The following is a 54,723-nucleotide window of genomic DNA, read 5'->3' on the forward strand; positions in this document are numbered from 1 at the left end:
CCGTGCTCGCGGGCGTACGACCAGAGGGTCGGGCCGACCACGTAGCCGATGGCGTAGCCGCAGGACATGTACGCGATGACGTAGAGCACCGGGGCGCCGTAGTTGTAGCCCCAGCCCGCCGCGCCGAGGTAACTGAAGCTCGTATAGCCCTCACCGGCCATCAGCACCCAGATGAAGACCGTGCCGAGGCTGCGGCCGCCCACCGACCACTCGGCGAGCCCCCCGCCCGCTCCCCTGCCGCGCACGGCCAGCAGGCCGAGGGCGACGGTGAGCACCATGAAGCCGGCGAATACGGAGGTGGCGACGGTGGCGTTCATACGCGGCCTCGCTTGCGGTCGCCGCGCCAGGCGAGGTAGACGGCGGCGGGGGTGAGGAGCGTTGCCAGCAGGAGCCAGGCGAAGAGGAAGGGGAGGCCGAGGATTGTCGGGTGGACCCGGTCCACGAGGGGGAGAGCCCCTAGGAAGAGGGCGTATGGGATGAGCAACCACAGCAAGGTGGGATGTTTCAGCACGGAGTTGACCCTAGCCGCGCCCGTTGTTCACGGAGGCTCCACAGGTGCGGGCCGGCGGGGGGCTGGTCACGCCCCCACCAGCCTCGATGCCGTGTAGATGCACAGGCCCGCCAGTGCCCCCACCACCGTGCCGTTGATCCTGATGAACTGGAGGTCCCGGCCGATGTGGGCCTCGATCTTGCGGGACGTGTGGTCCGCGTCCCAGCTCGCGATCGTGTCCGTGATGAGGGCGGTGATCTCGCCGCGGTAGGTGGTGACGACGTAGACCGCCGCGTCCTCCAGCCAGCCGTCGACCTTCGCGCGGAGGCGGTCGTCGGTGGACATGCGGGCGCCCAGGGAGAGGAGTCCGGCGCGGACGCGGAGGCGGAGTTCGCTGCGTTCGTCCTCGGCGGCGGCGACGATCATGGCGCGCAGGGAGCTCCAGGTGGAGGCGATCAGGTCCTGCACCTCGCCGCGCCCGAGCACCTCGGACTTCAGGCGCTCGACCCGGGCCCGGGTGTCCGTATCCGACTGGAGATCGCGCGCGAAGTCCTCCAGGAAGCGGTCGACGGCGCCGCGCGCCGGGTGCTCGGGCATGTCGCGCATCTCCGTGACGAAGCGCAGCAGCTCCTTGTAGACACGCTCGCCGACCTTGCGGTCCACGAAACGGGGCGTCCAGCCGGGCGCGCCGCCGGTGACCGCCTGCATCACCGAGTCGCCATGGGCGATCAGCCAGTCGTGGGCGCGTACGCACACCAGGTCGACGACCCTGCGGTGGCCGCCGTCGGCGACGATCTTCTCCAGCATGTTGCCGAGGCCCGGCGCGATCTCCTGGGCGTCGGCCCGGCGCGTGATGGCCTCGCCGACGACGGCCTGCACGTCGGAGTCGCGCAGGACGGTCAGGGCGCCGCGCAGCGCGGTGGCCAGTTCGGCGGTCACGCGGTCCGCGTGTTCCGGTTCGGCGAGCCAGGCGCCGAGCCGGGAAGCGATGCCGACAGTGCGCAGCCTTACGCGTACGACATCTCCGGAGAGGAAGTTCTCGCCGACGAATTCGCCGAGGCTCTGCCCCAGCTGGTCCTTCTTGGTCGGGATGATCGCCGTGTGCGGGATCGGCAGCCCCATCGGGCGCCGGAAGAGCGCGGTGACGGCGAACCAGTCGGCCAGCGCGCCCACCATGCCCGCCTCCGCGGCGGCCGCGACATAGCCGGCCCAGGGGCCCGCGCCCGAGGACTGCCCCCATTTCGCAAGGGCGTAGACGAGCGCGACCAGGAGCAGAAGCCCGGTCGCGATCCCCTTCATACGGCGCACTCCGCGGCGTTTCTCCTCATCCGCGGCGCTGTACGTGAGACCGCCCGCGCCCGCGGGCATCACTCCTTCGGCGGTACCCGAACCATCGCCAGAGGACCGTTCCATCCGCACCACCCGTTCCAGCCGTCTTCACGTGCATTGTCCCTACCCGAGGTACTCAGGGAACGGACCGGGAGTTCCCGGCGTCTGACAAGTCGCATGTGACACGTTGCGTGACCCCACCGGCCGACAGGCGCGCCCCCCGGCCCCCGTGGGATCATGGAACGGCGATCGGACCGCGAGGGCGCTGTTGCTGATCAGTCGCTGTTTCGTCCCCGGTTCCGCACCGGAGCGTCGTGCTCCGCCACTCCCAGGAGAAGCCCGCCATGAACAGGCCACCCCTGCCCCGCGGTACGGCCTATGCCGTACTCGCCGCACTGGCAGCCGTGGTGATTCTCGTCTCGACCGCGATATTCGTCGGCGTCGGCGGCCATGGCCAAAGCCCGGCGGCGAGGCCGCACGAGGCCCATGGCACGGCCGCCCCGGCCGCCTCCGGGGAGTGGGTCGGCTCCTGGTCCACCGCGCCGTCCGGCGCGGAACCGAACACCCGCCGGGGCTACCCCGGGCTGTCCATCCGCAATGTCGTGCACAACGGCGTCAGCGGCACGGCCGCCCGGATCCAGCTCTCCAACCTCTACGGCGCGCAGCCGCTGCCCGTCACCCACGCCTCCCTGGCCCTGGCCTCGGCCAACGGCTCCCCCGCCGCCGTCCCGGGCAGCATGCGCAGGCTGAGCTTCGGCGGGCAGCCGACGGCGACGATCCCGCCCGGGCAGACGCTGCTGAGCGACCCCGTGCAGCTGGCCGTGACCGCCGGGGCGGACCTGCTGGTCACCACGTACTCCCCGACGCCCTCGGGCCCGGTCACCTATCAGAACCAGTCGCGCCAGACCTCCTACGTCGCCCACGGCGACCAGGCCGAGGACACCAGAGGCGCCGGCTACACCACCAAGTTCCAGGCCTGGCGCTATCTGACCGCCGTCGACGTCTGGTCCCAGGAGGCACGCGGCGCGGTCGTCGCCTTCGGCGACTCGATCACCGTCGGCTACAACTCCACGCCCGGCGCCAACCACCGGTGGCCGGACTTCCTCGCCGCCCGGCTGCGCAGCGAGCCCGGCGCGCCCCGCTACAGCGTCCTCAACGAAGGCATCAGCGGCAACCGCGTCCTGCTGAGCAATGCGGGGCCGCCGCCCGCGAACAACGCCAGCGGGCTCGAACGCTTCGACCGCGACGTCCTCAGCCGCGCGGGCGTCCGTGTCGTGGTCATGGCGCTCGGCGTCAACGACATCCTGCGCACGCCCCAGCAGAAGGATCCGGAGCGGATCGTGGCGGGCCTGCGGAAACTGGTCGAGCGGGCCCATGCGCGGGGGCTGCGCGTCGTCGGCGCGACGCTGACGCCGTTCGGCGGGCACAAGGGGGCCGTGGACCTCCAGGAGGTCACCCGGCAGCGCGTCAACGAGACGATCCGGTCGGGGCGGGTCTTCGACGCGGTGGTGGACTTCGACCGGGCGCTACGGGATCCGGTGGATCCGGAGGCGCTTCTTCCGGCGTATGACTCGGGGGACCATCTGCATCCGAATGATGCGGGGTATCGGGTGATGGCCGATGCGATCGATATCGAGGCGCTCAGGGGTGAGGCCGTGACGGCGCTCTGAGTGTTCGGGTGCGGCCCCGCGCTGTCCTCAAGCGCCGGACGGGCTGAAATTTCCGTCACACGCCCCGCTCCGCGTACATCTTGGCGATCACGTCCTCGATGTCCGGTTCCCTGATCGAGAGGTCGACCAGCGGATAGCGCTCCGCCACCGCCGCCACGATCGGGGCCGCGCTGTGGTCCGCGGGGAAGGCCAGCCACTGGCGGGGGCCCTCGACCTTGACCGTGCGGGCGCCGGGTACGTTCTCGATCGGCGGGAGCTCGCGTTCCAGGTCGACCACGAGCGTGCGTTCGCCGCCGCCCGTCGCGTGCAGGCCGGTCAGCCCGCCGTCGTAGACGAGGCGGCCGTGGTCGATGACCATCACCCTCTTGCACAACTGCTCGATGTCGGTGAGGTCGTGCGTGGTGAGCAGCACCGTCGTGCCGCGTTCCGCGTTGATCTCGCGGAGGAACTGCCGGACCTTCGCCTTGCTGACGACGTCCAGGCCGATCGTCGGCTCGTCGAGATAGAGCACCTCGGGGTCGTGCAGCAGCGCCGCCGCGATGTCGCCGCGCATCCGCTGACCGAGGGAGAGCTGGCGTACGGGGACGTCGAGCAGCTCGCCGAGGTCGAGGAGTTCGATGCAGCGATCGAGGTTGGTGCGGTAACGGGCGTCAGGGATGCGGTACATGCGGCGCACCAGTCCGTACGAGTCCCGCAGCGGCAGGTCCCACCACAGGGTGGTGCGCTGGCCGAAGACCACACCGATGCGGTGCGCCAGCTTCGTGCGCTCGCGGGAGGGGTCGATGCCCGCGACGCGCAGCCGGCCGCCGCTGGGCGTCAGAATGCCGGTGAGCATCTTGATGGTGGTGGACTTCCCGGCGCCGTTGGGGCCGATGTAGCCGACCATCTCGCCGTGCGGGACGGAGAAGCTGATGCCGTCCACGGCCCGCACCCGGTGCCGCTCGCGGCGCAGGAAACCGGCCTTCCGGCGTACGTCGAACACCTTCTCCACACCGTCGAGTTCGATGAAACCGTCCACTGTCCACCTCTCAGCTCCCCGTGCTCCGATAGCTCCGCAGCCCCGCCCGCCACAGCAGTCCCGCGCCCGTGAGCATGAGAAGCGCGACAAAGGGCCCGCAGAAGTCGACCCAGCCCGGCAGGCCCAGGGGGTTCTCGCGGCCCAGGAGGCGCAGCGCGGGCATCCAGTTGACGAAGGCCAGGGGGACGACGAAGGTCACGCCGCGCACCAGCTCCGTCGCGAAGACGGTGGGCGGGTACTGGAGCAGGGTGGAACCGCCGTAGGTGAAGGAGTTCTGCACCTCCGCCGCCTCCGTCGCCCAGAACTGGAACGCCGCGCCCGCGATGAAGAGGGACGCGAAGATGGCCGCCCCGCTGACCACCATCACCACGGTGAACAGGGCCTTGGGCAGCGTCCACGCGACGTCGACGTGGGCCGCCCCCCAGCCCAGGACCAGCGCGCCCTGGCCGATCCGCCCCAGCCTGCGCAGCGCGAAGCGGTCGGCGGCGACCTGCGCGAGGACCGGCACCGGGCGCACCAGCAGCGTGTCGAACGTGCCGTCCCGCACCCGCTGCCCGATCCGGTCCATGCTGCCGAGCATCAGGTCGGCGAGGCCGAGGGAGCAGCTGCTCGCCCCGTACAGCAGCGCGACCTCCGCGAGGGAGAAGCCGCCGAGCGCGTCGATGTGGGAGAACATCAGCAGGATGGCGCCGAAGTCGAGGCCGCTGGCCGCGAAGTTGCCGATCGTCGTCATCACGAACGACGCGCGGTAGGCCATCGTGGAGCGCACCCACATCGCGACGACGAGCCCGTACCCCCGCAGCCCCGCCGCGACGGGGAACCGGTCAGCCACCCTGGACCACCACCTTGGTGGTGGCGAGGGACTGCACGGCGCGCCCGGCGGCCAGCAGGAGCACGGCCCAGCCCGCCTGGAAGGCGAGCGCGCGGGCCAGCCCGGCGCCCGTGTGCAGGCCGAGCAGGACGTCGGCCGGGACCTGGAGCATCGCCGCCCACGGCAGCAGCCGCACGGTCGCGCCGAAGGAGCCGGGGAAGACCGTCAGGGGCAGCAGCATCCCGGAGAAGAACATGCCCGTCAGCGCGCTGACCATGTTGAGCCCGGCCCCGTCGAGCAGCCAGAAGGCGCACAGCCCGATCAGGAAGCGCAGGCCGAAGCCGACGGCGAAGCCGAGGAGGCAGGAGAGCAGGAAGGCGAGCCAGACCAGGGGGTCGGCGGGCAGGGCCAGTTCGAAGCAGAGCGCGCCGACGGCGAGGGGCACGGCCCCGCGGCCGAGCAGCTGGAAGGCCGCCCGCCCGAGGTCGGCGGCGAACCACCACAGCTGGAGGTCGGCGGGGCGGTAGAGGTCCACGGCGATGTCGCCGGAGCGGATGCGCTCCTGGAGCTCCTCCTGGAAGCCGCCGCCGAGCAGCGCCATGGCGGCGAGCAGCCCCTGGCTGACCCAGACGAAGGTGAGGGCCTGCGCCTGCCCGTACCCGCCGAGATGGGGCCGTTCGTCCCACAGGGCGATGAACGTATAGGCGATGACGAAGCCGAAGACGGTGTTGGTGAAGACGCCGGCGGCGGTCGCGACGCGATAGGTCGCATACCGGCGGAATCCGCTCACCGCGACAGCGGCATACAGCCGCATCCCAGGACACCTCCCGTCGTTGAACCTCGATAGTCCGCTGACCTCAAAGCGCTGGAGCCTATCCGCACGGATCGGCCGCCGACCACGCATTTTTCACTCCTGGGAGTGGTCGGCCTGACCCGTTCGGCTCTTCAGTGCCGTCTCACGTGCGCTACGTCCCTCCGACTCGGAACGCATGATGCCAAAGTGTCCGACGGGGCGTACGACGCACAGCGAACCGCCCGACACAACACCGCTCACCGTGGCCGAACAACCCCGGGGGCGGCCGAGGAGTCCCTAAAGACATGAGCGACGAGCAGTCACAGCAACAGCCGGACGGCGGTGATGAGCGCTCCCGGCCGGCGGGCCGGCCCCCGAACGGCGCCACCGGTCCCGGCCGTTCCGGCAGACCCCGCCGCCCCAGGCGCACCGGCTGGCGCAGGCTCCTGCCGACCTGGCGCATGGTCCTCGGCGGCTTCCTGCTGATCGTCCTGCTCGTCGCGGGCGGTCTCGTCGCCGGTTACATGCTGGTGAACATCCCCCCGGCCAACAAGGCGGCCACCGCAGAGAGCAATGTGTATCTCTACGCCGACGGCACCCAGTTGGCGCGCGACGGCGAGGTCAACCGCGAGAGCGTCTCGCTGAGCCGGGTCCCCAAAGTCGTCCAGCACGCCGTGCTCGCCGCCGAGGACCGCGACTTCTACTCCGAGTCCGCCGTCAACCCCGAGGCCATGCTGCGCGCCGCGTGGAACACCGCGACCGGCAAGGGCAAGCAGTCCGGCTCCACCATCACCCAGCAGTACGTCAAGAACTACTACCTGGGCCAGGAGCAGACCGTCAGCCGCAAGGTGAAGGAGTTCTTCATCGCGATCAAGCTCGACCGCGAGGAGAGCAAGGACGAGATCCTCGAAGGCTATTTGAACACCAGCTACTTCGGGCGCAACGCCTACGGCATCCAGGCCGCCGCCCAGGCGTACTACGCCAAGGACTCCGACAAGCTCGACGCCGCCGAGGGCGCCTATCTGGCGACGCTCCTCAACGCCCCCAGCGCCTACGACGTCGGCGCGCACCCGGAGAACAAGCCCCGGGCCACGGCCCGCTGGAACTACGTCCTCGACGGCATGGTCAAGAAGAAGTGGCTCACCGCGTCCGAGCGGGCCGCCATGCAGTTCCCCTCCCCCGGCAAGTCCAAGCCGCGGCTGGGCATGTCCGGGCAGCGCGGCTATCTCGTCGAGGCCGTCAAGGACTACCTGACCACCGACAACAAGATCGTCGACGAACAGACGCTGGCCCGCGGCGGTTATCGCATCACCACGACGATCGACAAGAAGAAGCAGGACGCCTTCGTCAACGCCGTGCAGAAGCAGCTGATGGACGACCTCAGCGAGGACCGCCAGGTCGACCGCTATGTCCGCGCCGGCGGCGCCTCCATCGACCCCACGACCGGCCGGGTCGTCGCCCTCTACGGCGGCATCGACTACACCAAGCAGTACGTCAACAACGCCACCCGCCGCGACTACCAAGTGGGCTCCACCTTCAAGCCCTTCGTCTTCACCTCGGCCGTCGAGAACGACTCCACGACGCAGGACGGCCGCGCGATCACCCCGAACACGGTCTACGACGGCACCAACAAGCGCCCCGTGCAAGGGCGGAACGGCCCCGTCGGCTACGCGCCCGCCAACGAGGACGACAAGTCGTACGGACAGATCACCGTCACCAAGGCCACCGACCTCTCCGTCAACGCCGTCTACGCCCAGATGGCCCAGGACGTCGGCCCCGGCAAGGTCAAGGACACCGCCGTCGCCCTCGGCATCCCCGCCAAGACCCCCGACCTGACCGCCTACCCCTCCATCGCGCTGGGCGTGGCCACGGCCAGCGTCCTCGACATGACCCAGGCGTACGCGACCCTCGCCAACCACGGCCGGCACGGCCCGTACACCCTGGTCGACAAGGTCACCAAGGGCGGCGAGAACGTCGAGCTGCCCGGCAAGGAACCCAAGCGCGCCGTCACCCGCAGCGCCGCCGACACCACCACCGCCGTCCTCAAGAGCGTCGTCGACAACGGCACCGGCTCCACCGCACAGGCCGCCGGGCGGCCCGCGGCCGGCAAGACGGGCACGGCGGAGGAGGACAAGGCCGCCTGGTTCGCGGGCTACACCCCCGACCTGGCCACCGTCGTCGCGGTCATGGGCCAGGACTCCGACACCGGCACCCAGAAGTCGCTCTACGGAGCGACCGGGCTGCCCCGCATCAACGGCGGCGGCGCGCCCGCGGACATCTGGGCCGCCTACACCGAGGTCGCGCTGGAAGGCACCGCCGTCAAGGACTTCGACCTCCAGACGGCCGGCGGCGTCCCCGAACCCTCCCTGGAACCGCCCACGACCTCGGCACCGCCCGAGACCAGCGCACCGCCCTCGGCGTCCGCGCCGCCCAGCAACTTCCCGCCGCGGACCTCGGCACCGCCGCGCCCGCCGACCGGGCCGCCGACCCTGCCGGGGCCACCGACCGGGCTCCCGACCCTGCCGCCCTTCACGCTCTTCCCGAACGAGCCGAAGGACGCCGGGCGCGGCGGGCACGGGGGCGAGCGGGATTCGCTGCTGGGCGAATACTGACCCCCGGCGGCACCGGGCCCGTCAGTGGCCCGAGGTCGCCTTGAGACCCACCACCGCCACCAGCAGCAGCACGACGAAGAAGATCCGCGCGGCGGTCGCCGGTTCGCCCAGCACCGCCATACCGAACACCGCCGCACCGGCCGCGCCGATGCCGACCCACACGCCGTAGGCCGTACCGATGGGCAGCGAGCGCGCGGCCTGCGCGAGCAGCAACATGCTCGCGGCGATACCCGCGATGGTGAAGACGCTCGGCCAGAGCCTGGTGAACCCGTCGGTGTACTTCATACCGATCGACCAGGCGACCTCGAGCAGACCCGCGACAGCGAGCAGGATCCATGCCATGACGGCACCTCCGTGGAAAGTTCCTACAGGGGTGCGTCGTCTTGTCCTGACCCGGTACGGCGCGTCTCGTCGGGCTTCTTCCGACGGTATCAAAAAGTGGGGAATCCGGACGGCCGCTCTTTCGGCCGGGCCCCGTACGTCAGAGGTAGAGCCCCGTGGAGTCCTCGGAACCCTCCAGCCGCTCCGCGGCCACCGCGTGCAGATCCCGCTCGCGCATCAGCACATACGCCACGCCGCGGACCTCGACCTCGGCGCGGTCCTCCGGGTCGTAGAGCACCCGGTCGCCCGGCTCCACCGTGCGCACGCTCTGCCCGACCGCCACGACCTCCGCCCACGCCAGCCGACGGCCCACCGCCGCCGTCGCCGGGATGACGATGCCGCCGCTGGACCGGCGCTCGCCCTCCGGGATGTCGGTCCGGACCAGCACCCGGTCGTGGAGCATCCGGATGGGCAGCTTGTCGTGGGTGGTATGCGTACTCACGCCATGACCGTACCCGCCCGAGCGCGGCCCCGAGGCCGCGGGCCGCGGATCCGCCGGTGTGACCTACGCCCGGCGGCGGCGCGAGGAGACCGTCAGCAGCCCGACCACGCCCACCGCGACCATCGCCACCGGCACGATCCGCTCCAGCCGGGGCGTACCGTCCTCGGCGACGAAACGGGACCGCACGTCCAAGACCAGCCGGTTCGCCGCCACGAAGGCACGGCCCGCGGTGTGGTCCACCTTCGCGGCAACCTTGGCCTTCGCATCGCCCACGATCGTTTTCGGGTGCATGCGCACACCGATCTCGTCGAGCGTCACGGCGAGCTCGTTCCGCCTGCGGGCGATGTCCGCCTCGATCTGCGCAGGGGTCCTGGCATCCGACACCGCGCTGCCTCCGTCGTCTCGAAAAGAGTGATGATGAGTGATGACGACAGTCTGTCAGCTCACCGGACCCCGTGCCCCACGGCACCCCCGATCGGGGAGCTGACTAGTCTCGGGGACCGGACAGCCCACGCGGGGCACCCCGCGCGAACCCCGACGAGGAGACCCTCATGAGCGAGCGACTTCAGCCCGGCGACACCGCCCCCGCCTTCACCCTGCCCGACGCGGACGGCAAACAGGTCTCCCTCGCCGACCACAAGGGGCGCAAGGTCATCGTCTACTTCTACCCCGCCGCCCTCACGCCCGGCTGCACCAAGCAGGCCTGCGACTTCACCGACAACCTCGACTTCCTCGCCGGGCACGGCTACGACGTCATCGGCGTCTCCCCCGACAAGCCGGAGAAGCTCGCGAAGTTCCGCGAGAAGGAGGAGCTCAAGGTGACGCTGGTCGGCGACCCCGAGAAGAAGGTGCTGGAGGCGTACGGCGCGTACGGCGAGAAGAAGCTGTACGGGAAGACGGTGACCGGGGTCATCCGCTCCACGGTCGTCGTGGACGAGGAGGGCAAGGTGGAGCGCGCCCTCTACAACGTCAAGGCCACCGGCCACGTCGCGAAGATCATCAAGGACCTGGGGCTGTAACCGTTCCGTGTGACGGGCCGGATCCTCCGGCCCGTCACACGTCCGCCGCGGGCGGATCCGCTTCGGGGAGGTCCAGGATCGCCTGGGCGCCGCCGCCCTCCGCCGTGCCGAACTCCAGGCTCGCCCCCAGCACCACCGCCTGGCCCACCGCGATCGTCAGACCCAGGCCGTGCCCGGTGCCGCGCTCCGGCGCCGCCGTACGGAACCGCCGCGGACCCTGGTCCACCAGCTCCGGCGGATAGCCGCCGCCGTGGTCCCGCACCACGATCCGCGTGCCCTCCACACGGATCTCGATCGGCGGCTTCCCGTGCTTGGCCGCGTTCCCCAGGATGTTCACCAGGATCCGCTCGACCCGGCGCGCGTCCGTCGCCACGATCCGGCCCTCGCCGACCACCTCGACCGACACGTCGTCGACCCCGCGCTGCCCCCGCGCCCGCTTCACGATCCCGCGCACCAGCGACGGCAGCTCCACCGGGTCCAGCTGCGCCCGCTCCACACCGGAATCCAGCCGGGAGACCTCCAGCAGGTCCTCCACCAGCGACCGCATCGTCTGCGCCCGCTCCCGCACCATCTCCACCGCCCGCGGGTGCGGCAGCAGCTCCGCCGACGCCACCAGACCGGCCACCGGCGTCCGCAGCTCGTGCGCCACGTCCGCCGTGAACTCTCGCTCCGCCTCCACCCGCGCCGCCAGCGACGCCGCCATGTGGTGCACCGAGCGGCCCAGCTCCGCGACCTCGTCCCGGCCGCCCGTCAGCAGCGCCTCCGCGTCCGGAGCGCCACCGGCCGCGATCCGCCGCGCCGCGGCCGCGCTGCGCCGCAACCGTCTCGACAGGCTCTGCGCCACGAACCACGCCACCACCGCCATCAGCGCCACCGTCGCCGCCCCGGCCACCAGCAGCGCCTTGTCCAGCGCCTTCTGCAAGGGGTCGCGGTCGGGATAGGGCGCGGACACCGACAGCACCTTGCCGTCCCCCACCGACGTCGCCGCCCACACCCGCGGGTCGGCGCCGTCGCTGATGTACGTACCGGGCCGGCCCTTCGCCACCCGCTTCGCGAGCGGGACCGGCAGCGTCGAGTCGTCCAACTGCGCGCCGAGCGCGAGCAGCCCGTCCCGCTGGTAGACCTGGAGGGCCGAGCTCAGCAGGTCGTCCTGGTACGACTGCGCCTGCCGCGCGCGCTCCACCGCCGAGATGTGGTGCACGGCGATGCCGAGCAGCACCACGGCGAGCGCGGTCACGAAGGAGAGCGCCAGAGCGATCCGGCCACGGATGCCCATCACGCGATCGAGTACGTTTCCTTCGACTCCCCCATGGGCGTGGCCCCGGTGTAGTCGACGTCGATTCCGGTGAAGGCCAGCACGCCGTCGACGTTCTTCGCGCCGTACAGCCGGAAGCGGGCCGGGTAGGTCGACGAGGCCGCGCCGTTGGCGGCGCCCGAGACCTGGACGACACCGCGGCCGTCCGCGCCGTCCGCCCCGTAGTGCGCCCACTTGATGCCGCTCGCCACCATCCCGGTGTTCGAGCAGTTCAGCGTGATGATCTCGGGCTCGACGGTCGCCGACCCCAGCCCGCACTCCCGCACGCCGGGCAGCCCCTCCGGGCTCGCCGCCTCCACCGTGTCCTGCGGCACCTCGCGGACCGGCTGCGGCGACTTCTGCGCCGCGGCCGTCTTCGGCGCGTCGGACACCGCGCTCGCCCGGTCCTGTGCCTGGCTCAGCCACACACCGCCGAGCGCCAGGACGGTCACCACCGCGAAGATCGCCAGAACAGTGCGCATGCTGGCCCGGCGGGGCTCGGCACGGTCGGCCATCGGCCTCTCTTCCTCGGTGGGGATCGCTGGGGGCGGGATGTGGGGGACCCCTGCCCTGACTGACGGGGAAATCGGGCAGCGCGTTCCCTTCATGCCTATATCAGGTTCTACGCAAAGAAGTCGCGGGCCGCGCGCCGCCGACGTGACCAATCTCCTGAACGGGCCCCGGACCGGTTTGAGTCGGCGCGCAGCGCGCAGACGCACCACGCCCGTACGAGCACTGCCGCACCCGAGCGCGGCCGAGCACGAGAGGACACCGAAGCCGTGCCCACCGGCAGCAGCACCGAGACCTCATCCGGCCACGACCCGGAGGCCGTCAAACGGCACCCGGCCCTCTTCCGAGCCGTCGTCCGCCGCCGGAATCCCCGCCTCCGTCGGACGGACATCACGGTGACCGACGAGCGGACCGTCAGACGCGCGGTCAAGGCGGCGGCGCTCGGCAACGCCATGGAGTGGTTCGACTTCGGGATCTACAGCTATCTCGCGGTCACCATCGGCGATGTCTTCTTCCCCTCCGGCAGCGACACCGTCCGCCTGCTGTCCTCCCTCGCCACCTTCGCCGTGGCCTTCCTCGTACGCCCCCTGGGCGGCCTCTTCTTCGGCCCGCTCGGCGACCGCGTCGGCCGCAAGCGCGTCCTCGCGCTGACCATGGTCCTGATGGCCGTCGGCACCTGCGCGATCGGCCTCATCCCCTCCTACGCGGCCATCGGCTTCTGGTCGCCCGTCCTGCTGATCTGCTTCCGGATGCTCCAGGGCTTCTCCACGGGCGGCGAGTACGGCGGCGCGGCCACCTTCATCGCGGAGTACGCGCCCGACAAGCGCCGCGGCTTCTTCGGCAGCTTCCTCGAACTCGGCACCCTCGCGGGCTACATCGGCGCCGCCGGGCTCGTGACCGTGATGACCTCCGTGCTCGGCTCCGGCGCGATGGACGACTGGGGGTGGCGCGTCCCCTTCCTCGTCGCCGGGCCGCTCGGCCTCGTCGGCCTCCACCTGCGGCTGAAGCTGGAGGACACCCCCGCCTTCCGGAAGCTGGAGGAGGAGAGCGCCGAGGAGCCCTCGGGCGGCGAGGGCGGCGAACTCAAACAGATCTTCACCACCCAGTGGCAGCGGCTGCTGCTGTGCGTCGTCCTGGCCGGGGCGTACGGCATCACCGACTACATGCTGCTCTCCTACATGCCGACGTATCTGACCGACCGGCTCGGCTACGACGACACCCACGGCCTCGTCGTCCTGATCGCCACGATGGCCCTGCTGATGGTGGTGATCACCTTCGTCGGGCGGCTCAGCGACCGCATCGGCCGCAAGCCGCTGCTGATGGCGGGCATGGCGGGCTTCGTACTGCTGTCGGCGCCCGCGTTCCTGCTGCTCAAACAGGGCAGCGTCGTCGCCGTCTCCGGCGGCATGCTGATGCTGGGCCTCCCCCTCGTCTGCCTGCTGGGCACCATGTCGGCGGCCCTCCCCGCGCTCTTCCCCACCGCGGTCCGCTACGGCTCCCTGTCCATCGGCTACAACCTCTCCACGTCCCTCTTCGGCGGCACGACCCCCCTGGTGATCACCGGCCTCATCGGCGCCACAGGCAGCGACATGGCTCCCGCCTTCTACACGATGGGCGCGGCGCTGGTCGGCATGGTGGCCGTGGCCTGCATGAAGGAAACGGCCCGCCAGCCGCTGGAGGGCTCGCCACCGTCGGTCTCGACGAAGGAGGAGGCGGCACAGATCGCAGCGTCGCAGTCCCCGGACCCGAAGTTCTGACGGCCGGCATCGTTTGGCGTAACCGATCAGCAGTGCGGTCGTTGATGTGTACGAGGCTGTCCTCTGATGGCCGTACCCAAAAGACGCAACTGTCGCGAACACCGGACGGGAACGGGGTACGGCCGCCGGCCGTGCCCTCGCCCCTCCGGGACGCGCGGGAGGGGGAGCACATGCCGGTCAGTCCGTACACCAGGGAGCGCCTTGCCGAGGCCGCGCGATCGTCGCGGACGCTGTCGGAGGCGCTGGAGAAGCTTGGGGTGGACCCGAAAAGTTCGAGGCGGCGCTATGTCTTTGAGCGCATGAAGAGGCTGGGGGTCGAGACGTCGCATTTCGAGCGGGAGGGGGTGCGGTGGACAAGAGAAGTCCTCGAAGCCGCCGTGGCGAAGTCGGTCAGCGTGAACGGCGTACTTCGGCACCTCGGGATCGAAGTCGTCGGCGGTCACCACGCACACATCAGCCGCCGCATCCGGAGTTTCGGGATCGATACATCCCACTTCAGGCCACCAACCCGAACCGGGGCATCGATGGGGACCCGCCGTCGATCCACCCCACAGGAGCTCTTGGTTCGACAGAACCCTGCCAATGCACGTCGCGTACCGAGCGAGAGGCTCAAGCGAGCGATGCTGGCACTCGGCACGCCCGAATGCTGTGGTCAATGCGGGATCGCCGAATGGTGCGGACAGCCCCTGCCACTCGAAGTCGATCACGTCGACGGAGACTGGCACAACAACTGCTTTGAAAACCTGCGCCTGCTCTGCCCCAACTGCCACTCGGCGACTGACACCTACCGCGGCCGGGCCAAGGGGCGACGTCGCAGGTCGACTCAGACACATGGCACAGAAGGTGCGGCGTGACGCGCAGCGGCGTCCGGTACACGCGCGAACTCCTGACCGTCGCAGCAGCCCAGTGCGCCGACATCGATGCGGTCATCGCCTTCTGCGGTGCCCACCCCTATCACCAGCTCCGCCGCCATCTGTTCAAGCGGTTCGAGCACTTCGGCATCGATGTTTCCCACTTCGTGCGACGCGGTCCGCATGGGAGTAAACCTCGACCGTCTGCCGACGAACTACGGCACACCATCTGCAGGTCGACCTCCATAGCGGAAACGCTGCGACGGCTGGGCAGGCCTGACAACACTCACACTCGTAACCTGTTCCATGAATGGGTGGCCGAGGACGGCCTCAGCACCGAACACTTCCTTGGCCAAGCCCACCAGCGGGGCAAGCCGGGCACGGGCCGTAAGGCACCGCATCAAGTGCTCGTGAAGCACAGCCGTAAGAACCGCACGAAATCGGCGCTGCTTCGCCGCGCGCTGTGCGAGATCGGCGTCTCCGAAGAGTGCGCGAACTGCGGAATCGGCCCCGTATGGCACGGTCGGCCCCTGGCACTTGAGGTCGACCACGTCAATGGCGACTGGAGTGACGACCGGGCCAAGAACCTGCGGATACTCTGCCCCAACTGCCACGCGCTCACGAGCACATGGTGCCGAGGTGGGCGTCGACGCCACCGCACCGTCCCACCAGTCTGAGTACCCGCACGCGGGCACGGCGAGGCACAGTACAGTAGGCGCCACGGGCCCGTATCCCAGCTGGTAAAGAGGATGCCGGTTTAGATCCGGTATGTCGTGGGTTCGAGTCCCACCGGGCCCACAGCGAGGGGCGCGGCACCGCATCGGTGCCGCGCTCCTCGGCGTTGTTACCCCAAAAGCTCCCGCACCACCGGCACCAGCCCCCGGAACGCCTTGCCGCGGTGGCTGATCGCGTTCTTCTCCTCCGCCGTCATCTCGGCGCACGTCCGTGTCTCGCCCAATGGCTGGAGGATCGGGTCGTAGCCGAAGCCGCCCGTGCCCGAGGGGGTGTGCCGGAGGGTGCCCTCCAGGCGGCCCTCGATGACGCGTTCCGTGCCGTCGGGGAGGGCCAGGGCGGCCGCGCAGGCGAAGTGGGCGCCGCGGTGTTCTTCCGCGATGTCGCCGAGCTGGGCCAGCAGCAGGTCCAGGTTGGCCCTGTCGTCGCCGTGGGTGCCCGCCCAGCGGGCGGAGAAGATGCCGGGGGCGCCGTTCAGGACGTCCACGCACAGGCCGGAGTCGTCGGCGACCGCCGGGATGCCCGTGGCGCGGGCGAGGGCGTGGGCCTTGAGGAGGGCGTTCTCGGCGAAGGTGACGCCGGTCTCCTTGACGTCCGGGATCCCGGGGTAGGCGTCGGCGCCGACGAGTTCGACGCCGAGGCCGGCCGCCTCCAGGATGGCGCGGAGCTCGGTGACCTTGCCCGCGTTGCGGGTGGCGAGGATCAGGCGCTTCACCCGGTCTCCTCCAGGGTCCGGGCGAGCGCCTCGCGCTGGGCGGTGTCGAGCGTGGCGCAGCCGCCGACGGCGAGGTCGAGGAGGGCGTTGAGCTCGTCGCGGGCGAAGGGCTCGGCCTCGGCGGTGCCCTGGACCTCGACGAAGCGGCCGTCGCCGGTGCAGACGACGTTCATGTCGGTCTCGGCGCGGACGTCCTCCTCGTAGCAGAGGTCGAGGAGGGGGATGCCGCCGACGATGCCGACGCTGACGGCGGAGACCGTGCCGGTGAGCGGCTGGCGGCCGTGCTTGATCAGCTTCTTGTTCTGGGCCCAGGTGATCGCGTCGGCCAGTGCCACGTACGCGCCGGTGATGGCCGCGGTGCGGGTGCCGCCGTCGGCCTGGAGGACGTCGCAGTCGAGGACGATCGTGTTCTCGCCGAGCGCCTTGAAGTCGATCACGGCGCGGAGGGAGCGGCCGATGAGGCGGGAGATCTCGTGGGTGCGGCCGCCGATCTTGCCGCGCACGGACTCGCGGTCGCCGCGGGTGTTGGTGGAGCGCGGGAGCATCGAGTATTCGGCGGTGACCCAGCCCTCGCCGGTGCCCTTGCGCCAGCGGGGCACGCCTTCGGTGACGCTGGCGGTGCAGAAGACCTTGGTGTCCCCGAAGGAGATGAGGACGGAGCCTTCGGCGTGCTTGCTCCACCCGCGCTGGATGGTCACGGGGCGGAGCTGATCAGGGGTGCGGCCGTCGATGCGAGACATGGTGATGAGCCTATAGGCAACGCGAAGGGCCCCGTTCCGGTTCACGTACGAACCGGGGAGCGGTTGGTACGGACCGGGGAACGGGGCCCTTCGGAGGAGCTCAGTGGCTCACATCATGTCTTCGATCTCACCGGCGATCGGGTCGGCGTCGGTGCCGATGACGACCTGGATGGCGGTGCCCATCTTGACGACGCCGTGGGCGCCGGCGGCCTTCAGGGCCGCCTCGTCGACGAGGGAGGGGTCGGCGACCTCGGTGCGGAGGCGGGTGATGCAGCCCTCGACCTCTTCGATGTTGTCGATCCCGCCGAGCCCGGCGACGATCTTCTCAGCCTTGGTGGCCATGTGCGCTCCTGGTTGTCTCTGGCCCTTCGGCGGTCTCGCCGACCGGCTTTCACACGGTAACCCACGTTCAGCCCAGTTACGTGGGCGTTTGTCCGCCATCTAGCGAAAGATGACGACCAACCGGCGCTGCGCTCCGGGAGGCCCGACAGGCACCGCAAGTGGTCTACACCAGTATGCGGCAAAGCACCGAGTGGACTGCCGCCGGGGCGGCAGGCGGAGGGACGCAGATGAGTTCGGACGCCGCGGCGGCCCCACGGAAGAAGACATGGACGCAGGGCCTCTTCCAGAACTTGCAGAAGATGGGCCGCAGCCTCCAGCTGCCCATCGCGGTGCTGCCGGCGGCGGGCATCCTCAACCGGCTCGGGCAGCCGGACGTCTTCGGCAAGGACGGGCTGGGCTGGACGGACGTCGCGAAGGTCTTCGCGGGCGCGGGCGGCGCGCTGCTGGACTCGGGGCTCGGGCTGCCGCTGCTGTTCTGCGTGGGTGTGGCCATCGGCATGGCCAAGAAGTCGGACGGCTCGACGGCGCTGGCCGCGGTGGTGGCGTTCCTCGTCTACTTCTCGGTGCTGCACCAGTTCCCCGAGGACTGTCCGCACGAGACGAAGTTCGGCGGCGCGGGGCTGTGGAGCGGGGTCTGTGTGACGGGCGCGGGGGCGGCGTCCCCGGCCACGTTCCAGAACCCGGGGGTGTTCGGCGGCATCGTCATCGGGCTGCTCAGCGCCTGGTTCTGGATGCGTTTCCACCGGGTGCGGCTGGTGGACTGGCTGGGCTTCTTCAACGGCCGGCGGCTGGTGCCGATCCTGATGTCGTTCGTGGCGCTGGCCTTCGCGGTGATCTGCCTGTGGGTCTGGCCGCCGGTCGGTGACGCGCTGACGAGCTTCAGCAAGTGGCTGTCGGATCTGGGGTCGGCGGGCTCGGGCGTCTTCGGTGTGGCCAACCGCGCGCTGCTGGTGGTCGGGCTCCACCAGTTCCTCAACACCTTCATGTGGTTCCAGTTCGGCGACTACACCAAGCCGGACGGCACGGTGGTGCACGGTGACATCAACCGCTTCCTGGCGGGCGACCCGCACGCGGGGCAGTTCACCACGGGCTTCTTCCCGGTCATGATGTTCGCGCTGCCCGCCGCGGCGCTGGCGATCGCGCACTGCGCCAAGCCGCACCGCCGCAAGGCGGTGAGCGGGATGATGCTGTCGGTCGGCCTGACGTCGTTCGTCACGGGCATCACGGAGCCGGTGGAGTATTCGTTCCTCTTCATCGCCCCGGCGCTCTATGTCGTCCACGCGCTGCTGACGGGTGTGTCGATGGCGGTGACGTGGGGGTTCGGGGTGCACGACGGCTTCAGCTTCTCGGCGGGGCTGATCGACTACGTCATCAACTGGGGGCTGGCGACGAAGCCGTGGCTGATCATTCCGATCGGGCTGTGCTTCGCGGTGGTCTACTACGCGCTTTTCCGGTTCGCGATTACGAAGTTCGATCTGCCGACCCCGGGGCGTGAGCCGGAAGAGCTGGCGGAGGAGATCGAGCAGGAGAACGTGAAGTAAAGAGGAACGTGAAGTGAGGAGCCAGTGACACTGCGCTGGGTTTAGCGGCGCTGTTGCAGGAAAAACGCCGTCCCCGGGCCTTGGGCCCGGGGACGGTTTGCCGTGCGGGCCGGCGGGGGTTCCGCGCTGTGTCCGAGACCACCGGGAACGATGGATTCCTTTATCCCTGACTCACGTGCTACAACAGGTCTAAACCACTGAGTGGTGTAGACCAGATTGCGGGCCGTCCCCCCTTCCCCCCGAGCGCCCGCCTCACCTGGAGGAATCCGATGAGTAAGAGCGCCAAGGCGGCGAAGACGGCGCCTGATGACGCCGCGCCGGAGAAGAAGAAGTTCGGCTCCGGTGCCATGGCAGTCGCGCAGCGCATCGGCCGCAGCCTGATGCTGCCGGTCGCGGTGCTGCCCGCGGCCGCGCTGATGGTCCGCCTGGGCCAGGACGACATGCTGGGCCGGAAGTCCTTCCCGGAGTTCCTGAACAAGATCGCCGAGTTCATGTCCGCCGGTGGCGGCGCCATCCTCGACAACATGGCGCTGCTGTTCGCCGTCGGTGTCGCGATCGGCTACGCCAAGAAGTCGGACGGCTCCACCGCGCTGGCCGCCGTGGCCGGTTACCTGGTCTTCCAGAAGGTGCTCGGCACCTTCACCGACGGCAGCCTGCCGAAGAAGGAGGCCGTGGTCGACCACAAGGTCGCCATGGTGGAACAGGCGGTCGACGCCAAGGTCCTCGGCGGCATCGTGATGGGCCTCGTGGTCGCGCTGCTCTACCAGCGCTTCTACCGCACCAAGCTGCCGGACTGGGCGGGCTTCTTCGGCGGCCGCCGCCTCGTGCCGATCCTGTCGTCCTTCGCGGGCCTCCTCATAGGCGTGGCCTTCGGCTACATCTGGCCGGTGCTCGGCACGGGTCTGCACAACTTCGGTGAGTGGCTGGTCGGCTCCGGCGCGGTCGGCGCGGGCATCTTCGGTGTCGCCAACCGCGCGCTGATCCCGATCGGCATGCACCACCTGCTGAACTCCTTCCCGTGGTTCCAGGCCGGTTCCTACGACGGCCCCAAGGGCCCCGTCAACGGCGACATCGCTCGCTTCCTCGCGGGCGACCCGAACGCCGGCCAGTTCATGACCGGCTTCTTCCCGATCATGATGTTCGCGCTGCCGGCCGCCTGCCTGGCGATCGTGCACTGCGCCCGCCCCGAGAACCGCAAGGTCGTCGGCGGCATGATGTTCTCGCTCGCGCTCACCGCCTTCGTCACCGGCGTGACCGAGCCGATCGAGTTCACCTTCATGTTCATCGCCCCGGTGCTGTACGCGATCCACGCGGTGCTGACCGGTGTCTCGATGGCGCTGACCTGGGCGCTCGGCATGAAGGACGGCTTCGGCTTCTCGGCCGGTGCGATCGACTTCCTGCTCAACCTCGGCATCGCGTCCAAGCCGTGGCTGCTGGCGCTGGTGGGTCTGTGCTTCGCGGCGGTCTACTACGTGGTCTTCCGCTTCGCCATCATCAAGTTCGATCTGAAGACGCCGGGCCGCGAATCCGAGGAAGAAGCGGCCGAGCTCAAGGCCTGACACTCCCCCGGGAAATCCCGGAATCGATAACAGCGAGAAGGGCCCCTGGAATCCCATGGATTCCAGGGGCCCTTCTCGCTATCGCCTTTTAAATGCCATTACCTCGGCTAAATCTCGTAGACGGCGCCCGACTGTGCCAGCTCAACCGGTCCGGCATAGACGGACCGCGCGTCGCGGAGGTTCGTCAGCGGGTCCGTCCACGGCGGGATATGGGTGAGCACCAGCCGTCCGACACCGGCGCGGGCGGCGTGTTCCCCGGCCTCGCGGCCGTTGAGGTGGAGGTCCGGGATGTCCTCCTTGCCGTGGGTGAACGACGCCTCGCACAGCAGCAGGTCGGCGCCCACGGAGAGCTCGTGGAGGGCCTGGCAGGGGCCGGTGTCGCCGGAGTAGACGAGCGCGCTGCCGTTGTGCTCGACCCGGAACGCGAACGCCTCGACGGGGTGGCGGACCCGGTCCGTGCGGACGGTGAGCGGGCCGAGGGTGAAGCTGCCCGGCTTCAGGGTGCGGAAGTCGAAGACCTCCGCCATGCAGCTCTCGTCGGGCACGTCGCCGTAGGCGGTGGTGAGCCGCCGCTCGGTGCCCTCCGGGCCGTGGACGGGGATGGCCTCCGCCCGGCCGCCCTCGTGCCGGTAGTAGCGGGCGACGAAATAGCCGCACATGTCGATGCAGTGGTCGGGGTGCAGATGCGACAGCAGGATGGCGTCGAGGTCGTAGAGACCGACGTGGCGCTGCAATTCGCCGAGGGCGCCGTTGCCCATGTCGAGGAGCAGCCGGAAGCCGTCGGCCTCTACGAGGTAGCTCGAACAGGGTGATTCCGTGGACGGGAACGACCCCGAGCATCCGACGACGGTGAGCTTCATGCGGGCCTGAACCTCCGTGGGCTGGTTACGGGGGGCCATGCGGTCCGTCGAGCGTAAGGCGCGAAGTCGGCGGTCGCTCCTCCGCGAGGTTCGGTTGTGGTTGAAGTCACCGGTACGGACGCGTATGCCGCGGGGCGGCGGTGTCGAGACTACTCCCGGCCAGGCTGGTCCCGCCCCTGCCCCGCGGGCGGCGGCGCACCCGCGGGGCAGACGGTGTCGGGCGGTGTCAGGCCCAGAGTTCGCCCTGCAGGGCGGCGACGGCCTCTTCGTCGGTGGCCGCGGTGTAGACGCCGGTGGAGAGGTATTTCCAGCCGCCGTCGGCGACGATGAAGACGATGTCGGCGCGCTCACCGGCCCGTTCGGCCTTGCGGGCCACCCCGAGCGCCGCGTGCAGGGCGGCGCCGGTGGAGACCCCGGCGAAGATGCCCTCCTCGGCGAGGAGTTGCCGGGTGCGGCGGACGGCGTCCTCGGAGCCGACGGAGAAGCGCGTGGTGAGCACGGACTCGTCGTAGAGCTCGGGCACGAAGCCCTCGTCGAGGTTGCGCAGCCCGTAGACGAGGTCGTCGTAGCGGGGCTCGGCGGCCACGATCCGTACGCCGGGGACGTGCTCGCGCAGGTAGCGGCCGGCGCCCATGAGGGTGCCGGTGGTGCCGAGACCGGCGACGAAGTGGGTGATCTCGGGGAGGTCCGCGAGGATCTCGGGGCCGGTGGTCGCGTAGTGCGCGCCCGCGTTGTCGGGGTTGCCGTACTGGTAGAGCATCACCCAGTCGGGGTGCTCGGCGGCCAGCTCCTTGGCCATCCGTACGGCGGTGTTGGAGCCGCCCGCGGCGGGCGAGGGGATGATCTCGGCGCCCCACATGGCGAGCAGCTGGCGGCGCTCCTCGCTGGTGTTCTCCGGCATGACGCAGACGATGCGGTAGCCCTTGAGGCGGGCCGCCATGGCCAGCGAGATGCCGGTGTTGCCGGAGGTGGGCTCCAGGATGGTGCAGCCGGGTGTGAGCCGGCCCGCCCGCTCGGCCTGCTCGATCATGTGCAGGGCGGGCCGGTCCTTGACCGAGCCGGTGGGGTTGCGGTCCTCCAGCTTGGCCCAGATCCGGACGGTGCCGGACGGGGAGAGCCGCGGCAGGCGGACGAGCGGGGTGTTGCCGACCGCTGCCAGCGGGCTGTCGTAGCGCACGGGGCTCCCGCCGCTCAGACCATGCCGCCGGCGACCGCCGGGAGGATGGTGACGCTGTCGCCGTCACCGAGCTCGGTGGTGATGCCGCCGAGGAAGCGGACGTCCTCGTCGTTGAGGTAGACGTTGACGAAGCGGCGCAGTTCGCCCGACTCGTCGACGAGGCGCTCGCGGATGCCGGGGTGGCGGGCGTCGAGGCCCTTGAAGAGCTCGTCGATCGTGGCTCCTTCGCCCTCGACGGCCTTCTTGCCGTCGGTGTAGGTGCGGAGGATGGTCGGGATGCGGACCTCGATGGCCATGGGTGTGCTCCTGTCGGAGTGCGGGGAGGGGCGGCGACGGGAAGGCGTGCGCGCCGCGGGGGTCACGCGGCGGCGCCGCGCGGACACAGCGCACCGGCGAGCCGGCACAGGTCGACGTGGAGCCGCGCCGTGAGCAGCGTGCTGCCCGGCGTCCTGTCGCTCACGTTGTCGGCAACCATGGGCGCATCGTATCGATTCCCTGTGCGCGCCCCGGAAGTTCGTCCCGGCATGCGGACCTCGTGGTCTCAGTAGGCAGTCACGACGCGGACCTCTTCCTCGGTCACCTCGCCGTCGACGATGCGGAAGGACCGGAACTGGAAGGGTCCGGCGCCGTCGGTGTCGGCGGTGGAGACGAGGACGTAGTGGGCGCCGGGCTCGCCGGCGTAGCTGATGTCCGTGCGGGAGGGGCGGGCCTCGGTGGCGGTGTGCGAGTGGTAGATGACGACGGGTTCCTCGTCGCGGTCGTCCATCTCGCGGTAGAGCTTGAACAGGTCGGCCGAGTCGAACTCGTAGAAGGTGGGCGAGCGGGCCGCGTTGAGCATGGGGACGAACCGCTCGGGCCGGTCGCCGCCTGCGGGACCCGCGACCACGCCGCACGCCTCGTCGGGGTGGTCGGCGCGGGCGTGGGCGACGATCCGGTCGTGGAGGTCCTGGGTGATGGTCAGCATGGGGGCAAGGATAAGCACCGGGGCCCGCCCGTACCTGGGGAGGTACGGGCGGGCCCCGGTGCTTGCGAGCGCCTGTGTCAGGCCGCGTGCTCCGCCTCGGCGCGGGTGGCCGCGGCGAGCTGCGCGTAGTGCTCGGAGGACTTGCGGACGAACGCCTCCGGGTTGCGGCGCTTGAGGCCGTAGTAGGAGACGACCATGAGGGCGGCCCAGATCGGGGCGCAGTAGAGCGAGACCCGGGAGTCCTTGTCGATGCCCATCAGCACGATCACCATGAAGATGAAGGCGAGTGCGAAGAGGCTGGTCCAGGGTGCGCCGGGCGCCTTGAACTCGGACTGCGGCAGGACGCCCGCGTTCGCCAGGCGGCGGTAGCGGAGCTGGGCGACGAGGATCATGATCCAGGCCCACATGCCGGAGATGGTGGCGAAGGAGACGACGTAGGTGAACGCCTGGCCGGGCCACTGGTAGTTGATCCAGACGCCGACGAGCATCAGCGCGGCGGAGGCGGTGGTGCCGCGCAGCGGCAGGCCGTTCTTCGTGAGCTGGGCGAAGAACTTCGGGCCCTGGCCGTTGAGCGCGAGGTCGCGCAGCATGCGGCCGGTGGAGTACATCCCGGAGTTGCAGGAGGACAGCGCCGCGGTGAGGACGACGAAGTTGACGATGCCGGCGCCCGCGGGGAGGCCGATCTTCTCGAAGGCGGCCACGAAGGGGCTGACGCCGGGCATGAACTCGGTCCACGGGACGACGGCGAGGATGATGATGAGCGCGCCGATGTAGAAGACCGCGATCCGCCACGGGACGGTGTTGATCGCCTTGGGGAGCGTCTTCTTGGGGTCCTTGGCCTCGCCCGCGGTGACGCCGACGAGCTCGACGGCGAGGAAGGCGAACATCACGATCTGCAACGTCATCAGGGTGCTCTTGATGCCGTTGGGGAAGAAGCCGTGGTGCGACCAGAGGTTGGTGAAGGTGGCGGTGTCACCGGCGTCGGAGAAGCCGAGGGTGATGACGCCGATGCCGATCAGGATCATGCCGATGATGGCGGTGACCTTGACCATGGAGAACCAGAACTCCAGCTCGCCGAAGAGCTTCACGGAGATCAGGTTGGCGAAGTAGAGGACGACCGTGAAGCCGAGGGCGGAGGCCCACTGGGGGATGCTGCCCTTGGACCAGAAGTTCACGTAGGTCGCGGCCGCGGTGACCTCGGTGATGCCGGTGACGACCCAGAAGAGCCAGTACGTCCAGCCGGTCACATAGCCCCAGAAGGGGCCGAGGAATTCGCGGGCGTAGTCGGAGAAGGAGCCCGAGACCGGGCGGTACATGAGCAGCTCGCCGAGCGCGCGCATGATGAAGAAGATGACGAGGCCGGCTATCGCGTAGGCCAGGATCAGGCTGGGTCCGGCCTTGTGGATGGCCGTGCCCGCGCCGAGAAAGAGGCCGGTGCCGATGGCTCCGCCGATGGCGATCATTTGAATCTGGCGGTTGCCCAGTCCCCGCTGGTAACCCTCGGAAGCGTCCTGTCCGCTTCCGTCCTGCCGTGCGGCCTCCGCGTTGGCGGTGCGGTCCGCGACCTGCTCAGAGGTCATGGTGGTGCGCCTTTCTCCATACCGGTCCGAGCAATTCGGACCGGGTCCAGATCCCCCCGGATGGAGTCCTGCATGCCGACGGTCGGCCGGCGAAGCGCTCCCGCCGCGACATGGGTGGCGTCGCGGAGGCAGGTCGTGAAGATTTATCACGTGGCGCAATGAGATCGTCTACCCGCGTGTGGCCGAGGCCACATTTAAAGTAGGACAAAAGTAAAAAGGCCGCCCATTGGCGGCCACTACGGTAACTCGATCGTTATCCGGAATTGAGCGTTCGCTGAGCGAACACCCCTCGAGGAGTGTTCGCATTCCGGACGGAATCGCGGGGTCCGCAGGAGGGCCCCGCGGGCGCCCCCGTCAGGGCATCAGCGCCTCGACGAGGGTCTCCTGCAGGCCCCCCAGCCAGAGGTACGCCATGACCATCGGCTTGCGCGGGTCCTCGTCCGGCAGCCGGAAGAGGGTGTCGCTGTCGTCCTCGTCGGCGATTTCCAGCCGGGTGCCGATGGCGAGCCGCAGGTCGTTGAGCGCGCCCAGCCACTGGCGGCAGTCCTCCGGCGAGAGCCGCAGCACCGCGCCCCGGTCGCCGCCGACGGTCAGCGAGTCCAGCGAGCGGACGACGCCGAGGGCGTCCTCACGCTTGCGGGCCCGCAGGTCGTTCTCCGTGTAGCGACGGAATTCGGCCGCGTGCGCGCGCTCCTGCGGATCCTGCCGGGCACCCGGCTCACCGTACGCATCGGGAAAGAGCCGGGCGAGGGCGGGGTCGGTGGGCGGCTCGCTGGGGCCCTCCGCGAAGAGGCGGGCGAGCGGGTCGGCGTCGTCCGGGCCGTGCCCGTCCCCCGGCCCGACGAGCTCCAGCAGCTGCACGGCGAGGCTGCGCAGGATGGAGATCTCGACCTCGTCCAGGGCGACGGCGGCCCCGCCGCCCGCGAGCGGCTCGAAGTGCCCGGCCATCAGCGGTCCTGCGACAGCGTCGCCCACAGGCCGTATCCGTGCATCGCCTGCACGTCACGCTCCATTTCCTCGCGGCTGCCGCTGGAAACGGTGGCGCGGCCCTTCTCGTGGACGTCGAGCATCAGCTTGTGTGCCTTGTCCTTGGGGTATCCGAAGTAGGCCTGGAAGACATACGTCACATAACTCATAAGGTTGACGGGGTCGTTGTGAACCAACGTGACCCAGGGAACGTCGGGCTCGGCCACCGCGTAGGGCGCCTCGCTCGACTCGGGACGTTCGATCTCAACAGGGGCAACGCTCACGCCTCCCATGCTGCCACTCACGCCCGGCCGCCGCACAAACGGGGTCCCGGCAAACGGCCCTCCTAGAAATCGTCAGAGTGACGAGTATTCGCGGTAGCATCGTCGCGAAGGAGCAGGACGGGAAATGCGAGGTAGGGCGAAGTGAACGCTGCGGACCTGGGACTGCCGGTGGCTGTGCCGTCGACATCCCTCTTCACCGACCGTTACGAACTCACGATGCTGCAGGCCGCGCTGCGGGCCGGGACCGCGGAGCGCCGCTCGGTGTTCGAGGTCTTCACCCGCCGGCTGCCCGAGGGCCGCCGCTACGGCGTCGTGGCGGGCACCGGCCGGGTCCTGGACGCCGTGGAGAACTTCCGCTTCGACGCGGACGTCCTGGCGTTCCTGGCCGACAGGGGCATCGTCGACGAGCCCACGCTCGCATGGCTGGCCGACTTCCGCTTCCGCGGCGACATCTGGGGCTACCCCGAGGGCGAGGTCTACTTCCCCGGCTCGCCGGTCATGCGGGTCGAGGGCAGCTTCGCCGAGGCGGTGCTGCTGGAGACGGTGATCCTGTCGATCCTCAACCACGACTCGGCGGTCGCCGCCGCGGCCTCCCGGATGTCGGCCGCCGCGGGCGGCCGGCCGCTGATCGAGATGGGCGCGCGGCGCACCCACGAGCTGGCGGCCGTCGCCGCCGCCCGCGCCGCCTACGTGGGCGGCTTCGCCAGCACCTCCGACCTGGCGGCAGGCTTCCGATACAACATTCCGACGGTGGGCACCAGTGCGCATGCCTTCACGCTGCTGCACGACAGCGAGCGGGACGCCTTCACCGCACAGGTCGACTCGCTCGGCGGGGGCACCACCCTTCTGGTGGACACCTTCGACGTGACCGAGGCGGTCGACACGGCCGTGGAGATCGCGGGCCCGGAGCTGGGCGCGGTGCGGATCGACTCCGGTGACCTGCTGCTGCTCGCCTACCGCGTGCGGCAGCAGCTCGACGCCCTGGGCGCCTTCAAGACGAAGATCGTCGTGACCAGCGACCTCGACGAGTACGCCATCGCCTCGCTGGCCGCGGCCCCCGTGGACGCCTACGGCGTGGGCACCCAGCTGGTGACCGGCAGCGGGCACCCCACCTGCTCGATGGTCTACAAGCTGGTGGCCCGCGCGGACTCCGGCGAGCCGGACGCCGAGCTGCGGCCGGTGGCGAAGAAGTCGATGGGCGGCAAGACTTCCATCGGCGGCCGCAAGTGGGCGGCCCGCCGGCTCGACGCGGACGGCGTGGCCGAGGCCGAGGTCGTGGGCACCGGCCCGGTGCCGGCGGAGCTCGCGGACCGGCAGCTGCTCGTGGAGCTCGTACGGGACGGCAAGGCCGTCGCCCGGGAGCCCCTGGACGCGGCCCGCGACCGGCACACGGCGGCGCGGGCGGGGCTGCCGATGTCGGCCACCCAGCTCTCCCGCGGCGAGCCCGTGCTGCCCACGGAGTACGTCTGACGGGCGGGTCCGGCGGGCTGACCTGGGCGCGCGGGTCCGGGTGCGCGGCCCGGGTGCGCCGAGACCCCCTCCCAATACGCCACGGGAGTCACTACCCTCGGTCACAGCGACTTGATCCGCACTGTCGGCCGAGGGCCCTTCACAAAGGATCCGCACTATGCAGCGTGCACTGATCATCGTCGACGTGCAGAACGACTTCTGCGAGGGCGGCAGCCTCGCGGTGGCCGGCGGGGCCGACGTGGCCGCCGCCATCACCGATCTCGTCGGTGAGGCCGCCCCGGGCTATCGGCACATCGTCGCGACGCGCGACCACCACATAGATCCCGGCGATCACTTCTCCGACCATCCGGACTTCGAGCACACCTGGCCGGTGCACTGCGTGGCCGGCACGGAGGGCAGCGGCTTCCATCCGAACGTCGCGCCCGTCATCGCCTCCGGCGCCATAGAGGCCGTCTTCGACAAGGGCGCCTACGCGGCGGCGTACAGCGGCTTCGAGGGCACCGATGAGAACGGCACGACGCTCGGCGACTGGCTGCGCGAGCGCGGCGTGACCGAGGTCGACGTCGTCGGCATCGCCACGGACCACTGCGTACGGGCCACCGCGCTGGACGCGCGGGCGGAGGGCTTCGCGACGCACGTCCTGCTGGACCTGACGGCGGGGGTCGCCCCCCACACGACGGAGAAGGCCCTGGAGGAGCTGCGGTCGGCGGGCGTCGAGCTCAGCGGCAAGCCGGTCGTCTCCGGCGGGTGAGCCGCCCGCAGGGCCGCACTAGGCCGCGCCCGCGCGTCGGCGGCGGGGGAAGAGGGTCGCTATGGGATGCCAGGACTCCGTGTCGTCGCCCGGGTCCGCCCGCCACACCAGGCCGTCGGGGTGGTGCAGCACGGCGGTTATCTCGTCCGGTGTGGGCGGCTCGCTGTTGCCCCGGAGGTAGACCGCCCGCAGGCCGAGGTTGCGCAGGCGGGTGAGCGCCCGCGCGCGGTTCACCGCGTGGACCAGGACCCGCACGCGCCCGCCGGCCGGTGCGGCGCCGCCCGGAGGCGTCGGCAGCGACAGGGCGACGACCACGCTGCCGCCCGGCAGCTTCATGAACCCGCCACCCGCCATCCGCGCCACCTCTCCCCCACCTGTGTCAATAAGGGCGTCACGACAGTCATCTAAACGCGATCGGCCGCCGCCCGCTAGAGGGCGACGGCCGATACGTCTCTGACCTGCGAAAACGCGGTTTTCGAGGGGATTACTTGGTGGACGGGCCCACCTGGATCGTCATCGTGGAGCCGTTCAGCGCCTCGGTGAGGATGCGGATCCGGGTGTTGGTGTCAGTAACCCGCACCCCGCCCGTCGGGTTGCTCTCGTCGTAGTACGAGCCCTTGCGGTCGTCGAAGACCGGCGTGCCGAGCTTGCCCTTGACGCGGGTGGCGACGCCGTCGTTGTGCACGGTGTAGCCCTGCGCCGGGAACCAGCTGAACGTCGAGTCGTACGCCTGGAAGCGGTTGCGCATCAGCGAGCCGTCCGCCCACTTCTCCGCCTTCGGGTGGGCGTCGACCGGCAGGATGCGGCCGGTGCCCGGGTGCAGGCCGACGTTGTTGTCGGGCTGCGAGGTGTCCCACTTCCAGATCAACAGGCCCTTCTGGTACGGGAAGTGCTCGACCCAGCCCGGCCTGGTGCTCTTCCAGCCGAAGTTGTACGGGCCGACCTTGAGGGTCTGGTCGTACGACACGTACTGGCGGTTCTCGGCGATGTAGTACTGCGGGTACTCCTTGGTGAAGGACTCGCCGATGCGCGAGAAGCCCTTCGCGGTCCAGCCGTTGTCGTCGCCCTCGGCACCGTCCGTGAAGAGGGTCGCGCCGTCGGCGGTGAGGCTGATGGCGTCCGCGGTGAAGCCCTTGCCGGAGGTACCGCCGTCCGTCTGGTAGCGGAAGCGCAGGTCGATCTTCTTGCCCGCGTAGGTGTCCAGCGGGTACGCCAGCTTCTTGTACGCGCCGGAGGTGCCGGTCAGCGCGGGCCGGTCGCCGCCGTCGCGGGTGATGGCCTTGCCGTCGGCGGTGCCCTCCAGCGGGGTCCAGTCGGCGCCGCCGTCGGTGGAGACCTCGGCGTAGAGGTAGTCGTAGTTGGCCTCGATGTCCCACCAGCCCGAGAGGTCCAGCTGCGCCTTGGACCTGCCGGTGAGGTCGACGCTGCGGGTCAGGGTGTTCTTCAGATCGTCGCCCTGGCCGCCCCACCACTGCTTGCTGCCCTCGGCGGGCTTCACCACGTCGGTCCTGACCGCCTTGTCGGGCAGGTCGACGACGAGCGCCTGCTTGTCCTTGGTGTTGTACTCCGCCACGCCCAGCTTGTGCGTCGACTTCGTCGCCGCCTTCGCCTTGTCGTAATTGAGCCAGCCCAGCTGGAGCTTGTCCCAGGCGCTCATGTCGCCGGGCAGGTCGCCGATGGAGTCCTTGCCGGTGCCGAGCCAGGAGCCCGACGACATCAACGACCAGTAGTCGACGGACGATTCGCCCTTGCCCGTGGTGTCGTACTCGTCGGGGAGGCCCAGGTCGTGGCCGTACTCGTGGGCGAAGACGCCCAGGCCGCCGTTCTCCGGCTGCATGGTGTAGTCGCCGACCCAGACGCCGGTGTCACCGATCTGGGTGCCGCCGGCCTTGTTGTTCGCCGGACCGGTCTTGCCCGCGTCGGAGCCGTAGGCGTACCAGCGGTGGGCCCAGATGGCGTCGGTCTTCTGCGCGCCGCCGCCGGCCGACTCGTCCTCGCCGGCGTGCACGATCTGGAAGTGGTCGATGTAGCCGTCGGGCTCGTTGAAGTTGCCGTTGTGGTTGTAGTCGTTGCGGTCCCACTGGTCGTACTGCGCGAGCGTCGCCTTGATGTCGGCGTCGCTGCGGCCCGCGGCCTTCTGGTCCTCGACCCACTTGTTGACGGCGTCGCGCACCAGGTCCCAGGCGCTGGGGCAGTTGGTGGAGCCGCAGTAGTTGGACCCGTAACGGGCCTCGTTCCACGGGACCCTGACCCAGTCCGTCACCTGGCCGTCGACCGAGTAGCGGCCCGAGGACTGCTTCTCGTAGTACTTGGCGAGGGACTCCTTCTTCTTGTCGTGCGAGAAGTAGAGGTCCTGGTAGTGCTGGCGGTTGTAGTCCTTCTGCCAGGCCGTGCTGTTGTCCTTCGCACGGTCCGGCTGGGCTATCTGATTGTGCGCCGGGCCCGGGGTGCCGCCGTACTTCTTCACGGGCGGCTTGGGGCCGTCCGGCCCGTCCGGGTCGTACATCGTGGTGTCGTCGACCTTGTCGCCGAAGTCCACCAGGATCGTGAAGATCTTGTCGGTCTTCTGCCGGGCCAGCTCGACGTACTTGCCCTTGCCCAGCTGGACGACCTGCGAGCCGCCCCGCTGCTCGGTCTTCGCGTCCCCGGCCAGCACCTTGTCGAGGGCGGCCTTGCGCTGCGCCTCGTTCTTCTTGCTGAAGGGGCCCTTGAGGTCGTGCTCGACGCCCTGCGGGGCCTGCGCCGGGTCATGGCGCTCGACGGCGGCGGGCCGGTCCGCCCCTGCCGCTCCGGTCGCGCTCGCCACCTGCGCCGAAAGGGTCGCCGCGCCCAGCGCGACGACCGTGGCCACGGCGGCGGATCTGACGACCCTCCGTTGGCTGCTCTTCACTTGTCTTTGACCTCCCCTGTAACAACCGTGGAGGTATTTGACAGGAGACGCACAGGAAAAGACAGATCTTGACTGCGGACGTCAACAGCAAGTACGTTATGCGATCTTTAAGTTACGGATTTCGGACATCAACGGGCGCGGCCATCTCACCTGTTGGACAGGCGCGTGTCCGTGTGCGCCCCCCGTGCTCCAAGACCGTGGATTAGGTCACGCTTACCAGCAGTTCCGCTCGGGCAGACAGGTCCGTAGAGTCGTTTTGGTGTACGCACCAGTCGGCTCCGCACCCCACACGCTGCCCCGAGGACGGATCCCGCCATGCCGCGTCCGACCCCCGCACAGATAGCCTATGGTTCGGCCACCGTCGTCATCTCGACCCTCGCCATGCTGCTGCTGTCGCAGACGCGAACAGGGCCCGGGATCGCGGTCATTGCCCTTGTCGCCCTCACGCTCGGACTGCTGGTCGCCGTGACCGTGCCGATGCCCCGGACGTCCCTCCGTGCCAGGGTCCGCAGGACCCGCGCGGCCGGGGCGGAGCGGGTGCCGGGACAGCGCGGGCCCCTTCCGGCCGAGGCCCGGATGAGCGAGCACTCACTGCGCGGTTGAGACCACCACGGTCTTGGCCGCCTTGTCGTGAATGCATTGGTGATATGGCTTGTCCCACGTGCACCACAACACATTGACCAGCCAGAAGACGAAGCCACAGCAGGGGACGACTTCGGGCAGGGAGTAGACGGCGGCGCGCGTCCAACCCGGTGTGCCTTCGGGGACCGCGCCGTTCTCCAGCATCGCGACCCGGATGTGCATGGCCATCTTGCCGACGGTCTGACCGCGCGTGGTCAGCATCAGCCCTTCGTAGACGAAGTAGACGACGGCGATGATGATGCCGAGGCTGGTCGACTTGCCGTTGTTGTTCGCCAGGTCCCAGTCCCAGCCCCAGGTGGCCGCCGAGAAGACGGCGCTGACCGGGATGGACACGAGCAGACCGTCGATGATCCGGGCGACGAGCCGCCGCCAGCGGGCCGCGAGCGGTGGCATGCCCGCGAGCGGGTCGGTGGCGCCGAACTGGTCGCCGTAGGGATTGCCGGGCCCGCCGCCGGGAGCACCGGCACCGCCGTACGGATCACCGCCGTACGGACCGCCGGAGGGCGGCACCCCGCCTGAGGCGCTGCCGTACGGGCCACCGCCCGGGGCACCGCCCGGAGCGCCCGCACCCGGGCCGCCGTAGGGGCCGGGGCCCGGGCCGCCGGAGGGCGGCGGCTCGGACGGCTTCTTCAGGAACGGGTCGTCCTCTGGCGGCTCTCCGGTGCTCATGCCCCGAGTAGAACCCACCGCTCCGGTGGCCGCATCCGGCCGTATGCCGTTCGAGTGCAGTGGCGCGCCGGGCGCTCAGCGGCTGTTGGACGCCACGAACGTACGGGCCGCCTTGTCGTGCCAGCACTGCCGCCAGGGCCGGTCGAACAGGCACCACAGGGCATTGAGCACGCCGACGGCCAGCACGCCCAGCACGCCGTAGACCAGCCAGCGCCGCACGGCCTGGCCGAAGGAGGGGGTGTCGTGCGACTCGATGCCCAGCACCCGCACACCGCACAGCTTCTTGCCCGGCGTGCGACCCCACTTGGCGGTCGGCAGCGCCTCGTAGACCAGCCCGGCCACCAGCAGCACGGCGAGCACGATGCCGAGATACGGGCCGGTGGTGCCGTCGAGCAGCCAGACCGTCACCGTCTGCCCGGACTGCTTGGCCTGCTGCACCTTGGTGTCGATGTGGTCGGCCGCCTTGTTCCACAGCGGCACGGCCACGGCACCCACGACAGCGCCGAGCACGGCCGAGTCGACCAGGCGCGCCAGGAGGCGGCGGCCGAGCGGGGCGGGCCGGCCCTGCTCCTGCGCGGCCCGCAGGAACGGGTCGTCCTTGGGCGGCTTCCAGGGCGCGGGGGCCTCGCCGCCCCGCGGCGCGGTGCCCGTCCGGGGCCGCGCCGGAGCGGCGGGCTTCTGCTGCGCCAACTGGTGCACCTGCTGCGCCCAGCCGCCGGAGGCGGGCCGCTCGGACGCCGGGGCGGGCAGCGCCTGCCGCTCGGGGACGGGCGGCAGGACGGGCGCCTCCCGCTCGGGACGCTGCCGGTCGCGGGAGGCGTCCCGCAGGGCCTCCTGGGCGCGCGGCGGCGCCTCCTGCGGGCGGGGCGCGCCTTCGCCGCGGCGGTCGGGCCAGGGCTGCGGCGCGGGCGAGGCGACGGGCTGCGGGCTCGAGGACGCGCGCAGCTGGATCGTCCCGCCGGGCCGGGCACCGGAGCCCGCGGCGGGCGGGGCCTCGCTCCGCCCGGACGGCGGGCCGTCCGGCGTACGCGCCTCCTGGGCCGCGGGGACGCGGGGGTCGCGGGCGGCGGGGATCATCGGCCCGCTCGCGTCGTCCCAAGGGGCGCGGGCGCCGCGTCGGGCACCGCCGTCGCCGGTGCGCGGATCCACCGCTTCCGCACGGGCCTCCCGCAGGGCGGGCTCCTCGTCCAGGAACATCGGCCCGGTCTCCTCCGGCAGCGGCCCGCCCGGCGGCGTGGACTCCGAACGCCCCGGGGTGGGCGGCACCGGCGCGGCGAGCGCGGGCGCCGACGGCGCGAAGCCGGTGGGCGGCGCGGGCAGCGGCTCGCCCTCGGCGGGCGCGGGCCGGCTCGTGCCGGGCACCCAGGCGGCGCCGCTCCAGTACCGGATATAGCCAGGAATGGACGGGTCCGGGTAGAAGCCCTCCACAGGGCTGCTGTCGGCGGATCCTGAGGTAGGAGCGCTCATGGTGTCCGATGTCCCGTATCTGCTCGGCCGTGCTGGGTGTCGTGTCGTGGGCGGGCGGCTGGCGGACCCTCAGTCTGCCGCACGCGCGTCACGTCCTGCGCGCTGCTCCGGTACCTCGTGACCTCAATGCACAAAAGGCAACCCGGGGCGCTCCGGACAGGTCTACCAGACGGCTCTCTCCTCTGCGGCCGTCCCGCGGGCGGGACCACTCACACGTGCGACCGGTGGGCGTGAGAAGTTCGGGAATCGATGATGCGAAGTCGCGTAATGGTGTGGGGGTCGGCGCGCTCTATCCGGTGCGGGCCCGTTCGCGAGGGGCCACGCACCGAGGAACGCAGAGCAGAGAGGGCGCACTTCATGCACACCGTGGTGGAACGAGAGCTGGAGATCGACCTGGTGCTGTCGCCGGACCGCACCATTCCGGTGCCCTGCCGGCTGAGCTATCGCACGGCCGATCCGTACGCCGTCAACATCACCTTCCACGTCACCTCCGACTCCCCCGTGAGCTGGACCTTCGCGCGCGACCTGCTCATGGAGGGCCTCTTCCGCCCGGCGGGGCACGGGGACGTACGGGTGTGGCCGACGGTGGCGGAGGGGCGCAATGTCGTCTGCATGGCGCTGTCGTCGCCGGACGGGGACGCGCTGCTCGAAGCGTCGGCGAGAGCGGTCACGGGGTGGCTGGAGCGGACACTCCGGGCGGTGGCGCCGGGTTCCGAACACGTGCCGCTGGACGAGACGCTGCGGGAGATCCTGGGCGCGTGAGCGGGGCCCGGGGCCGCGCCCCGGGAAACGGACGTCTGACCTAGGTGTGAAAGCGCCGTGCCCGGAGGGCTAGAGCACCTTGCCCGGGTTGAGGATGCCCAGGGGGTCGAGGACGGCCTTGATGCCGCGCTGGACCTCCATCGCCACCGGGCCGAGCTCCCGCGCCAGCCACTCCCGCTTGAGGACGCCCACCCCGTGCTCCCCGGTGATCGTGCCGCCCAGCGAGAGACCCAGCGCCATGATCTCGTCGAAGGACTCCCGCGCGCGCCGCGCCTCGTCCTCGTCGGCGGGGTCGAAGCAGACGACGGGGTGGGTGTTGCCGTCGCCGACGTGGGCGCAGACGCCGATGGTGAGGCCGTACTTCTCGGCGATGGCGGCCGTGCCGTCGAGCATCGCGGCGAGCCGTGAGCGGGGGACGCACACGTCGTCGATCATCGTGGCGGCCTTGAGCGCCTCCAGGGCGGGCAGGGTGAGCCGCCGCGCCTGGAGCAGCAGTTCGGACTCGGCGGGCGAGTCGGCGGGTACGACCTCCGTCGCCCCGGCGGCGGTGCACAGCTCGGCGACGGCGGCCAGGTCGGGCGCGGGGTCGGGGGTGTCGAAGGCGGCGAGGAGCAGGGCGGCCGTGCTCTCGGGGAGGCCCATGTGGGCCATGGCGTTGACGGCCTGGAGCGAGGTGCGGTCCATCAGCTCAAGCAGCGAGGGCGCGTGCCCGCGGCCCATGATCTCGCGGACCGCTTCGCAGGCGGCCGCGGTGGAGGGGAACTCCGCGGCGAGCACGAGCTGTTGGGGCGGCGCGGGCTTCAGGGCGAGTACGGCCTTGACGACGACGCCGAGGCTGCCCTCGGAGCCGACGAAGAGGCGGGTGAGGTCGTAGCCGGCAACACCCTTGGCCGTGCGGCGGCCGGTGGTCAGCAGCCGCCCGTCGGCGAGGACGACGTCGAGGCCGAGTACGTACTCGGCGGTCACGCCGTACTTCACGCAGCACAGGCCGCCGGAGGCGGTGCCGATGTTGCCGCCGATGGTGCACTGTTCCCAACTGGACGGGTCGGGCGGGTAGTAGAGGCCCTGTTCGGCGACGGCGCGGGAGAGCACGGCGTTGACGACGCCGGGTTCGACGACGGCGATCCGCTCGACGGGGTCGATCTCCAGGATCCGGTCCATCTTCACGAGCGACAGCACGATGCAGTCGTCACTGGCGTTGGCCGCGCCGGAGAGTCCGGTGCGGGCTCCCTGCGGGACGACGGGGACTCGGTGCGCTGTTGCTGTGCGCATGATGTGTTGTACGTGCTCGACGGTGCGGGGCAGTACGACGACGGCGGGTCTTCCCGCTTCGCAGAAGCTGGCCATGTCGTGGGCGTAGGAGGCGGTGACGTCGGGGTCGGTCAGCACCGCTTCCGCGGGGAGCGCTGCGCGCAGCGCGCCGATGAGTTCGTCCATAGCGGGTTTGTTCCCCCACCCCGCCCCTTCCCGAAACCGGGGCTCCGCCCCGGACCCCGGTCCTCAAACTCCCCCAGCTACCGCTGGGAGGTGCCCCCACGGGCTGGATTTTCCAGCCCGTCCGGCGTTTGACGACACCGCGCGAAGATCAGAGATTGCCCCGCTTCTCCTGCTCCCTCTCGATCGCCTCGAAGAGTGCCTTGAAGTTGCCCTTGCCGAAGCCCATCGAGCCGTGGCGTTCGATCATTTCGAAGAAGACGGTCGGGCGGTCCTGCACCGGCTTGGTGAAGATCTGGAGCAGGTAGCCGTCCTCGTCGCGGTCGACGAGGATCTTCAGTTCGCGCAGGGTGTCGACGGGGACGCGGGTCTCGCCCGCCCAGTCGCCGAGCGTGTCGTAGTAGGAGTCGGGCGTGTCCAGGAACTGGACTCCGGCCGCCCGCATGGCCCGTACGGTCGCGACGATGTCGTTCGTGGCGAGCGCGATGTGCTGCACGCCGGGGCCGCCGTAGAACTCGAGGTACTCGTCGATCTGCGACTTCTTCTTGGCGATCGCGGGCTCGTTCAGCGGGAACTTCACCTTGCGGGTGCCGTCCGCGACGACCTTCGACATGAGCGCGGAGTACTCGGTGGCGATGTCGTCGCCCACGAACTCCTTCATGTTGGTGAAGCCCATGACGTTGTTGTAGAAGGAGACCCACTCGTCCATCTTGCCGAGTTCGACGTTGCCCACGCAGTGGTCGATGGCCTGGAAGCGGCGCGGGCCGGGCTCGACGATCGGCTCCACGGTCTCGAAGCCGGGGAGGTAGAGGCCGGTGTAGCGGGAGCGGTCGACCAGGGTGTGGACGGTCTGGCCGTAGGTGGCGATGGTGGCGAGGACGACCGTGCCGTTCTCGTCCGTCAGCTCGTACGGCTCCTTGACGCCGGTGGCGCCGTGCTCGACGGCGTAGGCGTACGCGGCGCGCGCGTCCGGCACCTCGATGGACAGGTCCACGACGCCGTCGCCGTGCTCGGCGACGTGCGCGGCGAGGAAGCGGCCGTGGTCGGTGGCCGCCTTGATGACGGAGGTGAAGACGAAGCGGGCGCTGCCGGACTCCAGGACGTAACTCGCGGTCTCGCGGCTGCCGTTCTCCGGTCCGGAGTAGGCGACGCGCTTCATCCCGAAGGCGGTGGAGTAGTAGTGCGCGGCCTGCTTGGCGTTGCCGACGGCGAAGACCACCGCGTCCATCCCCTTGACCGGGAAGGGGTCGGCCTGCCGAGCGGTGTGAAGGGTGTGATCCGTGGTCTGTGTCATGGCCGCAGGTTCCCGCCGATCCACAAGGTGCGCAATAGTTCGCGCATTTACTGGGCAGGATGCATAGCGTATGCACGGTTACGCCGGGCGTTCTGTACACGATGACCACAGGGAGGCGGCCATGGCGATCGATCGTTTGGACGGCAGGCTCATCGAGCTGCTCGCCGAGGAACCACGCATCGGGGTGCTGGAGGCCTCTCGCCGCCTGGGAGTCGCGCGCGGTACCGTGCAGGCGAGGCTCGACCGCTTGCAGGCTCAGGGGGTGATCCGGGGGTTCGGGCCCGACGTGGACCCGGCGGCGCTCGGTTATCCCGTCACCGCCTTCGCGACGCTGGAGATCAAGCAGGGCCAGGGCGCGGACGTGCGGACCCATCTGGCGACGGTCCCGGAGGTGCTTGAGCTGCACACCACGACCGGACACGGGGACATGCTCTGCCGACTGGTCGCACGCTCGAACGCCGACCTCCAGCGTGTGATCGACCGGGTTGTGGGTTTTGATGGCATTGTCCGGGCTTCCACGGCGATCGTGATGGAGAACGCGGTTCCCCTGCGGATCATCCCTCTGGTGAAACAGGCGTCGGAGGACCCCTACCGGCCCTGACGCGGCTTTTCGGCGACGACTCTCCCGGCGACGGCACACGGCGATGGCGAGGAGTGAGCGGGTGAGCTTCTGGAGATATGTCGGCAACCGGCACGCCCAGCTGCTGGCCGATACGTATCAGCACGCGAGCGCCGTCTTCCAGTGCATGGTGGTGGCCACCCTGATCGGGGTGACGATCGGCGTGCTCACCTACCGCAGCGAATGGGCCGGCGACCTCGCGGTCACCGCGACCGCGACGCTGCTGACCATCCCCTCCCTGGCCCTGATCGGCCTGCTGATCCCGCTCACCGGGCTGGGCGTCGCGCCCACGGTCACCGCCCTGGTGCTCTACGGGCTGCTGCCGATCGTCCGCAACGCGATCGTGGGGCTGCGCGGGGTGGATCCCTCGCTGGTCGACGCGGCGAAGGGCATCGGCATGTCGCGGCTCGCGCGGCTGTTCCGCGTCGAGCTGCCGCTCGCCTGGCCGCCGATCCTCACCGGCATCCGGGTCGCCACGCAGATGCTGATGGGGATCGCCGCGATCGCCGCGTACGCCTCCGGGCCCGGCCTCGGCAACGAGATCTTCCGCGGCATCTCCTCGCTGGGCAGCGCCAACGCGCTCAACCAGGTGCTGGCCGGAACGCTCGGCATCGTCGTGCTCGCCCTGCTCTTCGACGCCGCGTACGTACTGATCGGGCGGCTGACCATCCCGAGGGGGATCCGTGCCTGAGCCCGGACCGGCCCCCTCCGCGGCCGGCGCGCCCTCGGGCGCCACCATCCAGCTGGAGAACCTCACCAAGCGCTATCCGGGCACCTCGGCGCCCGCCGTCGACTGCGTCAACATGGAGATCAAGGCCGGTGAGCTGGTGGTCTTCGTCGGCCCTTCCGGCTGCGGCAAGACCACCACCATGAAGATGATCAACCGCCTGATCGAGCCGACGTCCGGCCGGATCCGGATCGACGACGAGGACGTCACCGACATGGACCCGGTCAAGCTGCGCCGCAAGATCGGCTACGCCATCCAGTCGTCCGGCCTGTTCCCGCACATGACCGTCGCGCAGAACATCGCGCTCGTACCGAGGATGACCGGCTGGTCCAAGGCGCGCATCGGCGCCCGGGTGGAGGAGATGCTCGACCTGGTCGGGCTGGACCCCGGCGAGTTCCGCGGCCGCTATCCGCGCCAGCTCTCCGGCGGTCAGCAGCAGCGCGTCGGGGTCGCCCGCGCGCTGGCCGCCGACCCGCCCGTCCTCCTGATGGACGAACCCTTCGGCGCCGTCGACCCGATCACCCGCGACCACCTCCAGGACGAGCTGATCCGGCTCCAGCACGAGCTGCACAAGACGATCGTCTTCGTCACCCACGACTTCGACGAGGCCATCAAGCTCGGCGACCGGATCGCGGTGCTCCGCGAGCGCTCGCACATCGCCCAGTTCGACACCCCGGAGGCCATCCTCACCAACCCCGCCGACGACTTCGTCTCCGGCTTCGTCGGCGCGGGCGCGGCGCTCAAGCGGCTCAACCTCACCCGCGTACGGGACGTGGGCGTGGTCGCCTTCCCCACCGCGACCATCGACGACCCGCTGCAGTCCATCTTCGACAAGCTGCGCACCGGCACGACCAACGAGGTACTGCTCCTCGACCGGCACCGCCGCCCGTACAAGTGGCTGCGCCGCGGCGACCTGATGCGCGCCAAGGGCTCACTGGCGCGGGCCGGGACCCTGGTGCACGACACGGTCACCCGCGACGCGACGCTGCGCGACGCGCTGGAGGCGGTCCTCATCGACAACGCCGGGCGGGTGGCGGTGACCGGGCGGCGCGGGGAGTACGAGGGGGTGGTCGACATGGAGACCCTCATGAACTCCGTGCACGAACTCCTGGAGGAGGACCGCCTGGACGCCGTGGAACACCAGCACCGCCTGGAGGAACAGCGCGCCCAGCAGACCCGCCAGGAACAGGAGGGCGGCACGCCGGGGGAACCGGGGGAATCGGAGTGAGGGCGCGGCAGGCTCGTCCGGTGGCGGGCGTACGGGGGAGGGCCGCATGACGTGGCACAGACAGCCGGGGCGGCCACCCGACGGGCAGCGGCCCGCCGGGGAGCACGAGGTGCGGGGGGTCGCGTTCCGCGACCTCGGCGGGCTCGACGACCCGGCCCTCGACCACGGCGACCGCACCGGCGGAGGCCCGGGCGGCGGGCGGCCGCCGGACGACACCGCGGCCGGCGACCACAGCCGTCGCCTCACCTGGCCGAAACTGACCGTCCTCCCGGTGATCGTCTTCGCCGTCCTGTTCGCCACCTGGCTCTGGTTCCAGGGCGCGGACCTCGACTCCATCGCCCGCAACTCGATCGCCAACGGCAACGTCTGGCTGCGGCTGCGCCAGCACATCGTGCTCACCGTCGTCTCGACCTTCTTCGTCCTGATCATCGCCATCCCGCTCGGCATCCTGCTCACCCGCCGCCGGGTGCGCCGCGCCGCGCCCGTCGTCATGGCCGTCGCCAACATCGGCCAGGCCACCCCCGCGATCGGCCTGCTGGCGCTGCTGGTGATCTGGATGGGCATCGGGATGCGCGCCGCGCTCGTCGGCATCGTGATCTACGCCGTGCTGCCCGTGCTGGCCAACACCATGGCGGGCCTGCGGGCCATCGACCCGACGCTGGTGGAGGCCGCGCGCGGCATCGGCATGTCCGCGCTCGGGGTGCTGGGCAGGGTCGAACTCCCGCTGGCCGTACCGCTGATCCTCGCGGGCGTGCGCACCGCGCTCGTCCTCAACGTCGGCACGGCGACGCTCGCCTACTTCGGCGGGGGCGGCGGGCTCGGCGACCTGATCGCGTCCGGCATCACCAACCAGCGGATGTCGGTCCTGGTCCTGGGGTCCGTGCTGACCGTGGCGCTGGCGCTGGTCGTGGACTGGCTGGCGTCACTGGCCGAGATCCTGCTGAGGCCGCGCGGCCTGGAGGGAGGTGGCTGAGGTGACGGCGACGACACGGCGTACGGGCCTCGCGGCGGCGGCCCTCGGCTGCGCGCTGCTGCTCCCCCTCACGCTCGGCGGCTGCGGGCTGACCAGCGGCTCCCCGATGGTCGACGACGTGCGGCCCGGCTCGATCGGCCAGGGCCTGCCGCTCAAGGGCGCGGACCTGACCGTCGCGTCGAAGAACTTCAGCGAGAACATCATCCTCGGCCAGATCATGGGCCTCGCCTTCAAGGCGGCGGGCGCGCACGTCCTGGACCGCACCAACATCCAGGGCTCGATCGGCGCCCGCGAGGCGGTCAAGTCCGGTGGCGCGGACGGGATGTACGAGTACACCGGCACGGCCTGGATCACCTACCTCGGCCACGACACCCCGATCACCGACCCGCACGCCCAGTGGCAGGCCGTCGTGGACGCCGACGCGAAGAACGGCATCACCTGGCTCGCACCCGCCGCCCTCAACAACACCTACGCGCTGGCGCTGAACCAGGCGAACGAGAAGCGGTACGGCACGCGCACCCTGTCGGACGTCGCCAGGCTCTCGAAGAGCGACCCGGCGGCCGTGACGCTGTGCGTGGAGAGCGAGTTCGCGGCGCGCAACGACGGGCTGCCGGGGATGGCGAAGAGGTACGGCATGGACATCCCCGCCTCCCGGATCCAGAAGATGGACGGCGGGATCGTCTACACCCAGGTCTCGGGCGGCGGCTCCTGCACGTTCGGCGAGGTCTTCACCACGGACGGCCGGATCAAGGCCATGAACCTCTTCGTCACCCAGGACGACAAGCACTTCTTCCCCAACTACAACGCGGCACCGGAGATCAACTCCGCTGCGATGCGGAAGTATCCGGCGATCAGGGAGGTGCTCGACCCGATCACGGCGAAGCTGACGAACGACGTGGCGCGCGAGCTCAACGCCCGGGTGGATGTGGAGGGCCAGGACCCGCATGACGTGGCGAGGGACTGGCTGGTGAGCGAGGGCTTCATCCGCAACGGATGACCCGGGCCGCGCCTGCGCCGCTCAGCAGGTGGGGATCTTGTCCTCGCGGCCGGACGCCAGGTCCTTCAACGACGTCACGGCATCCGTCAGCTTCTCCACCGGCACCAACCGCAGCCCCTTCGGCAGATTCGCCGACGCGTCCGTGCACTCCCCCCGGGGCACCAGGAACACCGTCGCCCCGTCCCGCTTCGCCGCCAGCGTCTTCAGCGGCACACCCCCGACCGCCCCCACCGTCCCGTCCGGCTCGATCGTGCCGGTGCCCGCGATCGTCCGGCCCCCGGTGAGGTCGCCGCCGCGCCCGTCGCCGTCGAGCTTGTCGATGATGCCGAGGGTGAAGAGCAGGCCGGCGCTCGGGCCGCCGATGTCGGCGAGGCTGAGCCCGACCTTCACCTGGTCGGGGGACTTGTGGAGATAGCGCAGGGCCGCTTCGGATGCGGCGTCCTGCGACTTGCGCATCTCGGCGTTGTTGTGCGCCTCGACCTCCTTGTCGGAGTTGCCGACCGGGTAGACGGAGTCGTGCGGCATGACCGCGCGGTCCGTACGGAACCAGCCACTGATCACCTCGCGCAGGCTCACGTCCACGCGCGGTCCGGTGGCCTGGATCGTGGTCATCCGCAGCTGCCCGGTGGTCCGCCTGCTCTCGGCACCGCCGAGGGTGATCACCGGCTTGCCCTCGTCCGTGCCCAGCACGTTCACGGTCGTACCGGGCTGCGCGATGGCGAAGGGCAGGGGTACGAACGCGGCGACGGCGAGCAGGGCGACGAAGGGGGCGGCGCAGATCGCCAGGCGTGCGCGGGTGCTGGTCGGAGCAGGCATGCGACCGAATCTACCTGGCGCCCACCCGACCACCACCCGCACCCGGCAGCCGCGGGCCGCGTCAGCGCAGCGCGTCCGCCACCTCCTTCGCCGCCTCCATGACGCGCGGGCCCACCCGGTCCGGGACCGAGTCGGAGAGCATCACCACGCCGACGCTCCCCTCGATGCCGAGGACGCCGAGCAGCGGCGCCGCCGCCCCGCTCGCCCCCGCCTCCAGTTCGCCGTGCGTCAGCGCGTACCCCGGGTTGTCCGCCTCGCCGCGGCGCGCGGCAAGTATGGCCCGGCCCGCGGCCCCGCGGTCCAGGGGGTGGCGGAAACCCGCGCGGTAGGCCACGTGGTAGTCCGTCCACGTCGGCTCGACGACGGCCACGGCCAGGGCCTCGGTGCCGTCGACCAGGGTCAGGTGGGCCGTGGCGCCGATGTCCTCGGCCAGCGACCGCAGCGCGGGCAGGGCCGCCTCCCGCACCAGCGGATGGACCTGGCGGCCGAGCCGCAGCACCCCCAGTCCGACCCGTGCGCGACCGCCGATGTCGCGGCGTACGAGTGCGTGCTGTTCCAGGGTGGCGAGCAGTCGATAGACAACCGTCCGGTTGACGCCGAGCTTGGTGGAGAGCTCGGTGACGGTCAGACCGTGATCGGTGTCGGCGAGCAGTTTCAGGACACGCAGTCCTCTGTCGAGCGTCTGCGAGGTTTCCGCTGTCACGACGCCCCTCCTCCGATGAGTGGCGGCCCTCATCGCGGTGGGATGCACTGCCGGTCCCGTTCCGGCAGCGCGCGAGGAGAGGCCGCCGGCCGCTTGTCGCATGGCACCGGCTGCGCTCCGCGGCGGCGCTGCCACGGGGCGTGTGCGTGACCGGCACCGTAGCGCCGCCGGTCCGCTCAGCGGAAGAGTCTGCCCAACATCCGGTCACGGCGGGCCGGATTTACGAATACCGGTGGGTGGATTCCACTATCCGGACGGGCGGGCTCGAAGGTGCCGAGCGGATCGGCCACTTCCAGCCCGCCGCGCGCTACTTCATGCGGGTGGCCCACTCACGGACCTTGCGGATGCGTTCGCTCAGCTGGCCCGCCGTCGCCTCCGCGCTCGGGGGGCCGCCGCAGACGCGGCGGAGTTCCGTGTGGATCACGCCGTGCGGCTTGCCGCTCTGGTGGACGTACGCGCCGACGAGGGAGTTGAGCTGCTTGCGCAGTTCGAGGAGTTCCTTGTGGGTGACCACCGGCCGCCGCTCGGCGGGGAGTTCGAGGAGGTCGGCCTCGGTGTCCGGGCGCTTGCGGCTGTGCGCGATCTGGCGTGCCTGCCGCTTCTGCAGGAGCATCTGCACCTGGTCGGGTTCGAGCAGTCCGGGGATGCCCAGGTAGTCCTGCTCCTCCTCGCTGCCCGCATGCGCCTGCATGCCGAACTCGGCACCGTCGTAGAGCACCCGGTCGAAGACGGCGTCGGATTCGAGGGCCTCGAAGGAGAGCTGGTCGTCCTCGCCGGTGTCCTCGTCCTGCTGCCGCTCGGCCTCGGCCAGCTCCTTCTCGGACTCGGCGTACGGGTCCTCCTCGCCGTCCTTCTTCGGCTTGTCGAGGACGTGGTCGCGCTCGACCTCCATCTCGTTGGCGAAGGTCAGCAGCGTGGGGATGGTCGGCACGAAGACGGACGCGGTCTCGCCGCGCCGCCGGGAGCGCACGAAGCGCCCGACGGCCTGGGCGAAGAACAGCGGGGTGGAGATCGTCGTCGCGTAGACGCCGACCGCGAGGCGGGGCACGTCCACGCCCTCGGACACCATGCGGACGGCGACCATCCAGCGGGAGTCGGAGTGCGCGAAGTCGTCGATGCGCTGGGAGGCGCCGCTGTCGTCGGAGAGCACGAGCGTCGCGCCCTCGCCGGTGATCTCGCGGATGAGCTTGGCGTAGGCGCGGGCCGACTCCTGGTCGGAGGCGATGACGAGGGCACCCGCGTCCGGTATGGCCTTGCGGACCTCGGTCAGGCGGCGGTCGGCGGCGCGCAGCACGTTCGGCATCCAGTCGCCGCGCGGGTCCAGGGCCGTGCGCCAGGCCTGCGAGACGGCGTCCTTGGTCATGGGCTCGCCGAGGCGCGCCTCCAGCTCGTCGCCCGCCTTGGTGCGCCAGCGCATGTTGCCGCTGTAGGAGAGGAAGATGACCGGCCGGACGACGCCGTCGGAGAGGGCGTTGCCGTAGCCGTAGGTGTAGTCGGCGGCGGAGCGGCGGATGCCGTCGTTGCCCTCTTCGTAGGTGACGAAGGGGATGGGGTTGGTGTCCGAGCGGAAGGGCGTGCCGGTCAGCGCGAGCCGCCGGGTCGCGGGCTCGAACGCCTCCATGCACGCCTCGCCCCAGGACTTCGAGTCACCGGCGTGGTGGATCTCGTCGAGGATGACGAGGGTCTTGCGCTGCTCGCAGCGGTTGCGGTGGAGCATGGGCCGCACGCCCACACCGGCGTAGGTCACGGCGACGCCGTGGTACTCCCGGCCGAGGGGGCCGGCGCTGTACTCGGGGTCGAGCTTGATGCCTATGCGGGCCGCGGCCTCCGCCCACTGCTTCTTGAGGTGCTCAGTGGGGGCGACGACGGTCACCTGCTGCACCACGTGGTGGTGCAGCAGCCAGGAGGCGAGGGTGAGCGCGAAGGTGGTCTTCCCGGCGCCGGGGGTGGCGACGGCGAGGAAGTCGCGGGGCTGTTCCTGTACGTACTTCCCCATCGCGCCCTCCTGCCAGGCGCGCAGCTTGTTCGCGGTACCCCAAGGAGCCCGGCCGGGGAAGGCGGGCGAGAGGTGGTGGTTGGCGGTGGTGGTAGTCACGGTCTCCGTCGGCTGGCTCGGCGATCGGCAACCGCGTCAGCCTACCCGCGTCGGCGGCGGAACCCGGGAGGGACGGCCCGCCCTCACCCGGCGGTGGGACCGAGGTCACAGTCCGGTCTCCCCCGGGAGGCCCGCCTATCCCCGGGGCCGCAACCGTGTCGTCACGTACGCGCCGACGAGGGCGACCGCCGCCATGGTGAGGAAGACCACGGCGAAGGCGTCCCCCGGGGGAGCCGCGCCGTCCGCGCCGCCGCCGAGGGCGGCGAAGAGGACGCCGCCCGAGCCGACGAGGGTGATGTTGCCGAGCGCGTCGGAGATCTGGAGGGAGGCCGCGTCGGACCCCTCCTCGCCGGGGCGGGAGAGTTTGAGCAGCAGCACGCTGCCGCCGGCGATCGTGAGCCCCATGCCGTAGCCGCCGACGGTCCACGCGAGGGCGACGATCCACGCGGGCACGCCGCCGATCAGCGCGGTCGAGGCCAGGGCGATGGAAGTGGCGATGAGGAGCATGCCGAGCCCCATCAGCCGTTCGCGGTGGGGCACGAGGCGCGGGCGGCTCATGGTGTACGAGCCGAGGGCCCAGGTCAGGCCGCCGCCGGTGAGGGAGAGCCCGGCCGTCGTGGCGGACATGCCGCGGTCGGTCACCAGCATCAGCGGGATGAAGCTCTCCGTGCCGAGGAAGGCGCCCGACGCGATGCCGCGCAGCAGGATGACGGACGGCAGCCCGCGGCCCGCGCGGAAGGTGCCCTTCGGCAGCAGCCGCAGGATCGCGGGGGCGAGCAGGCCGAGGCCGGCGGCGGCCGGGACGAGCGAGAGCCAGCGCAGGTCCTGCCCGGCGTACTGGAGCAGCCCGGCGCCCGCCGCGACGGCGAGGGCGAGGAGGATGCGGCGCCGGTCCATGGCCTCGGCGCGTTCCCCCGCGGGCAGCTGGCGCAGTGCGGGCAGCATCACGGCGAGCGGCAGCAGGATCAGCACGGGGATGGACAGGAACACCCAGCGCCAGCCGAGCTGTTCGGTCACCGTGCCCGACACCAGCGGGCCGACGATCACGGGCACCACCCAGGCGGCGGAGAAGGCGGCCACGATCGAGGGCCGCAGCCGCTCCGGGTAGGCGCGCCCGACCACGACGTACAGCGAGACGATGACCAGGCCGCCGCCGATGCCCTGGATGCCGCGGCCCGCCACGAACATCCACATCTGCTGGGCCGAGCCCGCGACGACGAGTCCGGTGCCGAAGGCGGCGATCCCCGTGAACAGGGGTGCCAGCGGGCCCGCCCGGTCGCACCACTCCCCCGAGAGGGTCATCGCGAACAGGCTCGCGGTGAAGAAGGCGGAGAAGGAGAAGGCGTAGAGCCCGATGCCGTCGAGGGCCCGGGCCGCGACGGGCATCGCGGTGGTGACCGCGCTCGCCTCGAAGGCGATGAGGGAGACGACGGAGATGATGCCGAACGTCAGCGCCCGGTAGGAGCGTCCGAGGACGCCCTGCGCCACGTCCGCGTCCTGCGCGGCACCAGTGGATATGTCGGCGGATATGTCGGCGGATATGGATTCGGCTGTGCTCATCGCGTCAGGGGATTCGGCGGCGGTCATTGGTTCAGCGTAAGAACCGAAACGCGAATTGACGCCTGTCGCGGGAACCAGATCCGCTCGGTCTTCGGTCCTAGTTTCACGACCCGATGATCACGGCCTCGTCGTCGCGACGCGTCACGTGGTGAGCAGCACTCCCCCGTACGACGCTCCCGCGATCACCACCCACGAGCACAGCCCCAGCGCCGCGACCCGCCCGCCGGTCCGCACCAGCGTGGGCAGGTGCACCGCGCTGCCGAGCCCGAACAGGGCGGCCGCGAGCAGCAGTTCCTGAGCGTGCTGCGCGAGGTCGAGCACCCCGCCCGGCACCAGGCCGGTGGTGCGCACGCCGACCATCGCGAGGAAGCCGAGAACGAAGAGCGGCACGAGCGCGGGCCGCTTGTCCGAGGGCGCCGCCTGCCGCCGCTTGCGTACGGACACCGCGACCGCCGCGACGAGCGGCGCGAGCAGCGCCACCCGCATCAGCTTGACGAGGACGGCGTCGGTGAGCGCCTCGGGACCCGCGGTCTGCGCGGTCGCCACGACCTGCCCGACGTCGTGCACCCCCGCGCCGACCCAGCGCCCGAACTGCGCGTCGTCCAGGCCGAGCGGGTGGTGGAGCAGCGGCAGTACGGCGATGGCGAGCGTGCCGCACAGCGTCACCAGGGCGACCGAGGTCGCCACGTCCTCCTCGTCGCTGCCCGACACCTCGCTGACGGCGCCGATCGCGGAGGCGCCGCAGATGGAATAGCCGGTGGCGATCAGCAGCGGCTGGTCACCGCGCAGCCCCAGCCGCCGCCCGAGCCACAGCGTCCCGAAGAACGTGGCCGCCACCACGGCGACCACCATCGCGACGGTGGCCCAGCCGAGCCCGAGCACGTCGCCGACGCTCAGCTTGAGGCCGAGCAGCACGATGCCGACACGCATCAGCCGCTTGCCCGCCAGCGTCAGACCGGGCCGCCCCGCGCCGCGGATCCGGTCCCGTACGCCGGGGATGTGCGCGGCCGCGATGCCGAGCACGACGGCGGCGGTGAGCATGGGGACCGCGGGTACGAGCCGGTGGACGCCCCAGGCGACGGCGACACCGGCGGCGGCCATGGCGAGCCCGGGGAGCTTGCTCCGCGTGGCGGCGGGGGCCTGCGATGCGGCCGGTTTCGTACGGGGAGAGATCAGGGCCATCAGAGTTCGTCGGCCGGCAGGTCGTAGACGCGGCGGACACTGCTGCCGAGGCGGGAGACGTCCGCGCCATAGATGTGGATCGAGATGGCGGTGGACGAACAGGCGTTGCGCACCCGGTGGATGTCACCCGGCGGCGCGAAGCCGCAGACGTCGCCCTGGCCGTTGACCACGTCCTCGGTCGCCACGAGGCGGGCCGTGGTGCCGTCGGGCACGAGGCGGTAGCGGCGCTCGCTCTCCGTCCCCTCGTGAACTCCCGTGACGCACCACGACACATGGTCGTGGATACACGTCTCCTGGCCGGGCAGCCAGACGAGCGCGACGATCGAGAAGCTGCCGTCGTGCTCGGCGTGCAGGATGTGCTGCCGGTAGTGGTCCGGGTCGCCCTCGCGCTGCTCGGGCGTGAGCAGATCGGAGGAACCGAGGTGGGCCGCGAGCCGCTCGCCGACGAGGTATGCCGTCGTGTCGGGCGGCAGCCCGCGGCCGACGGCCTCGCGTACGTCGTCGACGAGCTGGTCGATGCGCGCGGTCGTCGGGGCTGCGGTGGGTGTGGTCATGCCTGCAGCGTCGGCCGCGGTGATCCATCAGTCCAACGACAGTTTCTTGACGGGAGGTAAAAGCGGGCTTATGTATTCACCTGCTTCGGGGGTCTGGGGCGGAGCCCCAGTTTCGGGAAGGGGCGGGGCTGGGGAAAAAGCCTGCCTCAGCGGGCTCAGCAGCCGACCCGCCGCGCCGCGACAGCCTTGAGCTCGTCCAGGACAAGAACCGTGGCCGGAATCCTCAAGTGCTCGCGAAGCACATACGCCGACACCTGCCGCCGAGACGCCGGATCCAGCGCCCGCCCCGTGATCTTGTCGTGGCGCAAAAAGGAAAGCACCAGACCCGGCATCATGGCGACACCCAGCCCCTCGGCGACCAGCGACTGCACGACGAGATTGTCGTCGGTGGTGAAGGCGATGTCGGGGGCGAAGCCCAGCTCCGCGCACTCGTGCAGGAAGTTGGTGCGGCAGCGCAGACAGCCGGCGATCCAGCGCTCCTCCGCCAGGTCCGCGAGCTTGACCGCGCGGCGGCGGGCGAGCGGGTGCCCGGTGGGCATCAGGACCGTCAGTTGATCCTCCATCAGCCGGATCTCGACCACCTCGTCCGGCACCTGCTCGTGCAGGCCCGGGTAGGTGAAGGCGAGCGTGATGTCGCACTCGCCGCGCACGAGGCGGCGGATCGAGTCGGGCGGCTCGCCCTCCAGCAGCTCGACCCGGACGCCCGGGTGCTCGGCCGCGAGCCGGGCCATCGCCTCGGGGATCAGGGTGGCGCTCGCGCTGGGGAACGCGCAGACCCGCACCCGCCCCGCCCGCAGCCGGGTCAGCGAACTCATCTGCTGCTGCGCCGCCGTCAGGCTGTCGAGGATCGTCTCCGCGTGCCGGGTGAGCGCCTCACCGGCGTCCGTGAGCCGCATCCGGCGGCCGACCCGCACGAAGAGCGGGGTACCCACCGCGCGCTCCAGCGCCTTGATCTGCTGGGTGATCGCGGGCTGCGTATAACCGAGCGCGCGAGCGGCCGCGGAGTACGACCCGGCGGTGACCACCGCGTGGAACGTCTTGATGTGCCGGGTGTCGAACACACGGGAATCATAAGCGGAATTTGGGGGAGCAGGGGAGTGAGCGGGGAGTCACTTCTGGATCGACGGACAATTGGGGCAAGGTGGTCCTGTGCGGCATTACACCTCGTATGACTCGACAGAGCTGGCGTACCGCGTGCTGGAAGCGAAGGGCGGGGCCGGCGGGGAGACCGTCGTCTGTCTCGCCGGCGGGCCTGGCCGGGACGCCGCGTACCTCGGTGACCTCGGGGGCCTCGACGCCCGCCACACCCTCGTCGTCCCCGACAGCCGCGGCACCGGCTCCTCGCCGCCCTCCCCCGACCCCGGCGGCTACGCCTTCCCCGCGCTCGCCGAGGACCTGGAGGCGCTGCGCCGCCACCTCGGCCTGGAGCGGTTCGCCCTCCTCGCCCACGACGCCGCGTGCGCGACGGCCCAGGCGTACGCGGCGTCCCACGCCGACCGGCTCAGCCGCCTGATCCTGGTCACCCCCGGCTCCAGGCTCCAGGGCGAGCTCCCGGACGACGCCGAGCAGATCTTCGAGTCCCGCGCCACGGAGGACTGGTGGACGGACGCGTACGTCGCCGTGCACACGCTCCCCACGGCCACCGGCATGGACGAGATCCGCGACCTGCTGCGGCGCGCGGCCCCCATGGCGTACGGCCGCTGGGACGCACCCCAGCGCGCGCACGCCGCCGCGGAGGGCGACCAGCTGGGCCCGGTCCCCCGCGCCGGCTTCTGGCAGGGCGTCGACGAACCGTCCCGCCTCGCCCTGCTCCACGGCCTGCGCGACGTACGCTGCCCGGTGCTCGTCATCACCGGCGACCGCGACGCGGTCACGGGCATGCGCGCGGGCGAACTCGTCGCGGCCTCCTTCCCCGAGGCGGTCCTGCGCCCGCTGCACGAGGTCGGCCACTATCCCTGGGTGGACGAACCGGACCTCTTCCGCCCGCTGGTGGAGGAATTCCTGGCTTCCGACGCCGGATGAACGGGTTGTGTCAGTCGCATTGCACCCATTGCTCCCCCTCGGCCACCCCCTTACGCTCAAGGAGCAAGCACACAACACGGCCGTGTGCCCGAGTGGTTGAGGGACTCGCCTGCAAAGCGAGTTACGCCGGTTCGATTCCGGTCACGGCCTCTGCGTCACACGTCGTAGCCCACCGTATTGGTGGCCAGCTCCTCCGCCGTGATCTCCGTGGCCCACCCCTCCGGCGGCTCCTGATAGGGGCTGCACGCACCGCAGTTGGGACAGGTCCACCGCCCGTGGATGCCCTGCACGACCGATCCGCACCCGCTGCACGTGTCGGTCGTGTGATACGGCTCGCCGGGCAGCGCGTGGGGGCGCCATGACTGCTCATCCATGGCGACAAGCGTGCCATGGGCGCCGCGCGGTCATCGGTGACGCCGAACGCTCGGCAGGAGTTTGGTCACGGAGACGGCGGCCATCAGCAGCGTGGTGGAGGCGACGAACGACGCGAGGATTCCGAAGGCGGAGTCGGGCAGGACGAGCGCCGACGCCCCGCCGAATCCCGCGGTCGTGGTGGGCAGCAATTTCGTGTACACGGTCTTCCGGTTCCTTTCGGGTGGTTCACAGGTGGTTCAGGTGGTTCAGGTGGCCCGCCAGCTCTCTTCGCGGCGGTGCAGCATGTCCCACAGCGAACGCAGGTAGACGGCGTGCTGGAACATGTCGTAGAGAAGTTCGACGGCGAGGGTCGCGGCGAGCAGTTGGGAGCGCCAGCCGGCGGAGCGTGCGGTGACGACCTTCTCCGTCACGAACAGCAGCCCTATCGCGATCCAGAAGTGGGAGAACTCCGGTCGCCCCCGGGCGAACATCCAGCAGGTGAAGGCGATGTAGAGCAGGAGGAAGACGACGGACAGTCCCATGAACGCCTGGCGGACGATGTACGGCGCGGTGACCGGCGTCCAGCCGTAGTCGCGCAGGTTCTCCAGCGCTCCGCGCTGCCAGCGCATGCGCTGGTGCCACAGTTTGGGGACGGTCGTCATCACTTCCGTCACCACGTCGCAGCCCACGGGCGAGACCGTGCGGTAGCCGAGAGTCCGTACCGCCTTGGTGATCTCGTCGTCCTCCGTCAGGGAGGCCAGGGAGTAGTAGGAGGTGCCGCCGCCGATGCGGCCGTCGTGCCGGGCCTGCCGGATCTGCCGGAGGGTGGCGACGCGGAACATGGTGGCGGTGCCGGTGAGGACATCGGCCCGGTGCCCGCGGCGGGTGATCTCCCGTGCGTACCGGTGGAACTCGATGCGCTGCAACAGCCCGAGCAGACCGCCTCCGCCCTCGCCGTAGAAGATGCCGCCGACAGCACCAACGCCCGCCGCCATCGCGCCGGTCGCGCTCGTGACGAAGGTGGGCGACAGGGCGGTGTCGGCGTCCTGCACCAGGACCAGGTCGTCGTCGGCCAGATCGGGCAGGATGCGGTCGAGTGCCTGGTTGAGGGCGCCGGCCTTCTTGTGCCGGTTGTCCTCGGACCGCAGGACGTGCGCACCGTGCCGGGCCGCGACCGCGGCCGTGTCGTCCGAGCAGTTGTCGGCCACGACGTGGACGGCGTCGGGGACTCTTTCCTGCCGGGCCAGTGCTTCCAGCGCTGCCGGAATCCGCTCGGCCTCGTTGTGGGCGGGTATCAACGCCACGACGTGGGGCACCGTCGCGTCCTTTCGGTCGTTCGTCGAGAAGTCGGTCAGGTAGTTGGTGGAGAAGGAAGGGGTCGTCGCCCCAAGGGAGCTGGTCGACGGCCCCGGTCAGGGGCCGGTACGCGGCCGCCCGGTCAGCGCTTGATGTTCACCTTGGACGTGCCCTCGGCGAACACGGGATTGCCGATCTTGAAGTTGACGTAGGCGTCACCGGGGCGCGCCTCGGACCTGATCGACATCGCGGGGTACAGGACGGCCCACTTGCGTCCGGGGTCGAGGTCGAGATTGACCGTGGGGCAGGTCAGCGTGCGCTTGGTCGACGACGGCGTGCACTGCACGTGGATTTCCTTGCTCTCGTCGTCGTAGCGCGTGAACGTCAGCTCGTTGTCCATGAACAGCATCTCCGGCGGCGCCTCGACCAGGACGCGTTCGGTGCCGATCCGGCGGTTGCCGGTGTTCTCCACGACGACGGACGGGTAGAGCCACTCCTGGCCCGGACGACCCTCCACCGCCTTGCGCTGGACCACGTTCGCCTTGAGCGGGCCGGTGGGTTCCAGAACGCCGGAGACGCGGTACAGGGCGCCCGTGTCCGCGTCGGTGAGGTAGATGTCACCGGCGGACAGGTCGAGGCTCAGCCCGCGCGGATCGCTCAGGCCGGTGGAGATGACCTCCTTGTCGCCGTTGGAGAGCGTGACCTTCGTCAGCTTCCCGTAGCTGCCCACGACATAGGCGTGACCGGCGCCGTCCAGCGCCACGTGGCGGGCTCCCGGGAGCCTGACGGCGACGTCCCGCGTCGTACCTTTGCCGAGGTCGACCTCGGTCAGCCGTTCGTCACCGTACGCGCCCGTGACGTAGGCCTTGCCCTTGCCGTCCAGGGCCACTCCGTAGGCGCCCCAGACGATGGCCACGGAGGTCTTCTCGCCGGTCTTCAGATTCACCTTGTAGAGGTGGTCCTTGTCCGTGACGTACGCATTCCCTGCGCCGTCCAGCGCCACGCCACGCGGGTAGTCGAGGTCCGTGGCGATGGTGCGCGGGGTTTCGCGGGACCCCACGGTGACGGAGACCAGCGTGTGGGAGAGACCGCCAGCGACGTAGAGGGTGTCGCCGTCGACCGCTACGCCTTCCGCGTTCCCGGCGGCCCGCGTGCGGCTGGTCGTCCGCCCGCCGGCCAGGTCCACGCCGTGGACGTAGCCGTCGTTCCCGTCGGACACGTAGGCCGTGTTGCCCACACGGGCGACGGAGGTGGCCTTGCCGTAACCCGACCCGACCTTCGTGCAGTTGACGCCCGCCCGGCAGTCGACGGCCGGGGCGGCCCCCGCCTTGCCATTCGCGGCGAACGCGGACGTCGTTACGGCCTGCCCGCCGACCGCCAGGGCGGCGAGCGCGACGGCGGTGGCGGTGCGGAGTAAGTGGTTGCGCATGTGGGTACTCCAGTCTCTGGTCGGGATTTCGTGTATTTCGCTGTCCGGCGGTCGATGGCATAGCCATACGGAACAGGCGAAATCGTGCGCCATGGCCGGACGACCCAAAGTATTGACCCGCCTCCGGAGCCCGGCCCGACATTCGAGCCGAAGGGCCGCTGAAGCGGCCGGACTTGTTTCACGTCGTTTATCGATCTCCGGCTGGTGCGGCCCTCTTGACACCGTTCGCCTTCATCCGTGGCCCTCTCAAATCGCCGCCATACCAGGGACGTTGTGATCCACGGGCAGCCCGGAGCGCCGACAGGGCGAGAACATCGGTTGCTGGTTGCGATGTTCATCCGGCGGGCGTCAG

57 protein-coding genes, 2 tRNA genes and 1 riboswitch (1 of these 60 cut by a window edge) are annotated in these 54,723 nt (G+C 70.5%); of the genes, 20 read left to right on the forward strand and 39 right to left on the reverse strand.

The window, feature by feature from the left end; all coding sequences use genetic code 11:
- The 3 genes from ABD269_RS01695 to ABD269_RS01705 all read right to left on the reverse strand — a co-directional run.
- Nucleotides 1-317, reverse strand: partial view of a sodium:solute symporter family protein gene (locus ABD269_RS01695; RefSeq protein WP_344115274.1) — the 5' portion only. The gene continues 1,201 nt to the left of window position 1, outside the view; the window shows 317 of its 1,518 coding nt (coding positions 1-317); its start codon is at nucleotides 315-317; its stop codon lies beyond the left edge, outside the window.
- On the reverse strand, nucleotides 314-511 hold the full coding sequence (locus ABD269_RS01700) for a DUF3311 domain-containing protein (protein WP_344115276.1): 198 nt from the start codon (nucleotides 509-511) through the stop codon (nucleotides 314-316). The genes ABD269_RS01695 and ABD269_RS01700 overlap by 4 nt, the downstream gene beginning before the upstream one ends.
- 66 nt (nucleotides 512-577) lie before the next feature.
- The gene (locus ABD269_RS01705) at nucleotides 578-1,858 is read right to left on the reverse strand and encodes a DUF445 domain-containing protein (RefSeq protein WP_425572804.1); all 1,281 of its coding nucleotides are present in this window, start codon (nucleotides 1,856-1,858) and stop codon (nucleotides 578-580) included.
- A 305-nt stretch (nucleotides 1,859-2,163) separates the two neighbouring features.
- Here ABD269_RS01705 and ABD269_RS01710 point away from each other — a divergent pair, with 305 nt between their 5' ends.
- The gene (locus tag ABD269_RS01710; protein ID WP_344115278.1) at nucleotides 2,164-3,489 is read left to right on the forward strand and encodes an SGNH/GDSL hydrolase family protein; all 1,326 of its coding nucleotides are present in this window, start codon (nucleotides 2,164-2,166) and stop codon (nucleotides 3,487-3,489) included.
- Between the two features lie 55 nt (nucleotides 3,490-3,544).
- On the opposite strand, the gene ABD269_RS01715 is transcribed toward ABD269_RS01710, so the two are convergent.
- The 3 genes from ABD269_RS01715 to ABD269_RS01725 are packed head-to-tail and all read right to left on the reverse strand — an operon-like array spanning nucleotide 3,545 to nucleotide 6,132.
- The gene (locus ABD269_RS01715) at nucleotides 3,545-4,507 is read right to left on the reverse strand and encodes an ABC transporter ATP-binding protein (protein ID WP_367620958.1); all 963 of its coding nucleotides are present in this window, start codon (nucleotides 4,505-4,507) and stop codon (nucleotides 3,545-3,547) included.
- Nucleotides 4,508-4,517: 10 nt separating this feature from the next.
- A complete protein-coding gene (locus ABD269_RS01720; RefSeq protein ID WP_344115421.1) occupies nucleotides 4,518-5,282 on the reverse strand; it encodes an ABC transporter permease in 765 nt (254 codons plus the stop codon).
- A gap of 49 nt (nucleotides 5,283-5,331) precedes the next feature.
- Nucleotides 5,332-6,132 (reverse strand): ABC transporter permease, encoded by an 801-nt coding sequence (locus ABD269_RS01725; protein WP_344115280.1) that lies wholly within the window; start codon nucleotides 6,130-6,132, stop codon nucleotides 5,332-5,334.
- A 284-nt stretch (nucleotides 6,133-6,416) separates the two neighbouring features.
- Between ABD269_RS01725 and ABD269_RS01730 the strand changes: the two genes are divergently transcribed.
- Nucleotides 6,417-8,723, forward strand: coding sequence for a transglycosylase domain-containing protein (locus tag ABD269_RS01730; RefSeq protein ID WP_344115282.1), 2,307 nt, complete (start codon nucleotides 6,417-6,419; stop codon nucleotides 8,721-8,723).
- Nucleotides 8,724-8,744: 21 nt separating this feature from the next.
- Here ABD269_RS01730 and ABD269_RS01735 read toward each other — a convergent pair whose 3' ends face one another.
- The 3 genes from ABD269_RS01735 to ABD269_RS01745 form a co-directional block, all read right to left on the reverse strand.
- Nucleotides 8,745-9,065 carry a DMT family transporter gene (locus tag ABD269_RS01735; RefSeq protein ID WP_344115284.1) on the reverse strand — a complete coding sequence of 107 codons (321 nt, stop codon included), beginning with the start codon at nucleotides 9,063-9,065 and terminating at the stop codon, nucleotides 8,745-8,747.
- Nucleotides 9,066-9,095: 30 nt separating this feature from the next.
- A riboswitch (guanidine-III (ykkC-III) riboswitch) is annotated at nucleotides 9,096-9,166 on the reverse strand.
- Between the two features lie 38 nt (nucleotides 9,167-9,204).
- Nucleotides 9,205-9,507, reverse strand: coding sequence for a GroES family chaperonin (locus ABD269_RS01740; RefSeq protein ID WP_058046871.1), 303 nt, complete (start codon nucleotides 9,505-9,507; stop codon nucleotides 9,205-9,207).
- A gap of 102 nt (nucleotides 9,508-9,609) precedes the next feature.
- Nucleotides 9,610-9,930, reverse strand: coding sequence for a DUF3618 domain-containing protein (locus ABD269_RS01745; RefSeq protein WP_344115286.1), 321 nt, complete (start codon nucleotides 9,928-9,930; stop codon nucleotides 9,610-9,612).
- Between the two features lie 167 nt (nucleotides 9,931-10,097).
- On the opposite strand from ABD269_RS01745, the gene bcp reads away from it, so the two are divergent.
- Nucleotides 10,098-10,565, forward strand: coding sequence for a thioredoxin-dependent thiol peroxidase (bcp, locus tag ABD269_RS01750; RefSeq protein WP_301887219.1), 468 nt, complete (start codon nucleotides 10,098-10,100; stop codon nucleotides 10,563-10,565).
- A 34-nt stretch (nucleotides 10,566-10,599) separates the two neighbouring features.
- On the opposite strand, the gene ABD269_RS01755 is transcribed toward bcp, so the two are convergent.
- On the reverse strand, nucleotides 10,600-11,841 hold the full coding sequence (locus ABD269_RS01755) for a sensor histidine kinase (RefSeq protein ID WP_344115426.1): 1,242 nt from the start codon (nucleotides 11,839-11,841) through the stop codon (nucleotides 10,600-10,602).
- The gene (locus tag ABD269_RS01760; RefSeq protein WP_344115289.1) at nucleotides 11,841-12,374 is read right to left on the reverse strand and encodes a hypothetical protein; all 534 of its coding nucleotides are present in this window, start codon (nucleotides 12,372-12,374) and stop codon (nucleotides 11,841-11,843) included. Before ABD269_RS01760 ends, ABD269_RS01755 begins: the two co-directional genes overlap by 1 nt.
- Before the next feature lie 264 nt (nucleotides 12,375-12,638).
- On the opposite strand from ABD269_RS01760, the gene ABD269_RS01765 reads away from it, so the two are divergent.
- The 4 genes from ABD269_RS01765 to ABD269_RS01780 all read left to right on the forward strand — a co-directional run bounded on the left by ABD269_RS01765 (nucleotide 12,639) and on the right by ABD269_RS01780 (nucleotide 15,775).
- Nucleotides 12,639-14,126, forward strand: coding sequence for an MFS transporter (locus tag ABD269_RS01765; RefSeq protein ID WP_344115291.1), 1,488 nt, complete (start codon nucleotides 12,639-12,641; stop codon nucleotides 14,124-14,126).
- Between the two features lie 170 nt (nucleotides 14,127-14,296).
- On the forward strand, nucleotides 14,297-14,980 hold the full coding sequence (locus ABD269_RS01770) for an HNH endonuclease signature motif containing protein (protein ID WP_344115293.1): 684 nt from the start codon (nucleotides 14,297-14,299) through the stop codon (nucleotides 14,978-14,980).
- Nucleotides 14,977-15,654 carry an HNH endonuclease gene (locus tag ABD269_RS01775; protein ID WP_344115295.1) on the forward strand — a complete coding sequence of 226 codons (678 nt, stop codon included), beginning with the start codon at nucleotides 14,977-14,979 and terminating at the stop codon, nucleotides 15,652-15,654. The genes ABD269_RS01770 and ABD269_RS01775 overlap by 4 nt, the downstream gene beginning before the upstream one ends.
- A gap of 45 nt (nucleotides 15,655-15,699) precedes the next feature.
- Nucleotides 15,700-15,775: transfer RNA gene (locus ABD269_RS01780), tRNA-Leu, on the forward strand.
- Nucleotides 15,776-15,821: 46 nt separating this feature from the next.
- On the opposite strand, the gene rdgB is transcribed toward ABD269_RS01780, so the two are convergent.
- From rdgB to ABD269_RS01795, 3 genes are all read right to left on the reverse strand, one after another.
- Nucleotides 15,822-16,424: an RdgB/HAM1 family non-canonical purine NTP pyrophosphatase gene (rdgB, locus tag ABD269_RS01785; protein WP_344115297.1), complete on the reverse strand. Its 603-nt coding sequence runs from the start codon at nucleotides 16,422-16,424 to the stop codon at nucleotides 15,822-15,824.
- Nucleotides 16,421-17,164: a ribonuclease PH gene (rph, locus tag ABD269_RS01790; protein ID WP_301887213.1), complete on the reverse strand. Its 744-nt coding sequence runs from the start codon at nucleotides 17,162-17,164 to the stop codon at nucleotides 16,421-16,423. The genes rdgB and rph overlap by 4 nt, the downstream gene beginning before the upstream one ends.
- 108 nt (nucleotides 17,165-17,272) lie before the next feature.
- On the reverse strand, nucleotides 17,273-17,605 hold the full coding sequence (locus tag ABD269_RS01795) for a PTS sugar transporter subunit IIB (RefSeq protein ID WP_301887212.1): 333 nt from the start codon (nucleotides 17,603-17,605) through the stop codon (nucleotides 17,273-17,275).
- Between the two features lie 128 nt (nucleotides 17,606-17,733).
- Here ABD269_RS01795 and ABD269_RS01800 point away from each other — a divergent pair, with 128 nt between their 5' ends.
- Together ABD269_RS01800 and ABD269_RS01805 are read left to right on the forward strand one after the other, a co-directional pair.
- A complete protein-coding gene (locus tag ABD269_RS01800; protein ID WP_344115301.1) occupies nucleotides 17,734-19,047 on the forward strand; it encodes a PTS transporter subunit EIIC in 1,314 nt (437 codons plus the stop codon).
- A gap of 269 nt (nucleotides 19,048-19,316) precedes the next feature.
- A complete protein-coding gene (locus ABD269_RS01805) occupies nucleotides 19,317-20,606 on the forward strand; it encodes a PTS transporter subunit EIIC (protein ID WP_344115304.1) in 1,290 nt (429 codons plus the stop codon).
- 107 nt (nucleotides 20,607-20,713) lie between these two features.
- On the opposite strand, the gene ABD269_RS01810 is transcribed toward ABD269_RS01805, so the two are convergent.
- From ABD269_RS01810 to clpS, 8 genes are all read right to left on the reverse strand, one after another.
- Nucleotides 20,714-21,466 carry an MBL fold metallo-hydrolase gene (locus ABD269_RS01810; protein ID WP_344115306.1) on the reverse strand — a complete coding sequence of 251 codons (753 nt, stop codon included), beginning with the start codon at nucleotides 21,464-21,466 and terminating at the stop codon, nucleotides 20,714-20,716.
- Between the two features lie 226 nt (nucleotides 21,467-21,692).
- Nucleotides 21,693-22,643: a PLP-dependent cysteine synthase family protein gene (locus tag ABD269_RS01815; RefSeq protein ID WP_301887208.1), complete on the reverse strand. Its 951-nt coding sequence runs from the start codon at nucleotides 22,641-22,643 to the stop codon at nucleotides 21,693-21,695.
- 14 nt (nucleotides 22,644-22,657) lie between these two features.
- Nucleotides 22,658-22,939 (reverse strand): MoaD/ThiS family protein, encoded by a 282-nt coding sequence (locus ABD269_RS01820; protein ID WP_344115309.1) that lies wholly within the window; start codon nucleotides 22,937-22,939, stop codon nucleotides 22,658-22,660.
- A gap of 62 nt (nucleotides 22,940-23,001) precedes the next feature.
- Nucleotides 23,002-23,118 (reverse strand): putative leader peptide, encoded by a 117-nt coding sequence (locus ABD269_RS01825; protein ID WP_338059126.1) that lies wholly within the window; start codon nucleotides 23,116-23,118, stop codon nucleotides 23,002-23,004.
- 66 nt (nucleotides 23,119-23,184) lie between these two features.
- Entirely contained in the window at nucleotides 23,185-23,607 is a 423-nt protein-coding gene (locus tag ABD269_RS01830) for a M67 family metallopeptidase (RefSeq protein WP_344115312.1), read from the reverse strand.
- 77 nt (nucleotides 23,608-23,684) lie between these two features.
- Nucleotides 23,685-25,187, reverse strand: coding sequence for an amino acid permease (locus ABD269_RS01835; protein ID WP_301887205.1), 1,503 nt, complete (start codon nucleotides 25,185-25,187; stop codon nucleotides 23,685-23,687).
- Between the two features lie 354 nt (nucleotides 25,188-25,541).
- On the reverse strand, nucleotides 25,542-26,135 hold the full coding sequence (locus ABD269_RS01840; protein WP_344115428.1) for a DUF2017 domain-containing protein: 594 nt from the start codon (nucleotides 26,133-26,135) through the stop codon (nucleotides 25,542-25,544).
- The gene (gene clpS, locus ABD269_RS01845; protein ID WP_344115430.1) at nucleotides 26,135-26,446 is read right to left on the reverse strand and encodes an ATP-dependent Clp protease adapter ClpS; all 312 of its coding nucleotides are present in this window, start codon (nucleotides 26,444-26,446) and stop codon (nucleotides 26,135-26,137) included. Before clpS ends, ABD269_RS01840 begins: the two co-directional genes overlap by 1 nt.
- A gap of 132 nt (nucleotides 26,447-26,578) precedes the next feature.
- Between clpS and ABD269_RS01850 the strand changes: the two genes are divergently transcribed.
- Nucleotides 26,579-27,907: a nicotinate phosphoribosyltransferase gene (locus ABD269_RS01850; RefSeq protein ID WP_301887204.1), complete on the forward strand. Its 1,329-nt coding sequence runs from the start codon at nucleotides 26,579-26,581 to the stop codon at nucleotides 27,905-27,907.
- A 157-nt stretch (nucleotides 27,908-28,064) separates the two neighbouring features.
- Entirely contained in the window at nucleotides 28,065-28,658 is a 594-nt protein-coding gene (locus tag ABD269_RS01855; RefSeq protein ID WP_116212019.1) for an isochorismatase family protein, read from the forward strand.
- An 18-nt stretch (nucleotides 28,659-28,676) separates the two neighbouring features.
- Here ABD269_RS01855 and ABD269_RS01860 read toward each other — a convergent pair whose 3' ends face one another.
- Together ABD269_RS01860 and ABD269_RS01865 are read right to left on the reverse strand one after the other, a co-directional pair.
- On the reverse strand, nucleotides 28,677-29,012 hold the full coding sequence (locus ABD269_RS01860) for a hypothetical protein (protein ID WP_344115316.1): 336 nt from the start codon (nucleotides 29,010-29,012) through the stop codon (nucleotides 28,677-28,679).
- A 130-nt stretch (nucleotides 29,013-29,142) separates the two neighbouring features.
- On the reverse strand, nucleotides 29,143-31,548 hold the full coding sequence (locus tag ABD269_RS01865; RefSeq protein WP_344115318.1) for an immune inhibitor A domain-containing protein: 2,406 nt from the start codon (nucleotides 31,546-31,548) through the stop codon (nucleotides 29,143-29,145).
- Between the two features lie 315 nt (nucleotides 31,549-31,863).
- On the opposite strand from ABD269_RS01865, the gene ABD269_RS01870 reads away from it, so the two are divergent.
- Nucleotides 31,864-32,151 carry a hypothetical protein gene (locus ABD269_RS01870; RefSeq protein WP_301887202.1) on the forward strand — a complete coding sequence of 96 codons (288 nt, stop codon included), beginning with the start codon at nucleotides 31,864-31,866 and terminating at the stop codon, nucleotides 32,149-32,151.
- Here the strand turns inward: ABD269_RS01870 and ABD269_RS01875 are convergent.
- Together ABD269_RS01875 and ABD269_RS01880 are read right to left on the reverse strand one after the other, a co-directional pair.
- On the reverse strand, nucleotides 32,137-32,859 hold the full coding sequence (locus tag ABD269_RS01875) for an RDD family protein (RefSeq protein WP_344115321.1): 723 nt from the start codon (nucleotides 32,857-32,859) through the stop codon (nucleotides 32,137-32,139). The genes ABD269_RS01870 and ABD269_RS01875 overlap by 15 nt on opposite strands.
- Nucleotides 32,860-32,934: 75 nt before the next feature.
- Nucleotides 32,935-34,326 carry an RDD family protein gene (locus tag ABD269_RS01880; protein ID WP_344115323.1) on the reverse strand — a complete coding sequence of 464 codons (1,392 nt, stop codon included), beginning with the start codon at nucleotides 34,324-34,326 and terminating at the stop codon, nucleotides 32,935-32,937.
- 357 nt (nucleotides 34,327-34,683) lie between these two features.
- Between ABD269_RS01880 and ABD269_RS01885 the strand changes: the two genes are divergently transcribed.
- A complete protein-coding gene (locus ABD269_RS01885) occupies nucleotides 34,684-35,088 on the forward strand; it encodes an SsgA family sporulation/cell division regulator (RefSeq protein ID WP_301887199.1) in 405 nt (134 codons plus the stop codon).
- Nucleotides 35,089-35,157: 69 nt separating this feature from the next.
- Here ABD269_RS01885 and ABD269_RS01890 read toward each other — a convergent pair whose 3' ends face one another.
- Both ABD269_RS01890 and hppD read right to left on the reverse strand, forming a co-directional pair.
- Nucleotides 35,158-36,525, reverse strand: a complete 1,368-nt coding sequence (locus ABD269_RS01890) for an FAD-binding oxidoreductase (RefSeq protein WP_344115324.1) — start codon at nucleotides 36,523-36,525, stop codon at nucleotides 35,158-35,160.
- 148 nt (nucleotides 36,526-36,673) lie between these two features.
- Complete coding sequence (hppD, locus tag ABD269_RS01895; RefSeq protein ID WP_344115325.1) at nucleotides 36,674-37,816, reverse strand: 4-hydroxyphenylpyruvate dioxygenase; 1,143 nt, start codon at nucleotides 37,814-37,816, stop codon at nucleotides 36,674-36,676.
- Nucleotides 37,817-37,937: 121 nt separating this feature from the next.
- Here hppD and ABD269_RS01900 point away from each other — a divergent pair, with 121 nt between their 5' ends.
- The 5 genes from ABD269_RS01900 to ABD269_RS01920 all read left to right on the forward strand — a co-directional run bounded on the left by ABD269_RS01900 (nucleotide 37,938) and on the right by ABD269_RS01920 (nucleotide 42,360).
- Nucleotides 37,938-38,417 (forward strand): Lrp/AsnC family transcriptional regulator, encoded by a 480-nt coding sequence (locus tag ABD269_RS01900; RefSeq protein ID WP_116212028.1) that lies wholly within the window; start codon nucleotides 37,938-37,940, stop codon nucleotides 38,415-38,417.
- A 61-nt stretch (nucleotides 38,418-38,478) separates the two neighbouring features.
- Nucleotides 38,479-39,126 (forward strand): ABC transporter permease, encoded by a 648-nt coding sequence (locus tag ABD269_RS01905; protein ID WP_301887195.1) that lies wholly within the window; start codon nucleotides 38,479-38,481, stop codon nucleotides 39,124-39,126.
- Nucleotides 39,119-40,390, forward strand: a complete 1,272-nt coding sequence (locus tag ABD269_RS01910) for an ABC transporter ATP-binding protein (RefSeq protein WP_301887194.1) — start codon at nucleotides 39,119-39,121, stop codon at nucleotides 40,388-40,390. The genes ABD269_RS01905 and ABD269_RS01910 overlap by 8 nt, the downstream gene beginning before the upstream one ends.
- Nucleotides 40,391-40,436: 46 nt before the next feature.
- Nucleotides 40,437-41,363 carry an ABC transporter permease gene (locus ABD269_RS01915; protein ID WP_344115326.1) on the forward strand — a complete coding sequence of 309 codons (927 nt, stop codon included), beginning with the start codon at nucleotides 40,437-40,439 and terminating at the stop codon, nucleotides 41,361-41,363.
- A gap of 106 nt (nucleotides 41,364-41,469) precedes the next feature.
- Entirely contained in the window at nucleotides 41,470-42,360 is an 891-nt protein-coding gene (locus ABD269_RS01920; protein WP_344115432.1) for a glycine betaine ABC transporter substrate-binding protein, read from the forward strand.
- Between the two features lie 21 nt (nucleotides 42,361-42,381).
- Here the strand turns inward: ABD269_RS01920 and ABD269_RS01925 are convergent, their stop codons facing one another.
- The 7 genes from ABD269_RS01925 to ABD269_RS01955 form a co-directional block, all read right to left on the reverse strand.
- On the reverse strand, nucleotides 42,382-43,176 hold the full coding sequence (locus tag ABD269_RS01925; RefSeq protein ID WP_301887192.1) for a YlbL family protein: 795 nt from the start codon (nucleotides 43,174-43,176) through the stop codon (nucleotides 42,382-42,384).
- A 61-nt stretch (nucleotides 43,177-43,237) separates the two neighbouring features.
- Entirely contained in the window at nucleotides 43,238-43,879 is a 642-nt protein-coding gene (locus ABD269_RS01930) for an IclR family transcriptional regulator (RefSeq protein WP_301887191.1), read from the reverse strand.
- A gap of 307 nt (nucleotides 43,880-44,186) precedes the next feature.
- On the reverse strand, nucleotides 44,187-45,974 hold the full coding sequence (locus tag ABD269_RS01935; RefSeq protein WP_301887190.1) for a DEAD/DEAH box helicase: 1,788 nt from the start codon (nucleotides 45,972-45,974) through the stop codon (nucleotides 44,187-44,189).
- Nucleotides 45,975-46,109: 135 nt separating this feature from the next.
- Entirely contained in the window at nucleotides 46,110-47,561 is a 1,452-nt protein-coding gene (locus ABD269_RS01940) for an MFS transporter (protein WP_344115330.1), read from the reverse strand.
- A gap of 114 nt (nucleotides 47,562-47,675) precedes the next feature.
- Nucleotides 47,676-48,716: a YeiH family protein gene (locus ABD269_RS01945; RefSeq protein WP_344115332.1), complete on the reverse strand. Its 1,041-nt coding sequence runs from the start codon at nucleotides 48,714-48,716 to the stop codon at nucleotides 47,676-47,678.
- Nucleotides 48,716-49,270, reverse strand: a complete 555-nt coding sequence (locus ABD269_RS01950) for a cysteine dioxygenase family protein (protein WP_301887186.1) — start codon at nucleotides 49,268-49,270, stop codon at nucleotides 48,716-48,718. The genes ABD269_RS01945 and ABD269_RS01950 overlap by 1 nt, the downstream gene beginning before the upstream one ends.
- A 155-nt stretch (nucleotides 49,271-49,425) precedes the next feature.
- Nucleotides 49,426-50,331 carry a LysR family transcriptional regulator gene (locus ABD269_RS01955; protein ID WP_301887185.1) on the reverse strand — a complete coding sequence of 302 codons (906 nt, stop codon included), beginning with the start codon at nucleotides 50,329-50,331 and terminating at the stop codon, nucleotides 49,426-49,428.
- An 88-nt stretch (nucleotides 50,332-50,419) separates the two neighbouring features.
- Here ABD269_RS01955 and ABD269_RS01960 point away from each other — a divergent pair, with 88 nt between their 5' ends.
- Nucleotides 50,420-51,292, forward strand: a complete 873-nt coding sequence (locus tag ABD269_RS01960; protein WP_301887184.1) for an alpha/beta fold hydrolase — start codon at nucleotides 50,420-50,422, stop codon at nucleotides 51,290-51,292.
- Between the two features lie 78 nt (nucleotides 51,293-51,370).
- A tRNA-Cys gene (locus ABD269_RS01965) sits at nucleotides 51,371-51,442 on the forward strand.
- 5 nt (nucleotides 51,443-51,447) lie between these two features.
- Here ABD269_RS01965 and ABD269_RS01970 read toward each other — a convergent pair.
- The 4 genes from ABD269_RS01970 to ABD269_RS01985 form a co-directional block, all read right to left on the reverse strand.
- Nucleotides 51,448-51,666 (reverse strand): hypothetical protein, encoded by a 219-nt coding sequence (locus ABD269_RS01970; protein ID WP_301887156.1) that lies wholly within the window; start codon nucleotides 51,664-51,666, stop codon nucleotides 51,448-51,450.
- A gap of 30 nt (nucleotides 51,667-51,696) precedes the next feature.
- Nucleotides 51,697-51,867 (reverse strand): hypothetical protein, encoded by a 171-nt coding sequence (locus tag ABD269_RS01975; RefSeq protein WP_344115337.1) that lies wholly within the window; start codon nucleotides 51,865-51,867, stop codon nucleotides 51,697-51,699.
- Nucleotides 51,868-51,912: 45 nt separating this feature from the next.
- A complete protein-coding gene (locus ABD269_RS01980) occupies nucleotides 51,913-52,962 on the reverse strand; it encodes a glycosyltransferase family 2 protein (protein ID WP_344115339.1) in 1,050 nt (349 codons plus the stop codon).
- A gap of 122 nt (nucleotides 52,963-53,084) precedes the next feature.
- Nucleotides 53,085-54,371, reverse strand: a complete 1,287-nt coding sequence (locus ABD269_RS01985; protein ID WP_344115341.1) for a Vgb family protein — start codon at nucleotides 54,369-54,371, stop codon at nucleotides 53,085-53,087.
- Nucleotides 54,372-54,723 lie beyond the last annotated feature (352 nt).

Source organism: Streptomyces blastmyceticus (genome assembly GCF_039521185.1).
Lineage (GTDB): Bacteria > Actinomycetota > Actinomycetes > Streptomycetales > Streptomycetaceae > Streptomyces > Streptomyces blastmyceticus.

Bases quoted from the DNA above. Each gene is read 5' to 3' on its own strand.
- ABD269_RS01705 (WP_425572804.1), bottom strand. From the start codon at position 1,858: ATGCCCGCGGGCGCGGGCGGTCTCACGTACAGCGCCGCGGATGAGGAG.
- ABD269_RS01710 (WP_344115278.1), top strand. From the start codon at position 2,164: ATGAACAGGCCACCCCTGCCCCGCGGTACGGCCTATGCCGTACTCGCC.
- ABD269_RS01720 (WP_344115421.1), bottom strand. From the start codon at position 5,282: ATGTGGGTGCGCTCCACGATGGCCTACCGCGCGTCGTTCGTGATGACG.
- ABD269_RS01725 (WP_344115280.1), bottom strand. From the start codon at position 6,132: ATGCGGCTGTATGCCGCTGTCGCGGTGAGCGGATTCCGCCGGTATGCG.
- ABD269_RS01730 (WP_344115282.1), top strand. From the start codon at position 6,417: ATGAGCGACGAGCAGTCACAGCAACAGCCGGACGGCGGTGATGAGCGC.
- ABD269_RS01735 (WP_344115284.1), bottom strand. From the start codon at position 9,065: ATGGCATGGATCCTGCTCGCTGTCGCGGGTCTGCTCGAGGTCGCCTGG.
- ABD269_RS01740 (WP_058046871.1), bottom strand. From the start codon at position 9,507: ATGCTCCACGACCGGGTGCTGGTCCGGACCGACATCCCGGAGGGCGAG.
- bcp (WP_301887219.1), top strand. From the start codon at position 10,098: ATGAGCGAGCGACTTCAGCCCGGCGACACCGCCCCCGCCTTCACCCTG.
- ABD269_RS01755 (WP_344115426.1), bottom strand. From the start codon at position 11,841: ATGGGCATCCGTGGCCGGATCGCTCTGGCGCTCTCCTTCGTGACCGCG.
- ABD269_RS01760 (WP_344115289.1), bottom strand. From the start codon at position 12,374: ATGGCCGACCGTGCCGAGCCCCGCCGGGCCAGCATGCGCACTGTTCTG.
- ABD269_RS01770 (WP_344115293.1), top strand. From the start codon at position 14,297: ATGCCGGTCAGTCCGTACACCAGGGAGCGCCTTGCCGAGGCCGCGCGA.
- rph (WP_301887213.1), bottom strand. From the start codon at position 17,164: ATGTCTCGCATCGACGGCCGCACCCCTGATCAGCTCCGCCCCGTGACC.
- ABD269_RS01795 (WP_301887212.1), bottom strand. From the start codon at position 17,605: ATGGCGGACAAACGCCCACGTAACTGGGCTGAACGTGGGTTACCGTGT.
- ABD269_RS01800 (WP_344115301.1), top strand. From the start codon at position 17,734: ATGAGTTCGGACGCCGCGGCGGCCCCACGGAAGAAGACATGGACGCAG.
- ABD269_RS01805 (WP_344115304.1), top strand. From the start codon at position 19,317: ATGAGTAAGAGCGCCAAGGCGGCGAAGACGGCGCCTGATGACGCCGCG.
- ABD269_RS01810 (WP_344115306.1), bottom strand. From the start codon at position 21,466: ATGAAGCTCACCGTCGTCGGATGCTCGGGGTCGTTCCCGTCCACGGAA.
- ABD269_RS01820 (WP_344115309.1), bottom strand. From the start codon at position 22,939: ATGGCCATCGAGGTCCGCATCCCGACCATCCTCCGCACCTACACCGAC.
- ABD269_RS01825 (WP_338059126.1), bottom strand. From the start codon at position 23,118: ATGGTTGCCGACAACGTGAGCGACAGGACGCCGGGCAGCACGCTGCTC.
- ABD269_RS01830 (WP_344115312.1), bottom strand. From the start codon at position 23,607: ATGCTGACCATCACCCAGGACCTCCACGACCGGATCGTCGCCCACGCC.
- ABD269_RS01835 (WP_301887205.1), bottom strand. From the start codon at position 25,187: ATGACCTCTGAGCAGGTCGCGGACCGCACCGCCAACGCGGAGGCCGCA.
- ABD269_RS01840 (WP_344115428.1), bottom strand. From the start codon at position 26,135: ATGGCCGGGCACTTCGAGCCGCTCGCGGGCGGCGGGGCCGCCGTCGCC.
- clpS (WP_344115430.1), bottom strand. From the start codon at position 26,446: ATGGGAGGCGTGAGCGTTGCCCCTGTTGAGATCGAACGTCCCGAGTCG.
- ABD269_RS01855 (WP_116212019.1), top strand. From the start codon at position 28,065: ATGCAGCGTGCACTGATCATCGTCGACGTGCAGAACGACTTCTGCGAG.
- ABD269_RS01860 (WP_344115316.1), bottom strand. From the start codon at position 29,012: ATGGCGGGTGGCGGGTTCATGAAGCTGCCGGGCGGCAGCGTGGTCGTC.
- ABD269_RS01870 (WP_301887202.1), top strand. From the start codon at position 31,864: ATGCCGCGTCCGACCCCCGCACAGATAGCCTATGGTTCGGCCACCGTC.
- ABD269_RS01875 (WP_344115321.1), bottom strand. From the start codon at position 32,859: ATGAGCACCGGAGAGCCGCCAGAGGACGACCCGTTCCTGAAGAAGCCG.
- ABD269_RS01880 (WP_344115323.1), bottom strand. From the start codon at position 34,326: ATGAGCGCTCCTACCTCAGGATCCGCCGACAGCAGCCCTGTGGAGGGC.
- ABD269_RS01885 (WP_301887199.1), top strand. From the start codon at position 34,684: ATGCACACCGTGGTGGAACGAGAGCTGGAGATCGACCTGGTGCTGTCG.
- ABD269_RS01890 (WP_344115324.1), bottom strand. From the start codon at position 36,525: ATGGACGAACTCATCGGCGCGCTGCGCGCAGCGCTCCCCGCGGAAGCG.
- hppD (WP_344115325.1), bottom strand. From the start codon at position 37,816: ATGACACAGACCACGGATCACACCCTTCACACCGCTCGGCAGGCCGAC.
- ABD269_RS01900 (WP_116212028.1), top strand. From the start codon at position 37,938: ATGGCGATCGATCGTTTGGACGGCAGGCTCATCGAGCTGCTCGCCGAG.
- ABD269_RS01915 (WP_344115326.1), top strand. From the start codon at position 40,437: ATGACGTGGCACAGACAGCCGGGGCGGCCACCCGACGGGCAGCGGCCC.
- ABD269_RS01920 (WP_344115432.1), top strand. From the start codon at position 41,470: ATGGTCGACGACGTGCGGCCCGGCTCGATCGGCCAGGGCCTGCCGCTC.
- ABD269_RS01925 (WP_301887192.1), bottom strand. From the start codon at position 43,176: ATGCCTGCTCCGACCAGCACCCGCGCACGCCTGGCGATCTGCGCCGCC.
- ABD269_RS01940 (WP_344115330.1), bottom strand. From the start codon at position 47,561: ATGACCGCCGCCGAATCCCCTGACGCGATGAGCACAGCCGAATCCATA.
- ABD269_RS01945 (WP_344115332.1), bottom strand. From the start codon at position 48,716: ATGGCCCTGATCTCTCCCCGTACGAAACCGGCCGCATCGCAGGCCCCC.
- ABD269_RS01950 (WP_301887186.1), bottom strand. From the start codon at position 49,270: ATGACCACACCCACCGCAGCCCCGACGACCGCGCGCATCGACCAGCTC.
- ABD269_RS01970 (WP_301887156.1), bottom strand. From the start codon at position 51,666: ATGGATGAGCAGTCATGGCGCCCCCACGCGCTGCCCGGCGAGCCGTAT.
- ABD269_RS01985 (WP_344115341.1), bottom strand. From the start codon at position 54,371: ATGCGCAACCACTTACTCCGCACCGCCACCGCCGTCGCGCTCGCCGCC.